This window comes from Streptomyces sp. NPDC104307 (assembly GCF_055584045.1).
Genome location: NZ_JBVJMU010000017.1, coordinates 57680 through 114668, shown reverse-complemented (window position 1 = coordinate 114668; position 56989 = coordinate 57680). Strand labels below are relative to the sequence as shown.

Annotated in this window: 49 protein-coding genes (2 of these 49 cut by a window edge); 16 read left to right on the top strand and 33 right to left on the bottom strand. The window is 71.6% G+C overall.

What is annotated here, in order from left to right:
• Positions 1-1197, bottom strand: the 5' portion of a protein-coding gene (locus ACZ601_RS31745; RefSeq protein ID WP_469544467.1) for a penicillin acylase family protein. Its footprint begins 1644 nt before the window's first position; only the first 1197 of its 2841 coding nucleotides appear in the window; its start codon is at positions 1195-1197; the stop codon falls past the left edge of the window.
• A 231-nt stretch (positions 1198-1428) separates the two neighbouring features.
• Here ACZ601_RS31745 and ACZ601_RS31740 point away from each other — a divergent pair, with 231 nt between their 5' ends.
• Positions 1429-2043 (top strand): hypothetical protein, encoded by a 615-nt coding sequence (locus ACZ601_RS31740; RefSeq protein WP_469544465.1) that lies wholly within the window; start codon positions 1429-1431, stop codon positions 2041-2043.
• A gap of 84 nt (positions 2044-2127) precedes the next feature.
• Here ACZ601_RS31740 and soxR read toward each other — a convergent pair whose 3' ends face one another.
• Entirely contained in the window at positions 2128-2610 is a 483-nt protein-coding gene (gene soxR, locus ACZ601_RS31735) for a redox-sensitive transcriptional activator SoxR (protein WP_469544463.1), read from the bottom strand.
• Positions 2611-2741: 131 nt separating this feature from the next.
• Here soxR and ACZ601_RS31730 point away from each other — a divergent pair, with 131 nt between their 5' ends.
• The gene (locus ACZ601_RS31730; protein WP_389214214.1) at positions 2742-3203 is read left to right on the top strand and encodes a MaoC family dehydratase; all 462 of its coding nucleotides are present in this window, start codon (positions 2742-2744) and stop codon (positions 3201-3203) included.
• Between the two features lie 22 nt (positions 3204-3225).
• Here ACZ601_RS31730 and ACZ601_RS31725 read toward each other — a convergent pair whose 3' ends face one another.
• From ACZ601_RS31725 to ACZ601_RS31715, 3 genes are all read right to left on the bottom strand, one after another.
• On the bottom strand, positions 3226-3849 hold the full coding sequence (locus ACZ601_RS31725; RefSeq protein ID WP_440573396.1) for a TetR/AcrR family transcriptional regulator: 624 nt from the start codon (positions 3847-3849) through the stop codon (positions 3226-3228).
• An 82-nt stretch (positions 3850-3931) separates the two neighbouring features.
• On the bottom strand, positions 3932-4222 hold the full coding sequence (locus tag ACZ601_RS31720) for a YiaA/YiaB family inner membrane protein (protein ID WP_199884559.1): 291 nt from the start codon (positions 4220-4222) through the stop codon (positions 3932-3934).
• Positions 4223-4339: 117 nt separating this feature from the next.
• Positions 4340-5491 (bottom strand): acyl-CoA dehydrogenase family protein, encoded by a 1152-nt coding sequence (locus tag ACZ601_RS31715; RefSeq protein WP_469544460.1) that lies wholly within the window; start codon positions 5489-5491, stop codon positions 4340-4342.
• A 64-nt stretch (positions 5492-5555) separates the two neighbouring features.
• On the opposite strand from ACZ601_RS31715, the gene ACZ601_RS31710 reads away from it, so the two are divergent.
• Genes ACZ601_RS31710 through ACZ601_RS31700 form a run of 3 tightly spaced genes read left to right on the top strand, consistent with a single transcriptional unit; the run spans position 5556 to position 7931 of the window.
• Positions 5556-6230 carry a TetR/AcrR family transcriptional regulator gene (locus tag ACZ601_RS31710; protein ID WP_371774067.1) on the top strand — a complete coding sequence of 225 codons (675 nt, stop codon included), beginning with the start codon at positions 5556-5558 and terminating at the stop codon, positions 6228-6230.
• A gap of 15 nt (positions 6231-6245) precedes the next feature.
• Complete coding sequence (locus ACZ601_RS31705) at positions 6246-6956, top strand: ArsR/SmtB family transcription factor (RefSeq protein ID WP_469544458.1); 711 nt, start codon at positions 6246-6248, stop codon at positions 6954-6956.
• A 33-nt stretch (positions 6957-6989) separates the two neighbouring features.
• Positions 6990-7931 (top strand): DMT family transporter, encoded by a 942-nt coding sequence (locus ACZ601_RS31700; RefSeq protein WP_469544456.1) that lies wholly within the window; start codon positions 6990-6992, stop codon positions 7929-7931.
• A gap of 7 nt (positions 7932-7938) precedes the next feature.
• Here the strand turns inward: ACZ601_RS31700 and ACZ601_RS31695 are convergent, their stop codons facing one another.
• The 8 genes from ACZ601_RS31695 to ACZ601_RS31660 all read right to left on the bottom strand — a co-directional run bounded on the left by ACZ601_RS31695 (position 7939) and on the right by ACZ601_RS31660 (position 18168).
• The gene (locus ACZ601_RS31695; RefSeq protein WP_440573391.1) at positions 7939-9018 is read right to left on the bottom strand and encodes a Zn-dependent alcohol dehydrogenase; all 1080 of its coding nucleotides are present in this window, start codon (positions 9016-9018) and stop codon (positions 7939-7941) included.
• 45 nt (positions 9019-9063) lie between these two features.
• Positions 9064-10458: an aldehyde dehydrogenase family protein gene (locus ACZ601_RS31690; protein ID WP_469544454.1), complete on the bottom strand. Its 1395-nt coding sequence runs from the start codon at positions 10456-10458 to the stop codon at positions 9064-9066.
• A gap of 116 nt (positions 10459-10574) precedes the next feature.
• Positions 10575-11933 carry an ABC transporter ATP-binding protein gene (locus ACZ601_RS31685; RefSeq protein ID WP_469544452.1) on the bottom strand — a complete coding sequence of 453 codons (1359 nt, stop codon included), beginning with the start codon at positions 11931-11933 and terminating at the stop codon, positions 10575-10577.
• A 194-nt stretch (positions 11934-12127) separates the two neighbouring features.
• Positions 12128-12748: a TetR/AcrR family transcriptional regulator gene (locus ACZ601_RS31680; protein WP_469544450.1), complete on the bottom strand. Its 621-nt coding sequence runs from the start codon at positions 12746-12748 to the stop codon at positions 12128-12130.
• Between the two features lie 138 nt (positions 12749-12886).
• Positions 12887-13576: an SDR family NAD(P)-dependent oxidoreductase gene (locus ACZ601_RS31675; protein WP_469544448.1), complete on the bottom strand. Its 690-nt coding sequence runs from the start codon at positions 13574-13576 to the stop codon at positions 12887-12889.
• Positions 13577-13676: 100 nt separating this feature from the next.
• On the bottom strand, positions 13677-14960 hold the full coding sequence (locus tag ACZ601_RS31670) for a hypothetical protein (RefSeq protein WP_469544581.1): 1284 nt from the start codon (positions 14958-14960) through the stop codon (positions 13677-13679).
• Between the two features lie 95 nt (positions 14961-15055).
• A complete protein-coding gene (locus tag ACZ601_RS31665) occupies positions 15056-15838 on the bottom strand; it encodes a hypothetical protein (RefSeq protein ID WP_469544579.1) in 783 nt (260 codons plus the stop codon).
• Positions 15839-15939: 101 nt separating this feature from the next.
• Positions 15940-18168 carry a right-handed parallel beta-helix repeat-containing protein gene (locus tag ACZ601_RS31660; protein WP_469544446.1) on the bottom strand — a complete coding sequence of 743 codons (2229 nt, stop codon included), beginning with the start codon at positions 18166-18168 and terminating at the stop codon, positions 15940-15942.
• Between the two features lie 122 nt (positions 18169-18290).
• Between ACZ601_RS31660 and hmgA the strand changes: the two genes are divergently transcribed.
• The 3 genes from hmgA (at position 18291) to ACZ601_RS31645 (ending at position 22089) form a co-directional block, all read left to right on the top strand.
• Positions 18291-19619 carry a homogentisate 1,2-dioxygenase gene (hmgA, locus tag ACZ601_RS31655; protein ID WP_469544445.1) on the top strand — a complete coding sequence of 443 codons (1329 nt, stop codon included), beginning with the start codon at positions 18291-18293 and terminating at the stop codon, positions 19617-19619.
• A gap of 123 nt (positions 19620-19742) precedes the next feature.
• Positions 19743-20528, top strand: coding sequence for a GntR family transcriptional regulator (locus ACZ601_RS31650; protein WP_469544443.1), 786 nt, complete (start codon positions 19743-19745; stop codon positions 20526-20528).
• Between the two features lie 337 nt (positions 20529-20865).
• Entirely contained in the window at positions 20866-22089 is a 1224-nt protein-coding gene (locus tag ACZ601_RS31645; protein ID WP_469544440.1) for a type ISP restriction/modification enzyme, read from the top strand.
• 68 nt (positions 22090-22157) lie between these two features.
• On the opposite strand, the gene ACZ601_RS31640 is transcribed toward ACZ601_RS31645, so the two are convergent.
• From ACZ601_RS31640 to ACZ601_RS31630, 3 genes are all read right to left on the bottom strand, one after another.
• Positions 22158-22766 carry a TetR/AcrR family transcriptional regulator gene (locus ACZ601_RS31640; protein WP_469544439.1) on the bottom strand — a complete coding sequence of 203 codons (609 nt, stop codon included), beginning with the start codon at positions 22764-22766 and terminating at the stop codon, positions 22158-22160.
• Between the two features lie 176 nt (positions 22767-22942).
• Positions 22943-23206, bottom strand: a complete 264-nt coding sequence (locus ACZ601_RS31635; protein WP_073739333.1) for a hypothetical protein — start codon at positions 23204-23206, stop codon at positions 22943-22945.
• Positions 23207-23476: 270 nt separating this feature from the next.
• Positions 23477-24286, bottom strand: a complete 810-nt coding sequence (locus ACZ601_RS31630) for an SGNH/GDSL hydrolase family protein (protein ID WP_469544436.1) — start codon at positions 24284-24286, stop codon at positions 23477-23479.
• 242 nt (positions 24287-24528) lie between these two features.
• Between ACZ601_RS31630 and ACZ601_RS31625 the strand changes: the two genes are divergently transcribed.
• A complete protein-coding gene (locus ACZ601_RS31625; protein ID WP_469544434.1) occupies positions 24529-25644 on the top strand; it encodes a DUF5925 domain-containing protein in 1116 nt (371 codons plus the stop codon).
• Between the two features lie 235 nt (positions 25645-25879).
• On the opposite strand, the gene ACZ601_RS31620 is transcribed toward ACZ601_RS31625, so the two are convergent.
• Positions 25880-26254, bottom strand: a complete 375-nt coding sequence (locus ACZ601_RS31620) for a GntR family transcriptional regulator (RefSeq protein WP_073739330.1) — start codon at positions 26252-26254, stop codon at positions 25880-25882.
• A 98-nt stretch (positions 26255-26352) separates the two neighbouring features.
• On the opposite strand from ACZ601_RS31620, the gene ACZ601_RS31615 reads away from it, so the two are divergent.
• Together ACZ601_RS31615 and ACZ601_RS31610 are read left to right on the top strand one after the other, a co-directional pair.
• On the top strand, positions 26353-27273 hold the full coding sequence (locus ACZ601_RS31615; RefSeq protein ID WP_469544432.1) for a GNAT family N-acetyltransferase: 921 nt from the start codon (positions 26353-26355) through the stop codon (positions 27271-27273).
• Positions 27254-27787, top strand: a complete 534-nt coding sequence (locus ACZ601_RS31610; RefSeq protein WP_469544430.1) for a ribonuclease FAU-1 family protein — start codon at positions 27254-27256, stop codon at positions 27785-27787. The genes ACZ601_RS31615 and ACZ601_RS31610 overlap by 20 nt, the downstream gene beginning before the upstream one ends.
• Before the next feature lie 42 nt (positions 27788-27829).
• Here the strand turns inward: ACZ601_RS31610 and ACZ601_RS31605 are convergent, their stop codons facing one another.
• The 4 genes from ACZ601_RS31605 to dnaE form a co-directional block, all read right to left on the bottom strand.
• A complete protein-coding gene (locus tag ACZ601_RS31605) occupies positions 27830-29308 on the bottom strand; it encodes a methyltransferase domain-containing protein (RefSeq protein ID WP_469544428.1) in 1479 nt (492 codons plus the stop codon).
• An 84-nt stretch (positions 29309-29392) separates the two neighbouring features.
• Positions 29393-30286: an esterase/lipase family protein gene (locus tag ACZ601_RS31600; protein ID WP_469544426.1), complete on the bottom strand. Its 894-nt coding sequence runs from the start codon at positions 30284-30286 to the stop codon at positions 29393-29395.
• A 218-nt stretch (positions 30287-30504) separates the two neighbouring features.
• Entirely contained in the window at positions 30505-31488 is a 984-nt protein-coding gene (locus tag ACZ601_RS31595; protein WP_469544577.1) for a DNA polymerase Y family protein, read from the bottom strand.
• Positions 31489-31493: 5 nt separating this feature from the next.
• The gene (dnaE, locus tag ACZ601_RS31590; RefSeq protein ID WP_469544424.1) at positions 31494-35039 is read right to left on the bottom strand and encodes a DNA polymerase III subunit alpha; all 3546 of its coding nucleotides are present in this window, start codon (positions 35037-35039) and stop codon (positions 31494-31496) included.
• A 247-nt stretch (positions 35040-35286) separates the two neighbouring features.
• Here dnaE and ACZ601_RS31585 point away from each other — a divergent pair, with 247 nt between their 5' ends.
• Positions 35287-36384 carry an ABC-2 transporter permease gene (locus ACZ601_RS31585; protein WP_469544422.1) on the top strand — a complete coding sequence of 366 codons (1098 nt, stop codon included), beginning with the start codon at positions 35287-35289 and terminating at the stop codon, positions 36382-36384.
• Between the two features lie 138 nt (positions 36385-36522).
• Here the strand turns inward: ACZ601_RS31585 and ACZ601_RS31580 are convergent, their stop codons facing one another.
• A complete protein-coding gene (locus tag ACZ601_RS31580; RefSeq protein WP_469544420.1) occupies positions 36523-37389 on the bottom strand; it encodes an isocitrate lyase/PEP mutase family protein in 867 nt (288 codons plus the stop codon).
• A 430-nt stretch (positions 37390-37819) separates the two neighbouring features.
• Between ACZ601_RS31580 and ACZ601_RS31575 the strand changes: the two genes are divergently transcribed.
• The gene (locus ACZ601_RS31575; protein ID WP_469544418.1) at positions 37820-38320 is read left to right on the top strand and encodes a phospholipase; all 501 of its coding nucleotides are present in this window, start codon (positions 37820-37822) and stop codon (positions 38318-38320) included.
• Positions 38321-38460: 140 nt separating this feature from the next.
• Here the strand turns inward: ACZ601_RS31575 and ACZ601_RS31570 are convergent, their stop codons facing one another.
• Entirely contained in the window at positions 38461-39546 is a 1086-nt protein-coding gene (locus tag ACZ601_RS31570) for a S1 family peptidase (RefSeq protein WP_440578535.1), read from the bottom strand.
• Positions 39547-39789: 243 nt separating this feature from the next.
• Positions 39790-40569, bottom strand: coding sequence for a beta-glucanase (gene bglS, locus ACZ601_RS31565; RefSeq protein WP_469544416.1), 780 nt, complete (start codon positions 40567-40569; stop codon positions 39790-39792).
• A gap of 714 nt (positions 40570-41283) precedes the next feature.
• On the opposite strand from bglS, the gene ACZ601_RS31560 reads away from it, so the two are divergent.
• A complete protein-coding gene (locus ACZ601_RS31560) occupies positions 41284-42564 on the top strand; it encodes a glycoside hydrolase family 6 protein (RefSeq protein WP_440578533.1) in 1281 nt (426 codons plus the stop codon).
• A 139-nt stretch (positions 42565-42703) separates the two neighbouring features.
• On the opposite strand, the gene ACZ601_RS31555 is transcribed toward ACZ601_RS31560, so the two are convergent.
• Positions 42704-43717, bottom strand: coding sequence for a LacI family DNA-binding transcriptional regulator (locus ACZ601_RS31555; RefSeq protein WP_469544414.1), 1014 nt, complete (start codon positions 43715-43717; stop codon positions 42704-42706).
• Between the two features lie 403 nt (positions 43718-44120).
• Between ACZ601_RS31555 and ACZ601_RS31550 the strand changes: the two genes are divergently transcribed.
• Positions 44121-44996 (top strand): alpha/beta fold hydrolase, encoded by an 876-nt coding sequence (locus ACZ601_RS31550; protein WP_469544412.1) that lies wholly within the window; start codon positions 44121-44123, stop codon positions 44994-44996.
• Between the two features lie 68 nt (positions 44997-45064).
• Here ACZ601_RS31550 and fxsT read toward each other — a convergent pair whose 3' ends face one another.
• From fxsT to fxsA, 4 genes are all read right to left on the bottom strand, one after another.
• Entirely contained in the window at positions 45065-49000 is a 3936-nt protein-coding gene (fxsT, locus tag ACZ601_RS31545) for an FxSxx-COOH system tetratricopeptide repeat protein (protein ID WP_469544409.1), read from the bottom strand.
• Positions 48984-50342, bottom strand: coding sequence for an FxsC protein (gene fsxC / locus ACZ601_RS31540; RefSeq protein ID WP_469544576.1), 1359 nt, complete (start codon positions 50340-50342; stop codon positions 48984-48986). Before fsxC ends, fxsT begins: the two co-directional genes overlap by 17 nt.
• Positions 50343-50553: 211 nt before the next feature.
• A complete protein-coding gene (gene fxsBH, locus ACZ601_RS31535) occupies positions 50554-52821 on the bottom strand; it encodes a radical SAM/SPASM protein FxsBH, inactivated beta-hydroxylase extension form (RefSeq protein WP_469544407.1) in 2268 nt (755 codons plus the stop codon).
• An 86-nt stretch (positions 52822-52907) separates the two neighbouring features.
• Positions 52908-53075 carry an FxSxx-COOH cyclophane-containing RiPP peptide gene (fxsA, locus tag ACZ601_RS31530; RefSeq protein ID WP_311306548.1) on the bottom strand — a complete coding sequence of 56 codons (168 nt, stop codon included), beginning with the start codon at positions 53073-53075 and terminating at the stop codon, positions 52908-52910.
• 226 nt (positions 53076-53301) lie between these two features.
• Here fxsA and ACZ601_RS31525 point away from each other — a divergent pair, with 226 nt between their 5' ends.
• Positions 53302-54228: a DUF4231 domain-containing protein gene (locus ACZ601_RS31525; protein WP_469544405.1), complete on the top strand. Its 927-nt coding sequence runs from the start codon at positions 53302-53304 to the stop codon at positions 54226-54228.
• A 25-nt stretch (positions 54229-54253) separates the two neighbouring features.
• Here ACZ601_RS31525 and ACZ601_RS31520 read toward each other — a convergent pair whose 3' ends face one another.
• From ACZ601_RS31520 to ACZ601_RS31505, 4 genes are all read right to left on the bottom strand, one after another.
• Positions 54254-54733 (bottom strand): hypothetical protein, encoded by a 480-nt coding sequence (locus ACZ601_RS31520; RefSeq protein WP_390092654.1) that lies wholly within the window; start codon positions 54731-54733, stop codon positions 54254-54256.
• Between the two features lie 232 nt (positions 54734-54965).
• Positions 54966-55865, bottom strand: coding sequence for a S1 family peptidase (locus tag ACZ601_RS31515; protein WP_440573133.1), 900 nt, complete (start codon positions 55863-55865; stop codon positions 54966-54968).
• A gap of 267 nt (positions 55866-56132) precedes the next feature.
• Entirely contained in the window at positions 56133-56933 is an 801-nt protein-coding gene (locus ACZ601_RS31510) for a DUF1684 domain-containing protein (RefSeq protein WP_469544402.1), read from the bottom strand.
• Positions 56934-56937: 4 nt separating this feature from the next.
• Positions 56938-56989, bottom strand: partial view of an NtaA/DmoA family FMN-dependent monooxygenase gene (locus tag ACZ601_RS31505; protein ID WP_469544400.1) — the 3' end only. Its footprint extends 1250 nt past the window's final position; the window shows 52 of its 1302 coding nt (coding positions 1251-1302); its start codon lies beyond the right edge, outside the window — the gene reads right to left on this strand; it ends in the stop codon at positions 56938-56940.

Genomic DNA, 56989 nt, shown 5'->3' with positions numbered 1-56989 from the left:
GCCCTCGGGGATGACCCCGTCGTCGTAGATGCCCTGCGCCTTCTTGAGCTCTGCCGGTGCCTTGACCGGGGCCTTCGCGTTGGTGCCCGCGGAGCCGGTGCGGTCGTGGATCAGGGGTTCGGAGGTGACGGAGCCGGCGTCCGGGAGCGCTGTACCGACGGCCTTGTCCGGCTTGTTCGCGTACGGAAAAGAGGTGCCGTCATGGACGGTGAGCACCGTCTCCGGGTCGTTGCGCTGCCGGAACGACTCCCAGACCTTGGTGCCCTCGGCCACTCCGTACTTCTGCTGGGCGGAGAGCAGCGAGAGCGCCGCCTGGACCTCGCCGCCACCACCGCCGCCGAACTGGCCGCCGACCACGGAGGCGATCGAGATCAGGTCGGTCAGCTCGAACGGCTGGATCTCACCGACGTTGGTGATGGCGTCGATCTTGCCGGTGAGAACGTACTCGCCGGGGAAGTAGCGGCCCTTCTTCGACTTCTCGCGGTAGGAGTTGATGCCGTCCACATAGGCCTGGGCATCGGCCATGGCCTGCTCGCCGCGGGCGCCCTCGTGGGTGCGTATGTACTCGACCTGGGCCTTGAGATCGTCCTCCGTGTACGGGGCCTGCGGCCAGAACTGCTGCTCCAGGCCCTGGTTGGCCAGTGCGCCGCCGGCGAACGAGGTCAGCTGCCCGCGCCCGATGTGGCGGAAGAGGTCCATCAGCCAGAGCCGGTCCTGCCCGGCCGCGAAACCGGCGCCGAACTCGGTGCCGTAGCGGGTGGTGCCCTTGATGTGCGGGACACCGGACACCTTGTCGCGGGTGATGGTGACGTCGTCACGGGGCGAGGTGACGGACTCGACCTGGTTCTTCGGGACTCCGAAGGAGGCGTCGTTGAAGAAGTCGGTGAGCTTCTGGTCGGTCAGTCCGGTGTGCCCGGCCACCAGCCCGTCGTAGCGGTCGAGTTGGTCGTCGCTGTGCGCGGGATGGGTGCCGAACGCCTTGTTGCCCAGGATGTCGACGAGGGTGGCGTTGCCGTTCTCGCCGGGGGGCAGGATGTCGTCGCACTGTCCCTGGCAGTAGTCGGGTACGGGATCGGGCTCGGCGGCGCCCGCGTGGGGCGCGGTGGCCAGCAGAGAGGCACCGAGTGCGAGTACGGCCGCGATGGTGGCGGCCCGGAACTTGCCGGTGCGGGCGGTGGTGCCGGTGCGTGGGGGCATGCGTGCTCCTCGGAAAGGCCGATGCGCCGGACGTTACCGGCGGTATGACCCGCCGGTAAGGTGAGCATCAGTCACCTTTTCCGAATCACCACATGCGGTCACATGACGACCGGTCATCTCAGTGGATGGACGACCGCACTCATGGATGGAGCCGATCCGGGCAGTCGTACGTCCATTGGGTTGACGCCGAATTTCGGGCGACGGAGTACGAACGACGGAGGTGGCAGCGCAATGGCCGGTTTCCGGAGTCTTGCGAGACAGGTCCGCGATCCGCGGAGCGATCTGGCACTGCGGCGGTACTCGCTGCGCAAGTGCCTGGAGCGCTTCGCCCCTTACGGACACCGGGCGACCTGGGATCACCTGTGCGCCCGGCACGGAATAGAGCCCGAGGACCGGGCCCCCGATCCGGCGCGGCTGACGCGCGCGCTGGAGGAACTGGAGACGGCCCGCGCGGTCTGGCTGCACTACGAGGCGGGGTTCGCCGAGCGCCGCCGACGGGAGAAGCACGACGGACTGCGCCGGCCCGGCGCGTTCGACGACTGGCACCGGCGCACCTGGGGCGGGAACGGCGTCGCGCGGTGCGACGACCCGGCCGTCCATCCCGCGGCGCCGCTCGCGGAGGTACTGGCGCGGCTGATTTCCGCCCTGGAGTCGGAGCCGGGCAACGGCTGCCCGGTCTGCGCGCAGGGCCGGATCGCCTGGCGGCAAGACCTGGACAGCGAGCCGTGGTCCGGTCCGGTCTGCACCGGCTGCGGAATCGTGGTGCCGCGGCCCGTGCTCACCCGGGCGGCGCTGGCGAAGGCTCGGCGGAACCGGCTGCGCGGCGGCCTGGCATCGGTGGCCTGAGGGCCTGAGGAACAGAGCGGCCCGCCCGGCGCCCGGGGGACTCGCGGCTGCCGGACGGGCAACACACACATACGGCCGGGCGCCTCAGCGCCCCGCCTTGGGGTCCTTCGCGGGCTTGCCCGGCATCAGGCGCGAGCCGCTCATCCGCTCACCGAAGACGTCGTCCGGGTTGGAGAGCACACAGTTCTCCAGCGACAGGCAGCCGCAGCCGATGCAGTCGGTGAGGTGGTCGCGCAACCGCGCCAGTTGCACGATCCGCTCGTCCAGCTCGGAGCGCCACGCCTCGGAGAGCCGCGCCCAGTCGTCACGGTTGGGGGTGCGCTCCTCCGGGAGTTCGGCCAGCGCGTCCCGGATGGTGGCGAGCGGGATGCCGACCCGCTGCGCCGCGCGGATGAAGGCGACCCGGCGCAGCGCGTCCCGGTCGTAGCGGCGCTGGTTCCCGCTGGTGCGGCGGCTGTCGATCAGGCCCTTGGCCTCGTAGAAGTGCAGGGCCGAAACGGCGGCGCCACTGCGCGCGGAGAGCTGGCCGACCGTGAGTTCATGGAGTCTCTGTGGGATCTGGGGCACCCCTCGAACCCTACGTGGCCGCGTCCCGGCCGGTCCGTCGTTGACAGGAACGCACCCGCGAACCATGCTGAGCAAGCGCTTAGACAGGCGCGGGCAGGGTTGGCCGAGAGCGGGAAGGCAGGACCAGGGACATGGCAGAGCCGAGGATCTTCACGTCCGCGCAGGAGCTGCGCGACGGGGTGGGCGAGCAGCTCGGGCACAGCGACTGGCTGGAGATCGAACAGCAGAGGATCGATCTCTTCGCGGACGCCACCGGCGACCACCAGTGGATCCACGTGGACCCGGAGCGGGCGAAGGCCGGGCCGTTCGGCACGACGATCGCGCACGGCTACCTCACACTCTCGCTGCTGCCGGCCCTTGTGCCGCAGGTCATGCGGGTCGAGGGGATGAAGATGGGCATCAACTACGGGACCAACAAGGTCCGTTTTCCCTCCACGGTGCCCGTGGGATCGCGGCTGCGGGCGACAGCCGTCCTGAAGAGCGTCGAGGAGGCGGGCGGCGGCGTGCAGGTCACCGCGGTCGTCACGGTGGAGCGCGAGGGCGGCGAGAAGCCGGCCTGCGTGGCCGAGTCGGTGTCGCGGTACTACTTCTGAGCACGGCCCCCGGGCGGCCGGGTCAGCGTCCGGCCGCGACCATGCGCAGCACGAGGCCGGCGTAGAGGTCACCGACCTCGTCCGGCGTCCGGCTGCCCTGGGCGTTGAACCACCGCGCCACGTCGATGCAGAGCGAGAGCACGGCGAGCGTGGTGCCCGGCACGTCGGGGACGTCGAACTCCCCCGCCGCCACGCCCTCCCCGATGATCCGGCGCACCACCGCGTCGCTCCGGCGGCGCAGCTCGACGATCTCGGCGCGGTGCTCCGCGCCGAGGGCGTCGAGCTCGTACTGCACGACGCGTGCGGTGGTGTGCCGCTCGGCGTGCCACTGGACGAAGGAGCGGACCGCTGCGGCCAGCCGCTCGGCGGCCGTGCCCTCACTGCCGGCCGCCGCCTCCAGGACGGCCAGGGCGCGGTCGTGACCGATCCTGCTGATCCGGTGGAGCAGCTCTTCCTTCGTCTTGTAGTGGATGTAGAGCGCGGCGGGGCTCATTCCGGCGCGGCCCGCGATGTCCCGGGTGGTGGTCGCGTGGTACCCGCGCTCGGCGAAGGCGTCCACGGCGGCGACGAGAAGCCGCCTGGCGGCCTCGGGCGTCACTTCGGCCCACGGCGCGCTCTCGCCGTCGGTCTCCTCCGCCGTGCTCATCGTCATGGCCCCTCTCGGTCAGCAGGACGAACACCATACCCCGATCCTGAGCAAGCGCTTAGAGGTCCACCGGATGAGATCGTCAGAGCTTCTGGAAGGGGTCGTGCTCGGCCAGGATCTTCTCCAGCCTGGCCTGGTCGACCCGGCTGACCAGCTGGCCCGCCTCCTGCCGGTCCCTGATGACCTTGGCCAGGGTGAAGCAGGACGTGACGAGATACAGGACGCCGATGGCGAGGAACCCGCGCACCCAGGCGTCCGCGTCGAGGAAGTAGATACCGAGAGCCACCGCGCCCATCGCCACCCCGAAGGACGCGACTGCCTGACCGTAGAAGGCGGCGGTGCTCTGCTGCTTGACCGATGTCGTCTCACTCATGCCGCCCAGCATCCCGGCGGCATGACGTACACCACATCCGTCCGGGTACTCAGTCCGTACTCAGACGCCCGTTCGAGCCACGCGGTGTCGGCCGAGCCGTGCGGCCCCCGGCCCGCCTCAGAACGCGGAGACCCCCGTCAGGGCCCGGCCGATGATCAGCTTCTGGATCTGGCTGGTGCCCTCGTAGAGCGTCATCACCCGGGCGTCGCGCAGCAGTTTGCCGACCGGGTACTCATCGATGTAGCCGTAGCCGCCGAACACCTGGAGGGCGTTGTTGGCGGCACGGACGGCGGCCTCCGAGGCGAAGAGCTTGGCCTTGGACGCGGCGGTGGCGAACGCCTCGCCCCGGTCGATCAGGTCGGCCACCCGCCAGGTGAGCAGGCGGGCCGCGTCGACGTCCACGGCGATATCACTGATCAGCTCCTGGACGAGCTGGTAGCCCGCGATGGACTTGCCGAACTGCTCGCGTTCACCGGCGTACCCGACGGCCGCGTCCAGGGCCGCCTGCGCGATGCCGACGCAGCCGGCCGCCACCGACATCCGCCCCTTGGCCAGGGCGGACATGGCGATCGAGAAGCCCTTGCCCTCGGGGCCGACGAGCGTGGCGGCGGGAACCCGGACGTCCTCCAGCACCACCTCCGCGGTCGCCTGGCCGCGCAGTCCGAGCTTGCCGTGGATGGTGCGGCGGGTGAGGCCGGGGGTGTCGGCGGGGACCAGGAAGGCGGATATGCCCTTGTGGCCGGGGGTGTCGTTGGTGCGGGCGAAGAGCAGCACCACATCGGCCCAGGTGCCGTTGGTGATGAACATCTTGGAGCCGTTGATGACGTAGTCCCCGCCGTCCCGGACGGCCCTCGTCGTCAGGTTCCCGGCGTCGGAGCCGGTACCCGGCTCGGTGAGTCCGAAGCAGCCCACCGCGTCGCCGGAGGTCAGCCTCGGCAGCCACTGCCGCTTCTGCTCCTCGTCGCCCCATGCGGCGATGGTCTTCGCGACCAGCCCCAGGGATACCGAGACGATGCCCCGGACCGAGGAGTCGCCCCGGCCCAGCTCCTCTGTCACCAGGCAGTACGCCAGATGGTCGCCGCCGGAGCCGCCGTACTCCTCGGGGACGGTCAGCCCCAGGAAGCCGAGGGAGCCCAGCTTCTTCACGATCGACTTGTCGACGTTCTCGGCGCGGTCCCACTCGACGACGTGCGGCGCGATGTCACGGGCGACGAAGTCCTTGGCGAGCCGCCGGACAGCCTCCTGCTCCTCGCTGAGCTCCAGGTTCATCGCTCGGCCCTCCACCTTAATTAGCACCGCTAGTTTTAGCTGCGCAGGGCCTACTATGTGCCGCATGGCCCGCCCGCGCAAGCCCCTCCTCAGCAGAGACCGCATCGTCGCGACGGCGGGTGCCCTGGTGGACGCCGAGGGGCTCGACGCCGTCTCGACCCGCCGGCTGGCGGCCGAACTCGGGGTCAGCGGCCCGTCGCTCTACAACCACTTCCGCAACAAGGACGAGATCCTGGACGCGGTCGCCGACGCCGTCTCCGCACAGGTCGACCTGTCGATGTTCGACGAGTCCGACAGCCGTGACTGGCGGGCCGCCCTGCACGACTGGGCGGTCTCCTACCGTGCGGCGCTCACCGAGCACCCGCACATCGTCCCGGTGCTGGCCCAGGGCCCCGGCCGCCGCCCGGCCGGTCTGCGGGTGGCCGACGCGGTGTTCGGCGCCATGGTCCGCGCGGGCTGGCCGCCCGCCCAGGCCACGTACATCGGCGCGCTGATGCGTTACTTCATCACCGGCTCCGCGCTCGGCTCCTTCGCCCGGGGCTTCGTGGACGACGAGACCGCGTACGACCCCGCCGACTACCCCCACCTCGGCCAGGCCCATCTGCTGGCCGAGCGCCGCCAGCAGGTCGACGAGGGGGCCTTCGAGACGGGCCTGCGCGCCCTGATCGACGGACTCGCCCTGCAGTACGCGCCGCCCACGGCCGCCGGAACCGTTCGGCCGGCGCCGAAGCGTTCCTGACGCATCCTGGAAAACATGGCATACCCCGACCCCGCCGCGCCCCGGCTCGCCGCCCTGGCCGCTCTCCTCGCGGACGAGACCCGCGCCGTCTTCTGCCTGGCCCTGCTCGACGGCCGGGCCTGGACCGCGGGCGAACTGGCCCGGCACGCCTCGGTCGCCCCGTCGACCGCGAGCGAGCACCTGGGCAAGCTCGTCGCGGGCGGGCTGCTGGCCGAGGAGCGGCAGGGCCGGCACCGCTATCTGCGGCTCGCCGGTGAACAGGTCGCGCACCTGGTCGAGGAACTGGCGGGCCGGGAGGCGCCGGGCCCCGCCGCCCGGCCGCGCACCCTGGGGGCCTCGGGCGCCGACAGCGCGCTGGCCCGCGGCCGCACCTGCTACGACCATCTCGCGGGCCGCATCGGACTCGCGATCACCGATGCCATGACCGCACGGGGACTGCTGCGGCAGGACACCGGCTTCGCGCTCACCGACGCCGGGCTCGACTGGTTCGGCGCGCTGGGCATCGGCCTGGAGACCCGGTCGCGGCGTCCGCTCGTCCGCGGCTGCCTGGACTGGACCGAGCGCAGGCCGCATCTGGCGGGGGCCGCGGGCGCCGCCCTGTGCCGCCACGCGCTGGAGTCCGGCTGGTGCGTACGGATCGGGTCGGGGCGCGCGGTGCGGGCCACCCCGGACGGGGAACGGGCCCTGGCCGCACGGCTGGGCATCGACCCGACGACTATTCGTTAGGCACCGAAGGATCGCGCCCTTACGGTCAGGGCCATGACGACTATCCCCTCCCCCGCACCACGCTCCGACTGGCGCGCCCCCGCCGCCGCCTGCACCACCGTGGTGCTGTGGGCCTCCGCCTTCGTCTCCATCCGCAGCGCGGGCGAGGCCTACTCCCCCGGGGCGCTGGCCCTCGGGCGGCTGCTGACCGGCTCGCTGGCGCTGGGCGCGCTCCTGCTCGTACGGCGCGAGGGCCTGCCGCCCAGGGCGGCCTGGCCCGGAATCATCGCCTCCGGACTGCTGTGGTTCGGCCTGTACATGGTGGTGCTCAACTGGGGCGAGCAGCAGGTGGACGCGGGCACGGCCGCCATGGTCGTGAACATCGGGCCGCTGCTGATCGCACTGCTCGGCTCACGGCTGCTCGGTGAGGGCCTGCCGCGCCGGCTGGCCCTGGGCATGGGCGTGTCCTTCGCGGGCGCCGTGGTCGTGGGGCTCTCCATGTCGGGGAAGGGGAGTTCCTCGGTCCTGGGTGTGCTGCTCTGCCTGCTGGCGGCGGTGACGTACGCGGCCGGGGTGGTCGGCCAGAAGCCGGCGCTGGGGCACGGCTCGGCGCTCCAGATCACCACGTTCGGCTGCCTGGTCGGCACGGTGGCGTGCCTGCCGTTCTCCGGTGCGCTGGTCTCGGACGCCGCCGACGCGCCCCTGTCCGCGACGCTGAACATGGTCTATCTCGGACTGTTCCCGACCGCGCTGGCCTTCACCACCTGGGCCTACGCGCTGGCCCGCACCACCGCCGGGCGGATGGGCGCCACCACCTACGCGGTGCCCGCGCTCGTCGTGCTGATGGCCTGGCTGCTGCTGGACGAGGTGCCCGCCCTGCTCACCATCGGCGGCGGGCTGCTCTGCCTCGCCGGAGTGGCGGTGTCCCGGACACGGCCGCGGGCCGGGCGGGCGCCGACGCGTCCCGCCCGGCCCGTAACCACGAACCGGAGCTGAAGCGCGTTCAGAACACCACCAGGGCCCGGCCGCCCTTGCCGGCGATCATGTTGTCGAAGGCGGCCGGGATGCCGTCGAGGCCGATGCGCTCCGTGACCATCATGGAGAGGTCGAAACGGCCCGCCGCGATATGGCCGGCCAGCACCGGCAGATCGCGGGCCGGGTCGCTGTTCCCGTACACGCAGCCGGTCAGGGAGCGGCCCCAGTGGAAGATCTCCAGGGCGTTGAAGGTCACCTCCTGGTCCTTGCCGCCGATGCCGACGACCGTGGTGCGGCCGCCCCTGCGGGTGGACTCCCAGGCGGTACGGATGGTGGCGGCCCGGCCGACGCACTCGATCGCGACGTCCGCGCCCTGGCCGCCGGTGAGGCCGCGGATCTCGCGGGGCGTGGTGGCGGAGGCGATGACGTAGTCGGTGGCGCCCGCCTTCCGGGCCAGCTCCTCCTTCTCCGGGGAGACGTCCACCGCGATGATCCGCGAGGCGCCCGCGATCCGGGCGGACTGGAGCACCGCGAGGCCCACGCCGCCGATGCCGAACACCACGACGGACTCCCCCGCGCGGACCCGCGCGCTGTGGTGGACCGCGCCGTACCCGGTCAGTACCGCGCAGCCGAGCAGCGCGGCGTCGGTGAGCGGGACGCCGTCCGGCGCGGGCAGCACGCAGTTCGCGGCGACGACGGTCTCCTGTGCGAAGGCGGCGACGTTCAGCCCGGGGTGCAGTTCGGTGCCGTCGGCGGTGCGGGCGTGGATGTTCGCCGCGCCGGCCAGGGCGTTGGCGCAGAGCCAGACCTCGCCGATCCCGCAGTGGTGGCAGTTCCCGCAGGACGGGGCCCAGTTGAGGACCACCCCGTCACCGGGTGCGACATGGCCGACGCCCTCGCCCACGGAGACGACGGTGCCCGCTCCCTCGTGGCCGAGGACGGCGGGCACCGGCACCCGCATCGTGCCGTTGGACAGCGAGAGGTCGGAGTGGCAGACCCCGGCCGCGGCGAGCCGGACGCGCACCTGGCCGGGGCCGGGCTCGGGGAGTTCGATGCCGGTGATCTCCAGCGGAGCTCCGACGGCGGGCAGTACGGCGGCGCGGACCACGGTGTGGCTCCTTGCTGATGGGGGGGCACGGGCTCGGGAACGTACTCAGAACTGGAGGGACTTGGTCTGCAGGTACTCCGCGAGGCCGTGGGAGCCGAGCTCACGGCCGACGCCGGACTGCTTGTAGCCGCCGAAGGGGGCGAGCGGGTTGAACCGGCCGCCGTTGATGTCGACCTGGCCGGTGTCCATCCGGCGGGCGAAGGCGACGGCCTCCGTGTCGTCGGCGGCCCAGACGGCGCCGGCGAGCCCGTACACGGTGCCGTTGGCGATCCGCAGGGCGTCGTCCTCGTCCTCGTACTTCAGGATCGAGATGACCGGGCCGAAGATCTCCTCCTGGGCGATGGTCATCTCCGGGGTGACGTCGGCGAAGACGGTGGGGCTGACGTAATAGCCCGTGGCGAGCGGCGCGTCGGGGCCGCCCGCGACGACCCGGGCGCCCTCCTCGATGCCCTTCTCGATGTAGCCGCGGACCCGGGCCCGCTGCTTGCCGTTGACGAGCGGGCCGACCCGCTCGCCGGGCACGTACTTGGCGACGGCAGCGGCGGCGAGGGCGACGGCCTCCTCGTACCGGTCCGCGTCCACCAGCATCCGGGTCCAGGCGCTGCACGTCTGGCCGGAGTTGGACATCACGTTGGCGACGCCGACGTTGACCGCCTTGGCGAGATCGGCGCCGGGCAGGATGACGTTGGCGGACTTCCCGCCCAGCTCCAGCGCGACGCGCTTGACCGCGCCGCCGGCCGTCGCGCCGATCTGCTTCCCGACGGCGGTGGAGCCGGTGAAGGAGACCAGGTCGACGTCCTCGTGCCCGGCGAGCGCCTGTCCGGCGACCGGGCCGAGGCCGGTGACCAGGTTGAAGACCCCGGCCGGCAGTCCGGCCTCCTCGGTGGCCTCGGCGAAGAGCTGGGCGGTGAGCGGGGTGTCCTCTGCGGGCTTGAGGACGACGGTGCAGCCCGCGGCGAGCGCGGGGGCGACCTTGGCGACGATCTGGTGCAGCGGGTAGTTCCACGGGGTGATCGCGCCGACCACACCGACCGGCTCCAGCAGCACGGTGGAGTTGCCGTGCCGCTCCTCGAAGGCGTACGTCGCCGCCAGTTCGGCGTACGAGCCGGCGACGAGCACCGGCACCCCCGCGTGCACGGCCTGCGACATCGGCAGCGGCGAACCGAGTTCCGCCGTGACCGTCGCGGCGATCTCGTCCTTGCGGGCCGCCAGGGCGTCGCGCAGCGCGCCGATCCGGGCGGCGCGTTCGGCCGGCGGGGTCGCGGCCCAGCCGGGGAACGCGGCGCGCGCGGCCCGTACGGCGTCATCGACGTCGGCCGCCGTTCCGGCCGGGACATGGGCGATGACCTGCTCGTCCGCCGGATTCACGACCGCGATCGTGTCCGTTCCCGCAGCCGGCCGCCAGGCGCCGCCGATGTACATACCGTCGTGGGCCTTCATGGCTGTTCCTCCCGGGCACGGTGACGGACGGGCTCGTCCACGCCCCAAACTAGCGCCGTTAGTTTTCAGGCGCCAGAGACACAGGTCACGCCATCCATGCCCGTCCGGCCGCCCGGTTACATGTCCAGCCCCGGCACATCCCTCGGCAACGGGCAGATCCGGCGCCCCTGGTGATCGAAGACGTACAGGTGCGCCAGGTCCACCAGCAGCGGGACCTGGCCTCCGGTGCGCAGCCGCATGTCCGGGCCGGTGCGCACCACGAGATCGCTGGCCGTGACGGCGGGGCGGTCGGGGCTGCGCACCCCAGGCGCCGGCGTCTCGGACTCGGGTGCGTCCAGGACGGCGACGGAACCGCCGAGGTGCCCGGCGGCGCGCTCCCTGAGCCGCCCCAGCACCCCTGCTCCGCCCTCGGCGCCCCGGCGCCTGCGCTGGACGCCGCGATCCTGGCGGGCCGACTCCAGGTCCGGCACCACGGCGGGCCGCGAGCCGGTGTTGAGGTGGACCAGCGCCTCGTGCCCCTGGTACTCGACATGCTCGACGATGCCGCTGAGGGCGACCTCCCCCGGGCGGGCCTGGCTCGGCGGGGCGATCCGGACCGCTTCGGAGCGCAGTCCGACGATGATCCGGCGGCCCTGCTGGATGCGGAGCAACTGGTGGTCCGGGCTGAGCGGTTCGGGCAGCGGAAGGCGCTGGCGGCCGAGGTCGATCGACATCCGCCCCTCCAGGGGCGCGTGCACGACGGCCTGGAGCAGGTTGATCCTCGGGGTGCCGATGAACGCGGCGACGAACACGTTCTCCGGCAGCGCGTACACCTCGCGCGGCGGGCTGACCTGCTGGAGCACACCGCCGCGCATGACGGCGACCCGGTGGCCCAGCGACATCGCCTCCGCCTGGTCGTGGGTCACGTAGACGGTGGTGACGCCGAGTTCCTTGGTGAGCAGGGATATCTCGGCGCGCAGATGATTGCGGAGCTTCGCATCGAGGTTGGAGAGCGGTTCGTCCATCAGGAAGGCGGAGGGCCGGCGCGAAATGGCCCGCCCCATCGCGACCCGCTGGCGCTCCCCGCCGGAGAGCTGGCCGGGGAGCCGGTCCAGGACGCTCTCGATCCCGAGCATCCTGGCCGTGTTCTCGATGCGCTCGTTGTGGTCCTGGCGCGGGTTCTCCAGCTTCAGCGGAAAACCGATGTTGGCCCGGTTGGTCATCGTCGGGTACAGCGCGAAGTTCTGGAAGACCATGGCCATTCCGCGTTCGCGGGGCGTGAGGTGATCGGCCCGTTCACCGTCGAGCAGCACCTCGCCCTCGGAGACGTCCTCAAGACCGGCGATCATGCGCAGCACGGTCGATTTGCCGCAGCCGGAGGGGCCCAGCAGGACGACGAACTCGCCCGGGTCGATGGAGAGCGAGAGACGGTCGACGGCACGCGAGGACCGCCCGTACGTCTTGCTGACATTGTTCAGAGTGATGGCGCGAGTCATGTGGTTCCGCCCGGAAGGATGGTGGTGGAGCGGTGGGGAGCGGCAGCAGTGGCCTGAAATTAACCCACTGGGCGGGGCGAGGGAATGATTCGCGCAAAGCTCGCCGGGCACGGGAGCTGCCGGACCGGAAGTGCCAGGTGCGATTCCGCTTCGGCCCGGGTCCCCGGGAGCCGGTGTCCCCGCGCCGGGCCGTCTCAGTCCAGTACGCGCGCCAGGTACGCCTGGACCAGGACCCGGGTCTCGGTGACGATCGCGCGGTCGCCGGAGGGGTCGATGCGGAAGGCGAGTTTGAGCAGGGCGTCGGTGGCCTCCACGCAGACCAGGACGGTGCGCACCAGGTCCTCGTCGAAGGTGCGGCCCAGGTGCCCGCAGAGGAGCTCTGCCAGCCGGCTCGCGACCCGGTGGTTGGCGTCGTCGGCCGGGTCCTCGTCGGGTGCCGGGGCACCGAAGTCGACCAGGGCGAAGCCGGGTACGGAACCCTTCATCGCGAGGTACTCGTCGAGCACGGCGTCGATGGCGCGGCGCCAGTCGTCGGCCGGGATGACGGCCAGCCGGGACGTGATGCGCTCGGCGTAGCTGTCCAGGTTGCGCAGGGCGAGGGCGTCGGCGAGGGCCCGCTTGTTGGAGAAGAAGCGGTAGACGGAGCCGATGGGGACCTCGGCGCGTACGGCCACGGCGCGGGTCGAGAGCTGTTCGTAGCCGGTCTCGTCGAGGAGTTCGGCGCAGGCGTCGAGTATCCGGGCGAGCCGTTCGGCGCTGCGCTGCTGTACGGGGGCGCGGCGGAGGTTCGTGTTCACGTGGGGCACGGGCTCCATGATGCCGTGGGCCTCCTTCACCGGGCGTAAGGACTCGGTCCGCGACTTCGGTCGGGAAGCGCGGGCCCGACGGGGCGGCCGGCGAGGACCAGGCCGTACTTCGGGCCCGGCCCCCCGCCCCGCCGTACGCCCCGTCGACTACCAGGGCAGCGGGCCCGCCGCGTCGAAGTAGCCGCCGGTCGGGCCGTCCGGGCCCGGCTGAGCCATCCGGACAATGATCTCGGCGCCCTGCTCGACGGTCTGGGTGCCCTCGTGCCGGTTGAGGTCGGTCGAGGTGTAGCCGGGCTCCACCGCATTGATCCGCATCTGCGGGAACGCCAGGGCGAACTGCACGGTGAGCATGTTGACCGCGGTCTTGGAGGTCGGGTAGGCAACCCCCGGGTACCCCTTCCCGGCCCGCGCCAGCGAGGCCAGGCTGCTGCTGACATTGACCACGACCGGGGCGGTGGAGCGCTCCAGCAGTGGCAGGAAGGCGTGGGTGACCCGGACCAGGCCGAAGACGTTGGTCTCGAACACCTCGCGCATCACGTCGGCGGTCAGCTCCGCGGCCCCGATGATGTCGCCTCCCGGTGACCGCACCTCGATTCCGGCGTTGTTGACCAGAACGTCCAGTCCGCCGTCGGCCTCGATGGTGGCCGCCGCGGCGGCGACCGACGCGTCGTCGGTGACGTCGAGTCGCACGAACCGGGCGCCGAGCCCGGTCGCGGCCGCCTTGCCCCGCTCGGGGTCGCGCGCTCCGACGTATACGGTGTGCCCCGCCGCGATGAGGCGGCGGGCGGTCTCGTGGCCGAGGCCCTTGTTGGCCCCGGTGATCAAGGTTGTCGTCATGGGGTACAGCTTCCTTCCTGGATGGCGCGGACGCCCAGTGGTTTACGACCGGGGCGCCGCGCCCCGTGGCGCGATCGCGTCGCCGGGGTGCGCACCGGTCTCAGGCGATGAGCAGGCTCAGTCCGCCGACGGTGTACGCGATCATCAGGACCAGCAGCGGGAGTTGGCCGGCTATCGCGCGGCCGGGCGGGAAGAGCCGTACGGAGCGGTCGTGGGCCGCTACGACGCCCAGGACGTGGCCGAGGACGATCGCGAGGACCTGGAGGGCGGCGACACCGCCCGGACCCAGGGGTGGCTCCGGCGGGGCCGGATTGTCAGTGCCGAGTGCCACCATGACCGTACGTGGACCTTCGGTGACGAAGAGTGTGAAGTAGTGGGCGACGAGATAGCCGAGCGCGATCGGGACGAGCGAGTGCGCGAAGGCCGTGAGGGGGTGCGGGAGTCGGCCGGAGAGCAGTCGGGTGGCACCGGCGCAGAGCGCGTAGAGGGAGGCCACGAGGGCGACGGCGCCCAGGAGTCCGAGGGTGGCCGCGGTGGTGCGGCCCAGGGGGGAGGTCTGGACGGCGGTGATCCAGGAAGGTGCGTCGGAGAAACCGTCGTAGGCGGTGGAGCCGAGCATGACGCAGACGGTGGCGACGAGTCCGGGGAGCTGGGGTGTGGCGTCGAGTCCGTTGAACGGGGAGCGCAGGACGAGGCGGCGGTCGGCGGGGCGGCGGCCGAGCGGGGAGAGCCTGGCCAGCAGCCCCGAGTAGACCTCGAAGGCGTCGGCGTGGTCGAACCAGTGGGCGCCGTACCGGGCGGCGCCCGCGAGGTGGACGGCGCAGTACAGGGCGAGGAAGAGGAGGAGCGCGGTGGGTGACGCGGGGTCTGGGGCGACGAGTTCGAGCCAGGTGAAGGCGAGCAGCCCGGCCGCCGCCGGCCACATCCCGAGGCGCACGGGGAGGGGCCGGCCCGCGTCGGGGCCGCGCCCCAGCGCGCGGCAGGCCAGGAGGTGGACGGTGCGCAGGGGGTTGAGCAGCCGCCAGACGGGACCGAACAGCAGGGAGGCCGGGACGAGCCCGACCCACAGGAGTACGTAGACGGCGCCGGGGGCGGGGTTGCGGTCCGGGTCCGCCGGGCCGAGGAGGAGGTGCAGCACGACGAGGAGCGCGGCGGCCAGGCCGAGGGCGCGGGCCGCGACGCGGGTGGCACGCGCGTCGGCCGCGCGCTGGACGGGGGCCGGCAGCGGGCGGCCCGCCAGTTCGCCGCGGAACCGCGAGGCGGACCAGAGCAGGCCGAGCGCGAGGAAGGAGACGAACAGCGCGGCGAAAGCGCCCGCGAACGCGTAGAACGGCGAGAGCGGCAGATCGTGCTGGGCACCGATGCCGTGGGCGAGGACGTCCATGGCGTCGGCGGCCGGACCGCTGCCGTCGGCCGAAGCGGCCGGACCAGCCAGATCGGCCGGACCGGCCAGATAGGCCGAAGCGGCCGGACCGGCGGTCACCGTACGACGAGTTGGGTCAGGAGCAGGTCGGACTCGTGTGTCTCGACCTCGAAGAGGCCGGTGCGGTCGGCGGTGAACGTGAGGGTGACGGTCCGCCCTGCGGGCAGCCGCGCCTCCTTGTCGTAGCCGTGCACGTGAAGGGTGTCGTCGTGGTCGCTGCGGACCTTCAGCCGGACGGTCCGGCCCTTCTTGATCTCGGCGCGGCCCGGCACCGGGCTGACCTTGCCGTCGTGGACGGAGATCTCCAGCGTGGTGCCGGGGTCGGGTGCGGCGGGGGTGGTGGCGGGTGCGGTCGTCGGAGTGGCGGTGAGAGCGGTGGTGGCCTGGACCGGCTTGGAGCCGACGGCCCAGGCGGTGTGGTCGTCGGCGTAGAGGCGGGCGGTGAGTTCGGTGCCGCCCCCGGCGCCCCGGAGCAGTGACTCCGGCAGGTGGAACCAGGTGCCGTAGACCCGGGCGAGCGGATGGCCGTCGAGGAAGAGGCGGGCGTGGCCCCGGCCGGGGAGTGCGCCGCCGCCCACGCTGTCCGGGGTGAACCGGAAGTTCCGCACCGAGAGGTGGACGTTCCAGCCGTCCTCCGAGTCGGGCCGCACGGCGACGGTCACCTCCGGCGCGCCCTCGGCGTCGACCTGGCGCAGCCGGTGACCGGAGCCGTCGTCCGAGGACAGCAGCCGGCCGACGCTGCCGGTGGCCTGCTCGTGGCTGGTGCCCGGCTTGTGGTGGGTGGTCGCCCGCCCGCCGCAGGCACCCGCGCCGAGCACGAGTGTGGCGGCGGCGAGCACGGCGACGGCGGCCCTGAGGCCCCGCCGCGGGCGGGAGGAAGCCGCTGCCTGATCGTGGGTGCGGCCCCGCGGACCGCCCTGGGTGTGGTCCTGAAGGTGTGTCACGAGGCGTCTCCCTCCGTGGCGGGGTCGGACGGAGCCGGTGGCGGGGTGCCGTCCGGCGCGGGGGCGGGCGCGCGGCCGGTACCGGCAGCGGGAACCCGGTCAGGGGCTCCGCCCGGGGCCGCGTCAGAGGCCCGGTCCGCACCCTGCTCCGCACCCGCGCCACCGTCCGCACCCGGCTGCGTACCCGCACCCTCTGCGTCGCCCCCGTCCGACGCCCTCCCGGCCTCCCGTTCGCCGTGCCGGGCGGCGGCCACCACGGCCCAGACCACCCAGACCACGCCGAGGAGTCCCCGCACCCAGGCGGGGCTGAGCGGGATCCAGGGGATCATGAACACGCCCTTGTCCAGCGCGTCGAGCAGCGTGAGCGCGCCCAGCACGACCGTCGTCCAGCCCAGCCCCGGCCGCCCCCGCCGCCGCAGCACAAGGCCGATGCCCGTCCACCACAGCCCGGTCAGCAGCAGCGCGACAGCGGGCAGATAGCCGGCGGCGAGCCCCATGGTCGAGCCGGCCACGTCAAGACCGAGGCCGATGAGCCCGAGGACGGAGGCCGCCGTGGCGAGCCGGCTCGACCGGAGCCTGCGCCACCACAGCACGCCGCCGACCAGCACGAGCACCAGCGCGATGCCCAGGGCCGCCTGCAGCTCGATGCGTTCGATCCCGCGTGCGCCGTACCAGTCGCAGCCGGCCGGCAACCGCCGCGCCTGCACGTTGTAGTCGGCACAGACCAGCAGCTGGGCGAGCTTGACGGGTTCGCCCATCAGCCGGTCGGTGCGGCCGGTGACCGCGCCGCGATCGTCACCGCAGGCGGGCAGCGAGCGGGGCGTGGAGGGACCCGCGTCCGACTGCCAGCAGTTGCCGTCGCCCTGGCCGTCCCACCACACGTCGGTGCGGTTGGGCCGCACGTTGCCTGCCTTGTCCGTGCCGAGGTGGTTGTTGGCGTACCGGTTGTGGTGCGAGGTGTCGGTCTGCTTGCCGAGCGCGCTCTCGCCCCGGATGAAGGCGGGTACGGCGCTCAGGAAGAAGGCGGCGCGCCGCTGCCCGTAGACCCAGTTGTTCTCGTAGATGTTCCAGTTGCCGCCCGCGGTGATGATGCCGGTGCCCGGCGGCATGGAGATCTGCGGGCAGACCACCCCGTTCTCGTAACCGCGTTCGACCGGCGGCTTGGCGCAGGTGCCGTCGGCGACGTACGGGTAGTAGTCGGCGTTGTTGTCGTGGATCAGGTTGCGCTCGAAGCGGGCGTGGTTCTGCGGCAGACCGGGGTGGCCGGGGAAGGCGCTGTCCATCGAGGCGCCGCCCATGTTGTGGTCGAACTCGTTGTCGTGGACGTAGACGGAGTCGCCCGCGGTGCCGGAGTAGCCGACCATGTTGTGGTGGCTGTGGCAGCCGGTGATCTCGATCGAGTAGCGCGGGACCCGGTAGCCGTAACCGTCGTTGATGTCGGAGGCGCTGCCCGGGTAGATGCCGGAGTCGCCGTTGCCGTACGACTCGCAGTTCTTGTAGAGGCCGTGGTCGCTGGCGAAGGTCAGGAAGCCGTACTCGTCGTTCCAGCGGGTCAGCACGTCGTCGATGACGAAGCCGTCCTGGGCCAGGATGTACAGCGAGTTGAAGGTGGTGCGCTGGGCGGTGAAGTTCTTGAAGTAGACGCCGTCGGAGCCGTCCGCCCGGATCGCGTTGAGCTTGCGGTACTTGGCGTCGATGACGACGTCCGTACGTTCGGCGCCGGTGCCCTCGATCTGGAGGTCCTTCTTGCCGAGGATCGCCACCAGGTTCTGGTTGTGCGGGCACTTCGCCTGCTGGGCGTAGCTCAGGATCTGGTAGCCGAGCTGGGAGTCGGGGGCCTTCAGCCGGGAGCACTCCCCGGTGGGCGCCGGCAGGGAGGGCTCCTCCTCGTAGAGGCCCGGCAGGATCGCGATGTTCTTTCCGGGGCCGGTGACCGCGTCGACGGCCTGCTGGAGGTGGCGGTAGCCGGACTTCTGGCACCGGTCGAAGAGCTTGAGGTTCCTGGAGCGCAGGGCGTCGGGGAAGCCCGATATCCGGTGCTCGAAGTCGGCCCGGTCGCTCTTGCAGACCAGGAGGTCGGGCTCGCCCGCGCGGTGCGCCGGGACGCTGCCGGTTCCGTCGGGCAGGGTGACCGGACGTTCCTCGTGCGCCTGGGCGGCCGGGGCCACGAGGAGGACGGCGGCGAGCGCCGCCAGGATCGCCAGGAGTCTACGTGTCCACGACATGTGCCGGAGAGTAGAGCATTGTTCAACTTTTGGAACCCCCCTGTGCGCGACGAATGCCGTTGACTCGCCTCCCTATGATTCCTACGGTTACCCATAGGATTCCTTCGGCACCGGGAGCGCACATGAGTGGCATCGAGCAGGCGAGGAAGACGGCGGAAGGGCTGGAGCACTCCGCCGGTTTCGGCAATCAGCACAGCTCGGAGGCGGCGCCGGGGGCGCTGCCGCACGGTCGCAACTCGCCGCAGCGCGCGCCCCTGGGGCTCTACGCGGAGCAGCTGAGCGGCTCGGCGTTCACCGAGCCACGGGCCCACAACCGCCGCTCGTGGCTCTACCGGATCCGCCCCTCCGCGGCCCATCCGCCGTTCCGCCGGATCGACAACGGGGCCGTCCGCACCGCCCCGTTCACCGAGACCGTCCCCGATCCCAACCGGCTGCGCTGGGATCCGCTCCCGGAGCCCGCGCCCGGCACCGACTTCCTGGCCGGCCTGTGGACGCTCGGGGGCAACGGCGACGCGGGGCAGCGCAACGGCATGGCCGTGCACCTCTACCACGCCAACGCCGCGATGACGGACCGGGTGTTCAGCGACAGCGATGGCGAGCTGCTGATCGTCCCCGAGCACGGCGGTCTCCTCATCCGCACCGAACTGGGCCTGCTGCGCGCGGAACCGGGCCACATCGCGCTGATCCCACGCGGCGTCCGCTTCCGGGTCGAACTGCTCGATGCCACCGCGCGGGGCTACGTCTGCGAGAACTACGGGCAGCCCTTCGCCCTCCCCGATCTCGGCCCGATCGGCGCCAACGGCCTCGCCAACGCACGGGACTTCCTCGCCCCGGTCGCCGCGTACGAGATCGTGGAGCGGCCGGTCGAGGTGATCAACAAGTTCTGCGGCAACCTCTGGTCCGCGACGTACGACCACTCCCCGCTCGATGTGGTCGCCTGGCACGGCAACCACACCCCGTACGTCTACGACCTGCACCGGTTCAACGTCATCGGCTCGGTCAGCTACGACCACCCGGACCCGTCGATCTTCACGGTGCTGACCTCCCCCTCGGACACCCCCGGTCTGGCCGGGGTCGACTTCGTGGTGTTCGCGCCGCGCTGGCTGGTCGGCGAGGACACCTTCCGGCCGCCGTACTTCCACCGCAACGTGATGAGCGAGTACATGGGCCTGATCGAGGGCGCGTACGACGCGAAGACGGCCGGCAAGGGGGGCTTCGTGCCCGGCGGCGGCTCGCTGCACAACATGATGTCGGCGCACGGCCCGGACCGGGAGACCTTCGACCGGGCGAGCGCGGCGGAGCTGAAGCCGCAGAAGATCGACGACGGTCTGGCCTTCATGTTCGAGACCCGCTGGCCCGTCACGGCGACCGGCCAGGCCACCACCGCCGGCCATCTTCAGCACGGCTACGACGACGTGTGGCAGGGTCTGAGCCGCAACTTCCATCCGTAGCGGACCCCTTCGCGCCGGTCCCCCGTGGCAGTGTCCCGTACCGGTGCCACGGGGCGGTGTCTCCCCGTACCAGCCGTGCCAGCCGTGCCAGCCGTGCCAGTGACGATGAATACAGGTGACCCGGTGTCTCAGACCCCTCTGAAGCCCCCCGCGCCCCAGGGGGCCGCCTTCGCACCCGATTCGCTGGTTCTGAACCGCAAACTGCCGCTCTGGTACCAGGTCTCGCAGTCGTTGCGGGCCTCGATACTGGGCCGCACGCCGGACGCCACGCTGCGGCTGCCGACCGAGGAGCAGCTCGCCGCGCACTACGGCGTCAGCGTCCTCACCATGCGGCAGGCGCTCAAGGAGCTGGAGACGGAGGGGCTGATCAGCCGGCACCGGCGGCGCGGCACGTTCATCGAGCCGCGCGCCCGCCGGGTCTCGCCGGTCCGGCTGCTCGGCTCGATCGACGCGATCGTCGCCCAGCAGTCGGGCGAGCTGACCACGCTGCTCGACCACGGCCCGCTCGCCGTGCCGGGCGATGTCGCGGAGCACTTCCCCGGCTGCCCGGAGGTGGTCGGCTACCGGCGGCTGCGGTGCGAGGAGGACTCCGGCGAGCCGACGAACTGGGCGCAGAACTGGCTCCGTCCGGAGGTCGCGGCCGCACTCGACCCGGCGGACCTGGAGCGCTGGCCGATGACCAAGGTGCTGCGCGACCGGGTCGGGGTCCGGATCGCCCGGATCACCGACACGGTCGAGGCCAGACTGGCCGACCCGGTCACCGCAGAACTGCTCCGGGTCCCGCTGCTCAGCCCGATCCTGTACTACACGGGCGTGACGTACGACGAGAGCGGCCGGGTGGTCGATGTGGCGCAGATCCGTTACCGGGGCGACCGGTTCTCGTTCTCGGTCACGGTGGAGGCGCACTGACACCCGGCCCGGTAGGGCCTTTCGTTTGGATCAGGCTGGATCAGGGAGCGGGGCCTGGTGCCGTGCATCGCAAGGCGGAGGATTGAGGCAACGCGATGGGGTCTCCCCTGCTCGAGCGAAGCCGAGAGCTCGGGGAAGTTGTTGATTGACGACAACGCCACGAGGTACGGCACCAGGGCACGCGAGCCCAGCCTGATCCAAACGAAAGGCCCTAGCCGCACGGAGGCGCACTGACACCCCGCCCGGCACCCGCACGGAGGCGCCCTGACGCGGGGTCCGGCAGCGCCGTTACGATGCCGGGGAAAGCGGCAGGCGTGGCGACGGGGAGGACGACACGGTGGCAGCTCCGGCAGCGGCCGGCTCCGGCGAGGACCCGTACGGCCCGCGACTCGACGACCTCATGCCGTGGTCCGTACGGCCGCTCAGGACCGGACGCGCCTGGGTGACGGCCCCGGACGCGGCCTCGCTCAGGGCCCGCTGGGAACGGCTCGCGCGGGCCCAGGACGCCGAGCGCGACCGGCTCTTCGGCCCCACCCGTTCCCGTACCCCGCACACGGCGGTGGCCGCGCTGCCCGGACAGATGACCGGCACCGCCCGGTTCGCCCGCGAGCCGGGCCCGTGCCCGGAGCCGGTACGGATCCTGCACGGCCCGTACGACGAGCAGTGGCTGCTCCCCGACCACCGGCTGATAGACGCGGCCCGGCCCGAACTGTGGCGGGTGGCCGACGAGCACCAGCTGTTTCTCGTCGAGCACGGCCGGATCCCGCAGGACACCGGGCCCGCGCTGTCCGTGACGGCGCTGCTCCCCGACGGGCACTCCCCCGCGGGACGCCCCGGCCGGATCCGGCCGCTCTACCGGCGCCCCGGCGGCCTCGAACCCAATCTGGCGCCCGGACTGCTCGCGCTTCTGCGCGCCCGGCACGGGGACGCGGTCTCCCCGGAGTCCGTGCTCGCGTGGATCCTCGCGGCGGCCCGGCACTCCCCGGCCGGCTGCGTGGTGCCGCTCCCCGCGGACACCGCGCGCTGGACGGCGGGGGTGGAGCTGGGGCGGGAGCTGCTGCGGCTCCAGCTGCGCGGGGCCCGTGGCGGGGAGCGGCCCCGGCTGCCGGGCGGGCGCCGCCCGTATGTGCGGGCCGCCGTGCCGCCCGCCCCGCCGGAGCTGTCCTACGACGCCGAGGAGCAGGTGCTGCGGATCGGGACGGGCCGCATCTCGCCGGTGGACGCCGGGGCGTGGGAGTTCCGGGTGGGCGGCGTACGGATGCTGGAGCTCTGGTTCGAGCGGCGGACGGCGGTGGCCGGAGCGGAGGCGGACGGCCTGGAGGCCGTACGGCCGTCCGCCTGGCCGCAGGAGTGGACGTCCGAGCTGCTGGAACTGATCACGCTGCTCGCCCTGCTGGCCGAGCTGCGGCCCCGGCAGGACGCGCTGGGGCCAGGCGCGGGGATCGGCGTGCGGGAGCTACGGGCGGCGGGGGTACTGCCGGTGGCGGCCGGGGCACGGCGGCCCGCCTCCGTACTCGGTCTCCAGGAGGAGGGGCCGGACGGCCAGTTCGCACTGCTGTGAGCGCGGGCCGGGCCGGTCCCGACCGCCCAGGCGGTCACAGGGTCACGCGGTCACGCGGTGAGCCCCGCTCAGCCGGGCAGTGCGGCCGGCCGGTCAAGTGCGCCCAGCAGCGAGACGAAGCTCGACTCCAGGAACGCGCCGAGCTCCGCGAGCGCGTCCGGTTCGTCGAGCCGCCAGTTGGTGACGGCCTCCTCCGCGAAGGCCATCCAGGCCCGTGCGGCGACGAGCAGCCGGGGTGAATCCGGCATCCCGAGCCGCCGCTGTCCCTCCTCCACGCGCCGGGCCAGGGTGGCGCGGGTGGACTCGACGATGTCCTCCACCGCGGGATGGCTGCCGGCCGCGCCTCGGACCAGCGCGAGATAGACCTTGCGATGCTCCGTCACGTACGCCGCGAATCCGGCGATGAACGACCGCAGCCAGGCGACGGGCTCCAGCGAGGGGTCCGGGTCCGTGGCCGCGGCGAAATCGTCGCACTCCCGCCGCACCACACAACGGTAGAAGTCGCGTTTGGAGTCGAAGTAGTGGAAGAGCAGCCCCCGGGAGATACCCGCGCGGCGCGCCACGTCATCGGTGGAAAGCTCGTCCAGCGAGCAATCCGCGAGCATGTCCACGCCAATCGATACCAGCTGCGCCCTTCGCTCGTCGGGGCTCAGACGCGCGGCTCGCTTCTCGGGCATGCCGCCAGTGTAGAAGTATTTCGGCGCCGAATTACCTCGACGTCCGCCCGGCCACCCACAGGCAGGCGCCGGCAGCGGCTCCGGAGCCTCACCTGGACATGGCGACGCGCCACTGCCGACTCCGGGGATGACGGAAGAGCGGGCAGCGGCGCGATACCTGGACCGGGGCCGTCGGATCAGCGGCGGCTGCCGAAGAGCGAGCGTCGCAGTCGTCGCAGAGGCGCGAAGAGCGAGACCCGCGCGCTCTTGCTCCGACGCGTGTGCGCGGCGTCGCGCGAGGTCAGCTCGCGCATCAGCAGCGTCGCCTCCGCGGAATCACGCTGCGGGACGACAGGGCCGCCCAGCACCGCGAGATGGCGGTCGAGGCGCGAACTCGTCGCCCCTGTCCCGCAGGTAATAGCAGGCACTCGCGGCCTGCTTCGCACCGTTATCTGTTCCATGTCACTCCCCACCCGTACGAGGGCACCCGACCCGGGCAGGTTAACCCTATCCCCCCGCGGCGACACTCGTGTATCCCGGGCACAGGATTGAGCACACACATACGGAGGTTGACGACGGTTCACCGAATGTTACCGATTCCAGGGCGAGTTGGACAGAGCGCCGACGACCGGGCCCCCCGGAACCGATCTGCGGGGAGTGCCCGGAACGCACCCGGAAGAGGGCCCCGGCCTGCGGAACCCCCTCCCGGCGGAAGGGTCTCGGCGCGGGCGTCAGGCGACCGAGTTGAGAACCGGCAGATAGCCACCGGACTGCCCGGCGGCGAAGGGGTGGTACGACTCACCGATGTTGAGCACGTTGAGACTGTGCAGCCAGGCGCTTCCCGAGCAGATCTCGTGCCCGGTGAACTTCCCCGTGACGTCACCGAAGGTGAAGCCGTGGTCGGCGGCCCGCTTGGCGGTGGCCGCGTTCAGGTAGTCGGACGCGCCGTTGATGGCAGTGCGCACCTTGTCGCTGAGCCCGACGACACAGCTGCCGCCGATCTTGTAGAAGCGCGGGTAGCCGAGGACGACGACATGGGCGGACGGGGCCTTGGCGTGGATGGCGTCGTAGACCGTGTCGAGCTTGCCGGGGAGCGTGGAGTCCACGTAACCGCGGGCGGTGGCGATGCGGTTGAGGCAGGTGGCCTCCGACTGGAGGACACAGGTCGTCATGACGTCGGAGAATCCCGCGTCGTTGCCGCCGATGGAGATCGAGACGAGGTCGGTGGAGGAGTTGAGCGGTCCCAGCTGGCCGGCCGTCACATCGCCGGTGCGCGCCCCCGAACAGGCGGTGAAGGCGAAAGAGGCGGGCGAGTGGGCGGCCGCCCAGAGCGAGGGGTAGGCGAGGGTGCTGCGCTTGCAGTCCCCACTGGAGCCGATATAGCTGCCGGAGCCGACCCCCGAGGAATAGGAATCACCGAGGGCGACGTAGTCGACGGCCTGGACGGACGGAGCGGCGTTCGCGGTGGCGGCCCCGGTCAGGGCGATGACGGCACCGAACAGGAGCGAGGACGAGAACGCCACGAGTCTGGACATTTTCATGGAATCTCCCTTGGACCGACCAGCAGGATCTCTGCCACCTACGTGGTAGCAGCAGGGAGAGTCATTCCGGAAGTGTGCATGCCAAGTCCATCGGATGAGCTTTTGGCGCCGGTCCGCTGAGGGCGCGTCACCCCGGCGCACCGGGGGATCGCGCGGGTGCCGGATCGCGGCGTCCGGCGGCAGCGGCCCACGCTGCGGGAAGTGGTGAAACCTGGGTGCGCCGGGTGCCCGGGTGACGGATCATGGGCGCCATGTCTGCCACCCCCGAGTCAGCTCTGCCGATCCGGCTCACCGTCGACGACAGCGACTCCCCGTCCGACGTCGTCGACGCTCTGTTTCTCGGCCGGTTCGCGACGGGCGAGCAGTCGTACTCCCACAGCACCTCCCTCGACCGGGTCCGGAGCGGGGCCACGCTGCTGCCCCCGGACGCCACGGTCCTGCGCGCCGCCCGTGACGACGACCGCAGCGCCCTGCTCGCGGAGGGCGAGGGCTGGACACTGCTCGTCTCACGCTGGAACCGGGGCGCCGACGTCACGGTCACCGCGACCTCCCCCGAGCTGGCACGGAAGGTGCTCGACGAGGCCACGAACGGCGCCCAGGACGAGCCGGAGCCGCAGCCCGAGAGCGTGACCATGGGCTTCTGGCACCTGTCGCCGCGCCGCGGCCCGTGCCGCACCACCCGGCAGATCACGGCCGGCGCCTGGGACGAGGTGCGCGCCAACTACACCGCGCCGGTGGCCGATGCCATGGACGGCCTGATGAAGGTCACCCCGGACGACATCGCCGGCCGGCTGCTCCTGCTGCACGGTCCGCCCGGCACCGGCAAGACCTCCGCCCTGCGCACCCTGGCCAGGTCCTGGCGGGACTGGTGCCAGGTCGACTGCGTACTCGATCCCGAACGGCTCTTCAACGACGTCGGCTACCTGATGGACATAGCGATCGGCGAGGACGACGGCACGGCGAAGGGACGCTGGCGGCTGCTGCTCCTGGAGGACTGCGACGAGCTGATCCGCGGCGAGGCCAAGCACACGGCAGGTCAGGCGCTGTCCCGGCTGCTGAACCTCACGGACGGACTGCTGGGCCAGGGCCGCAACGTGCTCGTCGGGGTGACCACCAACGAGGACCTGGAACGCCTGCACCCGGCGGTCGTCCGGCCGGGCCGCTGCCTGGCCCGGATCGAGGTGGGCCCGCTGACCCGCGAGGAGTCGGCGGCCTGGCTCGGCACCGACGAGGGCCTGGGCCACGACGGTTCGCCCGGGGGCGCGACCCTGGCGGAGCTGTACGCCCTGCACCGCGGCACGGGCCCCGCCTCGGTCCCGAAGCAGGACTCGGGCGCGGACGCGGGCCTGTACCTCTGACCAGGCACAAGCCCGCCGCGCGCGCGTTCAAGCCCGCCGAGGGCACACTCAAGCCCGCCGCGCGCGTTCAAGCCCGCCGAGGGCACACTCAAGCCCGCCGCGCGCACGTCCAAGCCCACCGAGGGCACATTCAAGCCCGTCCGGCGATTGAGGACATCTTTTCAGCCCGTCCGGCGATTGAGGACGAAGCGGCCCGCCGGACGCCCCGGCACCCGCACAACCGGCCTCACCGCCCTCACCCCGCGTACACCGCCCGCACCGCGTCCTGCGCCAGCGCGAGCGCCCGCGCGCGGGACAGGCCCAGCCGCCGGGCCTGCTCCGCGTACTCCTGGGCGGCGGACGCCGCGTTGCGCTCGGCCGCGTCCCCCGCGGCGGCGATGAACGTGCCGTTGCGCCCGCGCGTCTCGATCACCCCGTCCGCCTCCAGCGCCCGGTACGCCTTGGCGACCGTGTTGGCGGCGAGGCCCAGTTCCTCGGCGAAGCCGCGTACGGTCGGAAGTCTGTAGCCCACCGGCAGTGCGCCGGAGCGGGCGAGTTCGGAGATCTGGGTGCGCAGCTGCTCGTACGGGGCGGCGCCGGAATCCGGGTCAACGGAGATCTTCAGAGTCACGCCCCGATTCTCCCCCCACCGCCCGAAGCCGCCGGTGCCCGCCCCGCCGCCCGAAAATCACGGGCACACCGGCGGTGCCTGCGGGTACGGTCCGCCGCATGACTGTCATCGTTCGCGACTTCCGCACCTCCGACGCCGAGGACTGGGTACGGGTGCGACGCGCGGCGCTCCCGTTCCTGGTGACCACCCCGGAAGCGGTGGTCTTCAGTCTGGCGAACGCCCATCCCGGCCGGCGGTACCGTCTGCTGGTCGCGGAGGAGGACGGCGAGATCATCGGGACGGTCGAGGCCGGTCTGGCCCATGAGAGCCCCAGGCCCGGTCAGGCCTCCTGCAATCCGCACGTCCATCCGGAGCGGACCGGCCGGGGTGCGGGCTCCCTGCTGCTGCGCACGGCCGAGGAGTATCTGGCCCTGGCCGGTGCGAGCGAGGTCTACGCCTGGGTGCTGGACACCTCGCGCGACCGGGCGTTCGCGGAGCGGCACGGCTACGAACCCAGCCGCCCGGCGCACTTCCTGCATCTGGATCTGGCGGGCGGCACGCTGCCGCCCCGTCAGGAGCTCCCGGCCGGTGTCGAGCTGCGGACCGGCGCCGATTTCGAGGACGATCCGCGACCGCTCTTCGAGGCGGACGCCGAGACGACGGCGGACGAGCCGAGCGACACCCCGGCCCAGCCGTCGGACTACGCGGAGTGGCTCACCGGGACCTGGGCCGACCCCGGGCTCGACCGGCGCCTCACCTCGGTGGCGGTGGTCGACGGCGAGGTCGCGGCGTTCAGCGCGGCGCGGTGCGACAGCTCCGGCCGCTACTGGTCGGGGATGACCGGCACCCGGCGGGCGTACCGAGGCCGAGGGCTGGCGAAGCTCGCCAAGAACGACTCGCTGCACCGGGCGCGCGCCGCCGGGTACACCGACGCCTACACCGGCAATGACGCCGACAACGGTCCGATGCTGGCGGTCAACCGCTGGTTCGGCTACGAGATCTGTGCCACGGAGGTACGCCATGTCCGCAAGCTCGGCTGACACAGGAACGGACGCCGGACCCGGCACCGGACCGGACGCCGGACTGACCGTCGTCCTGGTCAAGGCCGGAAAGACCAAGATCCGCTATCCCGCCGCCCTGGTGGCCGACGACGGCACCCGGGTGACGGTGCGGGCGCCCTGGGCCGCCCCCGGGGTCCGCGACTTCGGCTTCGTACGCTTCGAACCGGGTGACGTCTTCACCGAGCACTACTGGCGCGACGCCTGGTTCGCGGTGAAGGAGGTCCGCACAGGCGTCGGTGAACTCAAGGGCTGGTACTGCGATGTGACCCGCCCGTCCGTGCTGCGGGACGGTGAGCTGATCGTCGAGGACCTGGATCTTGATCTGTGGGTGTCGGCGGACCACTGCGACGTACTGCGCCTGGACGAGGACGAGTTCGAGGAGAGCGGGCTGGCCGGACGCGATCCGGAGGCGGCGCGGGCCGCCGTCGCGGCGCTGGACGAGCTGGAGCGCCTCGCCCGCGCGCCGGAGGGGTTCACCGGCCTGCTGGGCTGAGCACCCCGCGCCGGTCCTCCCCCTGTCCTCCCCCGGGGCGCCTCAGCCGGCCACCAGCTCGACCTCGTACCCCGCCGCGTCCTCCAGGTACGCGGCCACGTGCCCCTCGCCGCCCGCGTGCGGATGGCGGTCCGGGAAGAGCAGCCGCCAGCCGTGTTCCGGAGCGCGGGCCACCAGCGCGTCGAGGGCCTCCCGGTCCGCCACGTGGAACGCCAGGTGGTTGAGGCCGGGACGGCACCGCTCGTGCGCTCCGGGGACCAGGTCGGGCGACTGCTCGACGACCACGTAGCTGTCGCCCCGGCGCCAGCTGCGCCCGTGCGCCCAGCGCTGGTACGGGACATGGCCCAGTTCGCCGAGGAGCCAGCCCCATCCCGCCTCTGCCACCGCCAGGTCGGGCACCCACAGCTCGATGTGGTGGACCCGGCCGGTGCGGACGCCGCCGGCCGGCAGCGGGACCGCGCGACGGGGGCCGCGCGGTTCGTACGCGACGGTGTCGCCGTCCTCGTGCCAGTGGACCAGGAAGCGCTCCCCCGCCCGGTAGCCGTCGAGCCCGGCCCGGCAGTACGCCACCATGTCGTCCGGCAGGGCATCCAGCGGGAACCAGGCCAGCTCCGAGCACTTGTCCGGCTCGCGGTTGTACGGCGGCCGGGCCGGGTCGTACTCCGCCTCGAAGAACCAGCCGGTCCGCGGACTGCCGCCGGGCCCCCGGTGGTGCATGACGAGGGCGACCCGCAGCTCCTGCGGCTCCAGCGCGATCCCAATCTCCTCCGCCGCCTCGCGGATCATGCCCTCGCGGACGTCCTCACCGTCCTCCAGGTGCCCGGACGGGGCGTGCAGCAGCCCGTCCGCGTAGCCCGTACCGGCCCGGCGGGCGAGCAGGACGTCGGAGCCGCGCCGCAGGATCAGGTGAACGTCCACCACCTCGGTGTGCCGGCGTGGTGGTTCGGCGCGGGCGACCAGGGCGTAGCGCTCGTCGTCGACGTCCTTGCCCCAGAGGTCGCGGTCGCCGGAGAGCCGTTCGTGGTGGATGCGTTCGGTGAACGGGGCGAGCAGCGAGGTGAGTTGCCCGGCGGACAGCCCGACCCCGTTCCACACGCCTTCGATCAGCACGAGTCTGCCGCCGGGCCGCAGCAGAGCGGACCAGTGCCGCAGGACCGCCGCCGGGTCGGGCAGCAGCCACACCACGTGCCGGGCCAGGATCACATCGAACCGCTGTCTGCCGACGGGCGGCGCGGCGGCGTCCCCGACGAGCACCTCGGTGCCCGTGCCGGTCAGCTTGGCGCGCGCCTGCTCCACCATGCGCGGCGAGCGGTCCACGGCGGTGACCCGGTGCCCCTGCCCGGCGACGAGCAGGGACAGGCTTCCGGTGCCGCATCCCAGGTCGAGGACTTCGGAACGCTCCCGGGGCAGCCAGCTCTCCAGCCGTCGCGCCCAGGCGTGCCGGACCACGGGGTCGAGCAGCCCGTGGTCCGGCTCCTCGTCGAAGGAATCGGCGGCGGAGTCCCAGTCGATCGTCGTCATGCACCGATCGTGCCATCCGCCTCTGACAGCGGCGGATTACGGGAAGCCCCGGTCCCGACGGGAGGACCTGCCGGACGGAAGGACCTAACCGACGACCGAGGCGCAGGTGGTCGGGGTGGCGTGCGCCGGGTCCAAGGCGTTGGCCACCTCGTGGTAGGCGACCCGGTCGATGGTGCCGATCGCCACGTGCTCGGACAGGTCGACCGGGCACAGGTCCTGGAGCAGCACGTTGTGCACGTCGGGCCCGTCCAGGAACTGTGTCCGGTACGGGGTCACGACCTCGTCGTACTTGGTCGCGATGACGGTGTAGTGCACGCCGGGCACGGTGTCGGGCAGTGAGTTGAGCTTGGTGACGAAGGGCGATCCGGCCACCTGGTCCGCGAGTCCGGGGGTGCCGGCGTTGAGCAGGTACTCGGCTCCGGGGAAGTACGGCAGCAGCTTCGTGAGCCCGAGGAGGGTGGTGCCGTGGTTGTCGGGCGCGAGCCCGATCATGGCGTTCACCTTGGGCGCTCCGCCGAGGAACTTCAGGTAGTAGTTGGGCATCATGCCGCCCTGCGAGTGGCCGACGATGTCCGCCTTGGGTGCTCCGGTGGAGGCGAGCACCTTGTCGACGAAGGTGGAGAGCTGCCCGGCCGACTTATCGACCGGGCCCAGGCCGTTGAAGAGCGGCACACCGGGGAGCTGCCCGTAGTCGAGCGAGTAGACGCAGTAGCCCCGGTTCACCAGGTAGGGGGCGAGGACGAGCCAGTTGTCGACCGAGTTCCCGAAGGTTCCGTGGACCAGGACGACGGGCCGGGGGTGGGCTGCGGAGGGTTTGCAGGAGTAGTCGTTCCAGCCGTGCGAGGTGGCTGTGGCGGCGGTGGGGGCGGCGGCAGCGGCGGTGGCCGTGGGGGCGGCCAGCGCGGCGACTGCGAGGAGCAGTGCGGCGAGGGTTCTGCGCGCTCGTGGGGTACGCGGCGCACGGGTCCAGGGCAGCATCGTGTGTTCTCCTTGCGGCTCAAGGGAGTTGCGATGTCTGTGCACCCTGCGGCCCGGACCACAAGTTCTGACGGTGTTCCGCACGCCTCATTAAGCGTGCTCATGCCAACTTACGCACGAGTAGCGTTTCCTGGGAAGTTACGCGTCGGTAAAAACTGACCGGCGGTAACCGCGACTTCCGGACAGCCCTCGGCAGCGGCGCACCGCCGCTCAGCCGCTCATCGCATCCCCGCGGTGCTGGCGGGCCGTACCGCGCCCGGCCCGAAGCGGGCGCGGGCGCGGTCGGCCGCGGCCTCGATACGGCGCGACCGGTCGTCGTCGGGACCGAAGGTCAACTGCCGGGAGGCGGACGCCGCGTCGCCGAGTTCACCCGCGCGCAGGGCGAGCGAGCGGACCCGGGCCCGCTGGAGCCCGAGGGACCCGTGCAGCGCGTGGGCGACGGCGCGGAGCCGGGGGTTGTGCGCGGTGGCCTCGGACAGGGTGCGGCTGCGGGTGATCGACGAGTGCCCCGCACGGTCGGCGTACTGGACGGTCAGGGTCAGCGCCCGGCAGGTCTGCCGCTCGTCGCGGAGTCGGGCGCCGAGCTGTTCGGTCAGATGGGTCAGGGCGGCCCGCTGGCGGGCGGCGTCGGACTCGTCGCGGCCGAAGCGGTGTTCGGCGTCGACCGTGCGGGGCGGGGCGCCGGGAGCGACGCGGCTGGGGTCGATGCCGGCCGCGCGTTCGCGCAGCTCACGCCCGGAGGCCGCGCCGAGGATGCGCTGGAGGGTGAGCAGCGGGGTGGCGGCGATCCGGTCGGCGGTGCGCAGGCCGTACGAGGCCAGGGTGCGGGCGGTGGCCGGGCCGACGCCGGGCAGCGCGGTGACGGGGAGACCGGTGAGGAACCGGGTGACGGCCTCGGGGTCGTCCGGGATCGTACGGATGGCGCCGGGCTCCCCCCGGTGGGCGGCGAGCCGGGCGAGGAGCGGGTTGGGGCCGATGCCGACCGTCACGTCGAGGCCGTGGAGCGCGGCCGCGCGCATCCGGATCAGGGCCGCCAGCCCGGCGGCGTCGCGGTCGAAGTAGCGGGTGCTGCCGGACACGTCGGCCAGGGCCGCGTCCGGCGGCAGGGCCTGGGCGACGGGGGTGAACTCACCGACCATGTCCAGGAGCCGGCGGTACGCGGGGTCCGGCTGCGGGGCGCCGAAGTGGAGGTAGAGAATCATCCCGGTCACCCCGCGCTTCCTGGGCTCGCGTGGTGGAAGGACCGTCCGTCGAGTACGTCGAGGGCGGGCAAACCGGCGGAAGCGGGGGTGCCGGGCGGCTGGAGGTCGGCCCAAGGGTGCAGGGCGTAGCCGTTCGGCTGGGTGAGGGTGCGGCGCGGCCCGGCGCTGCGCGGGGTGGGCTCGGGGCGGGTGAGGCGGTCCGCGACGGCGGCAGGGCCGCCCTCGCGGTACAGGTCGATCAGCTCGGCCAGGTTCCAGGCGGCCGTGCCGGTGATACTGAAGGCGCGCGGCGGACGGCGGGCGAGGGTGCCGCGTACCAGCAGCAGACCGCTGTGGAACACCGTATGGGCGCAACGCCCGTGGCTGTCCTCGAAGAACGCCAGGTCGGACAGGCCGGTGGGGTCGTCCAGGGTGGCGAAGATGACGCGCTTGCCGGAGCGGATCGGCGGGGTCTGGGTGGCGACCTTGACACCGGCGACGAGCACGGTGGTGCCGTGCCGGAGACCCGGCAGATCGGCGGCCGGGGTCGCGCCGATGTCGGCGAGCAGGGAGCGGTGCTCGTCGAGGAGGTGGTGGGAGATGTCCATGCCGAGCACGTCGAGTTCGGCGGCGAGCTGTTCGGACGCGTTCATGGCGGGCAGGCCCGTGGCGCCGACGGCGTCGGCGGCGGTGACCGCTCCACCGCCGTCCGGCCCGGCGCAGGTGTTCCCCGCGTCCGTCGAGCCGTTCGCCCCCTCCGCACCCTCCGCACTCCCCGCGCTCTCCACGTCCGCCATGGGGAGCTGACCGGCGGCGGACCCACCCGTACCGCGCCGCGAGCGGTGCAGTTCGGCGAGGGTCAGCAGCAGCTCGCGGCGGGGCCCGAACGCGCTCAACGCGCCTACCTGGGCCAGCCGTTCGGCCAGTGGGCGGCTGGGCCGGGCACGCTCCCAGAAGTCCTCGACCGAGGTGTACGGCTGCCCGGCCGCGATGCGCCCGCTCTCGGCCTCCGTGATGCCGCGCACCTGCGAGAGGCCGATCCGCACTCCCCACTTACCAGACACCAGTTCGATTATGTGTGCGGCCTGGGACCGGTTGACGTCGGGCAGCAGCAGCGGCACCCCGTGACGCCGGGCGTCGGCGGCCAGGACCCGCTTGTGGTACATCCCCGGGTCGTGCGTGAGCAGCCCCGCGAGCAGGGCCGCCATCCGGTGGGCCTTGAGCCAGCTCGACTGGTAGGCGGGCTGCGCGAAGGCCGCCGCGTGCGCCTTGGCGAAGCCGAAGCTGCCGAAGTTCTCCAGGGTCTTCCACACGTCCCGTACGACCTGGACCGAGTAGCCACGCCCTCGGGCCCGGTCGGCGAACCAGGCCCGGACCCGGCCCGCCCGCTCGGGGACGGACAGGGCGCGGCGGGCCTCGTCCGCCATGCCCCGGTCGCAGCCGGTCAGCGTCACCATGATCGCGATCACCTGCTCGTGGTAGACCACCTGCCCCTCGGTCTCGGCCAGGATCGCCTCCAGGTCGCGGTGCGCGTAACGGGTCACGTTCCGGCCCTCGCGGGCGCTGATCAGCGGCTCCACCATGTTCGCCGCGACCGGTCCGGGCCGGAACAGGCTGATGTCGAGCGCCAGGTCCCCGAACGACCTCGGCCGCAGGTTCCGTACCAGCTCCCGCTGGCCCGGACTCTCCAGCTGGAAGGTGCCCAGGGTGTCCCCGGAGGAGATCAGGTCGTACGTGGCGGCGTCGTCCGGCGGCACCTGGGCGGGATCGTCCAGGTCGACGGGTTCACCGGTGACGCGTTCGATCTCGGCGGCCGCGTGCGCGAGCGCCGACTGCATCCGTACGCCGATGACGTCGATCTTCGGGTGTCCGGTGTCCTCGATGTCCTCCTTGTCGAACTGGGACATGGCGATGTTCTCGACGGTGGTCGGCGCCAGCGGGGTGCGCCGTACCAGCGCCGCGTCGGAGACGAGCAGACCGCACGGGTGCATCGCCGCCTCGAACGGCAGCTCGTCGAGCGCCTCCACCAGCTCCCAGAGCCGGCCGTGGTCCTCCGCGGCGACCTCGCGCAGCTCCGGCAGCTCGGCGAGCGCGGCCCGCACGTCCTTGGCCCGGATGTGCGGGAACGCCTTGCCCAGCCGGGCCGCCCGGTCCGGGGCCATGCCGCGGGCGCGGGCCACGACCTCGATCGCCCCGCGCGCCCGGTACGTCTTGTAGACGGCGAGCGTCGCCACCCGGTCGCCCCCGAACCGCTCCCGTACCGCCTGGTAGACCTCCAGGCGGCGGGCGGACTCGACGTCCAGGTCGATATCGGGCAGGGCCGAGCGATGCTCGGACAGGAAGCGCTCCATCACCAGGCCGTGCGCCACCGGGTCGACCGGGCTGATCCCCAGCAGATGTGTGACCAGCGAGCCCACGCCGGAGCCGCGCGCGGCCACCCGGACGCCGAGCCGCCGGGCCTGCGCCGCGACCTCCGCGACGGTCAGGAAGTACCCGGCGAAGCCGTGCCCGGCGATGATCCGCAACTCGTTCTCCAGCCGGTCCCAGCGCTTCCCCTCCCGGTGGTAGGCCCGGCTCAGCATGCCCGCCGCGCACCGGTCCGCGAGCACCCGGTCCGCCGACTCGGCGCTCGCGCCCACGAGTTCGGGCTCCGGAAGGTTCAGCCGGCCGAGCCCGAACGCCTCACCCGGATCGACCACGCACGCCTCGGCCGTCTCCTCCGTCGCCGCGAGCAGCCGCCGCGCGTCCCCGCCCCGGCCGCCCACGGCCTCCGCGATCCGCCCGGCGATCCGCTCCATCTCCCCGGCGTCCTTCAGCCACCGCTCTCCGCTGTCGAGCCGGGACGCGTCACGGGCGTCGATCGGCACCAGCAGGCGGGCGGAGTCCAGGATGTCCGCGACCTCGCCCCGGCCCGGATCGGCGTAGCGCACGGCGTTGCTCAGCACGGGGACCACCTGCTGCTCGGCGGCGAACCCAGCCATGCGCGAGGCCAGCCGCAGCGATCCCGGCCCGGTGCCGGGCCGCCCGTGCCAGGACGCCTCGATGCGCAACGACCCGCCGAACCGTTCGCGCCAGGGGCCGAGCAGTACGGCAGCCCGGTCCGGCCGCCCCGCCGCCAGCGCCTGCCCCACCTCGGAGTCCGCCCCGAGGAGGACGAACAGCTCGTCGTCCGGGCAGGACAGGTCCTCCCAGGTGACGCCCCCGTCCGACGCGACCGACACCAGACGGCACAGCTCGGCCCAGCCGCGTGCGGTCCGGGCCAGGAACACCGCGCGCTGCGGTGCCTCCGTGACGAACGCGCCGCCCCTGGAGGGGGTGGTCCGCTGCCTCCGCGCCGACGCCGGTCCGGCCGACGGTACGCCGGGCACCGCCAGGTCGACGCCGAACAGCGGCCGGACCCCGGCCCCCGCACACGCCTTGGCGAAGCGCACCGCGCCCGCCAGGGAGTCCCGGTCGGTCAGTGCCAGGGCATCGAGACCACGCTCGGCAGCCCGCTCGGCCAGTGCCTGCGGGTGACTGGCTCCGTACCGCAGCGAGTAACCGCTCGCCGCACGGAGGTGCGTAAACGACATACACACCTCCTGCTGCTCATGGCCCCCCTTTCCGCTGTCCGTGTCATCCCGATTCACCCCGATCGAGAGAAGTACCCTAACTCAATGTTCGCACATTCATTCGATTCAACGATTCGATGAGGGCGGAACTCCCGAGACCGGGAGGTGAGCCGCCCTACAGCCACCCCGCAGCCGTCGCTCAGCCGCCGCTCAGCCATTCGGCCCGGCCCCGACTGCGTGGACAACGGGCACGCAGGACGGTGGGGGCATGACTTTCGCTGATGAGGTGAAGAACGCCGTCACTCCGCGGGCCGCGCTGCTCGTCATCGGCGTACTGGCGTTGCAGCTGCTGTTCATCGCGTCCTATGTCGGAGCGCTGCACAAGCCGAAGCCGACGGACGTCCCCTTCGGGGTCGTCGCACCCCAGCAGATCTCCGCCCGGCTCCTCACCGAGCTGAAGGACCTCCCCGGCGGCCCGCTGGATCCCCGTACGGTCAGCGACGCGGCCGCCGCCCGCCGGCAGATCCTCGACCGCGACATCGACGGCGCCCTGATCGTCAGCCCCCGGGGCACCACCGACACCGTGCTGGTCGCCTCCGGCGGGGGCACCGTACTGGCCAACTCGCTGACGGCGATCATCACGAAGGTCGACCTCACCCAGCGTCGCACGGTCCGCTCCGTGGACGTGGCCCCGGCCTCTCGCGACGACTTCGACGGGCTCTCGTCCTTCTACCTGGTGGTGGGCTGGTGCGTCGGCGGGTACCTGTGCGCGTCGATCCTGGCGATCAGCGCCGGGACCCGCCCCGCCAACCGTCAGCGCGCGGTGATCAGGACCGGGGTCATGGCGCTGTACTCGATCGCGGGCGGAATCGGCGGCGCGATCATCATCGGCCCGATCCTGGGAGCCCTGCCCGGATCCTTCTGGGGGCTGTCCGGACTGGGCGCGCTGACCGTCTTCTCGGTCGGCATGATCACGCTCGCCCTGGAGGCGCTCACCGGCATCGTCGGCATCGGCCTGGCCGTCCTGCTCGTGGTGATCGCGGGCAACCCGAGCGCGGGCGGCGCCTTCCCGCTGCCGATGCTCCCGGACTTCTGGCGGTCGATCGGCCCCGCGCTGCCGCCGGGGGCCGGCACCTGGGTGGCCCGCTCGATCGCGTACTTCCGGGGCAACGCGGTGACCGGACCGCTGCTGGTGCTGTCCGCGTGGGCGGTGGTCGGCACGGTCATCACTCTGCTGATGGCGATGCGGAAGAAGCCGGAGGAGGCGGACGACAACCGGCTCACGGGAACGGGAACGGGGACAGGAGCGGGGACGGGGCCGGGGCCGGAAACGGGGACAGCGAGCGGCGGATCAAGCCTCGCCTAGACGTCCCGGTCGGGTGATCAACGAGGGGACGTGTCTCGTCTCCATGCCCCCGTCGGGGCGTCGGCCCACGCGGCGCCTTCCGCGAACCGTGCCGTGCACAGCACCCTCACCGGCCGGCCCGCTGCTCCCGGGTCCGCCTCAGGAGGTGACGAGCCGGGGCTCGGCCGGGTGGTGCCGGCTGATGTTCTTCTCCAGCAGTTCGGTGGCGGCCCGCACACCCACCGATGAGCCCGGCGAGAACTCCGGGAGCCGCCCGTCGGCCTCCCTCAACTCACTGAGCGCGGTGTCGATGGCGGTGTGCGCGGCGAACAGACACGGCGTGCTGTAGATGGCCACCTGGCATTCCAGGTCGGTGAGTTCGGAGAGCGAGAGCCTCGGCGACTTGCCGCCCGCGATCTGGTTGAAGAGCAGCGGCTTGTCGTTGATGACCTTCCGGATCCGGCGGATCCACTCGACGTCCCGCACCCCGTCGACCAGCACCACATCGGCGTCGGTCTCCGCGAGCGCCTGGGCCCGGCGCAGGATGTCCTCCTCCTCCGTGGCGTCCGTGCGGGCCACGACCACGAGGTCCCCCCGGTTCTCCAGGACGAGGTTCAGTTTCTCCAGGTACTCCTCCAGGGGCAGCACCGTCTTGCCGTCCGCGTGGCCGCATCGGCGCGGGCGCTTCTGGTCCTCAAGAATCACTCCGGACGCCCCGCTCCGCTCCAGTTGCCGCACCACGTGGCACGCCACTTCCGGGTCGACGTACCCGTCGTCGATATCGACCAGCAGGTGGTGCGACGGGAAGGCGTGCCGGAGCCGTTCGACGAATGCGACCATGTCCGGCCACGCGATGAAGCCGATGTCCGGCAGCCCGTAGTAGGAGGCGGCGAAGCCGAACCCGGACACGAAGAAGCCGTCGTAGTGGCGGGCGGCCACCGATGCCGAGTACATGTCGTAGATGCCGACGAGCGGAGTGGTCCCGGGCGTGTGGATCTGCTGGCGCAGCGCGCTTCCGTAGCGCATGTCTCTCTCCTTGCGTGCGGCCGTGAGCCTTTGCGCGTACCTGCATAGATGTACCGGGCTTTACCGGCTCTTTCCTTCCGACACGCTGCCCTGCACCCGAGCCCTGAAGGGCCACCCGATCGGGAGGCGGCGACGGGATCATCCGGCGGCCGGGCAGCCAATAGCCCACGCCACAACAGCCGTTAAACACTGAACGAAGCGACTGCGACCCGGACGGCCGGGATCTCCGTCAGCCGCCCGTCAGTGCCGGCTGATTCCATTCGGATGTTCTTGGATGTTCTTCAGCCCCTGACACGCACACCAGCCCGTGGTGTCCAGTTGACACAACAGCTAGAAATGACAGGTCCATGACGAGCATCCTGAAGCGATCTCGTGGGACCCACGAAATGCATGACCACAGCAACTCTCCCAAAACGCCCGGAGGTTATTCATGCTTCGCCGCTTCGCCGCCACAATGCTCGCCACGGCCGCCCTGTCGCTCCCCATCGCCCTGCTGCCCGCCACATCCGCTTCGGCCGCCCCTTCTGACAAGCCCCAGGTCCTCAGTTCCTGGACCCAGACGAGCGCCTCCAGCTACAACTCCTGGAACGCCGCCCGCAACAACCAGGGCACATGGGCCGCCTACGGCTTCGACTGGTCGACGGACTACTGCAGCTCCTCGCCCGACAACCCGTTCGGTTTCCCCTTCCAGACGGCCTGCGCCCGCCACGACTTCGGCTACCGCAACTACAAGGCCGCCGGCACGTTCTCCGCCAACAAGGCCCGCATCGACTCCGCCCTCTACGAGGACCTGAAGCGCGTATGCGCCGCCTACTCCGGCGCGAAGCTGACCTCGTGCAACGCCACGGCCTGGACGTACTACCACGCGGTGGACATCCTCGGCATCGCACCGGCGAAGGCGGGCGCCGGCGGACTGCCTCAGGCCGCCTGACCGGCACCACCACTCGGAGGCCCGGTCCACATCACGGCCCGGGTCTCCGAGGCTTCCCGTGGCGCAGGTGTCGCGAAATGGCCCCCGGCGCCAAAGCGCACCGGGAGCCATTCGTCACCGCACGGAGACGGTCGAGACGGTCAGCCGATCTCCGCCCCGGTGGCCGCCAGCGCCTCCGGCACCGGCTGGAAGAACGTCTCACCGCCCGAGGAGCAGTCGCCGCTGCCGCCCGAGGTCAGGCCGATCGCCGTGTCGCCGGCGAAGAGCGAGCCGCCACTGTCGCCGGGCTCGGCGCAGACCGTCGTCTGGATCAGCCCGTTGACGATGTCACCGTTGCCGTAGTTGACCGTGGCGTCCAGCCCCGTCACCTCGCCGTCGTGCACCTGGGTGGTGGAACCGCTGCGCGACACCGTCATCCCGACGGTCGCCTCGCCCGCCTTGGTGATCGGCTGGGTGGAGCCGTTGTAGAGGTCGACCTCGCTCGGGTGCGCGGTGTCCGAGGTGTACTTCACCAGGCCGAAGTCGTTGTCCGGGAACTCCGACGCCGCGTTGGTGCCGATCTCCCCGCCGCCCTGTGAGTCCGACCAGCTGGAGATGGCCTCGGTGCAGTGCCCGGCGGTCAGGAAGTACGGCTCGCCGTCCTTGACCACGTTGAAGCCGAGCGAGCAGCGGGCGCCGTCGCCCCAGATCGCGTCGCCGCCCGCGATGAGGGGCTTGAACTCCCCGGCGGACTTCTTGAGCTGGGCCTTGCCGCCCAGCGACTCGACCACCGAGCTGAGCTTCTGCAGGGCCGCGCCCTTGACCGTACGGTCGGCCGTGACGACGACCTTGTTGCTGACCGGGTCGACGGCCCATGAGGTGCCGGGGATCGTCGCCTTGCCGGTCAGGGTCTGCCGGGCCGACTTCAGCTCCGCGAGCGAGTTCGGTACGACTCTGGCCCGGCCGCCCGCCTGCTCGACCTGGTCCGCGGCCGCCTGGTCGACCACGTTCATCACGAGGTTCTTCGACTTGGCGTCGTAGTACGAGCCGGCCGCGTCGGCGCCCAGATCCTTGCCCAGACCGGTCGCCAGCTTGCCTGCCGCGTCGGCCGTCAGCGTCCGCGCGGTGACCTCGGGGGTTCCTTCACTGGCATTCGCGCTCTGGAACGTCGCTCCCGCTGCGACCAGGGCGACCACCGCCGAACCCGCCAGCACTGCCCGCTTCCTGGATATGCGTCGATGCTTCAACTTCGACCTCCTGTGGGGGCCGCGCACGGGTGATGTGGGGTCGCCCGTACACGGAGGATGAGGCGCCCACTATTCCGACGGAGCGGATAGCACACAAGGCCGACCTCAGGACGCACACACGACACCACCGATTCGGTCGTGACACGTTCACTTGCCGGCGGCCGGACCTCGGCGCGGGTGACTGAGCAGTGAGGCCGGCACCGGGCAACAGGCCCTGTACCGGCCTCACTTACTTCACCGGAATCAGTACTTGGTGTACTTCATCCAGTCGTAGCGGGCGGTCAGCGGAGTGCCGGGGTAGCTGAACGGACCGAGCCAGCCGTCGACTCCGGTGCCGGGCCACAGATTGGCCATGATGCGCATCGGATGGGTGGGGAGCGCGCCGCGCGAGCCGTCCTCCTGATGGACGAGCTTGCCGTCCACGAACCAGTTGACGGTGCCCTGGTTCCACCACTCGATGGCGTAGTCGTGATACCCGGCGGAGGCGTCGAATCCGAGGTCGATGAGCGTCTCGTGGCCGCCGACACCGTTGGTGAAGTAGTTCGTCTGCATCTGGTTGGTGTTCTTGCCGAGGATCTCGACGTCGATCTCGTCCCAGGGCTGACCGTCGCTCGGTCCGGTGTAGGTGAAGAACCCGGTCACCGTGCCTTCACGCTTGACAGCCTGGAGCCGGGCCTCGAAGCGGCCGTACGAGTAAAGGTCGTTGGTGCGGTACTCGCCGGAGGCGTACGGCTTGCCCGAGCAGCCGGTGGGGCAGGAGGCGGTGTCGAGGTTCTGGCCCATGACGCCGCCGTTGAACCAGACGTGGTCGCCACGCCAGCCGGTGTTGAACATGCCTCCGTTGGACCAGCCGTCGGATGTGCTCCAGCGGCCGGTGTCGTAGGAGTCGAAGTTGTCGGTGAAGCTGCCGCCGACGGCATACGCGGGGCTGGTCATCGGATTGAGGATCAGCGCGAGGGCGGCGAGCGGGGCGAGCAGCCAACGGTGTCTGAGGAACCGGCGTGATGTCGTAGGGGATTGCATGTCGGCCTCCTTGGGGGGCGAATGCGGCAGGCGGCGTCCGGGCGCACCATCCATCGAGGCGTACGGGGGCGTCGGCCTATCCGGCGGTCGGCCGACGCGTCCTGGCCTTGTCGGGCATGGCTCGGAGCAGGTGCCGTGGAACCCATGTGCGGGACAGGTTCGGCGTCCGCTGACGGCAGGGCGCAGCTGACACCCGGGCAGGACCTCGGCAGGTGCGTTCGGCGCATGGGTGGCGCGCCATGAGCGAACAGTGGGAACGCTCCCATATGGGAACGCTTCCAAAAAGTAGCAGCACATCAACCGGCCGACAAGAGACCGGGTGCACTTGGTGAAGCACGGAGGAAACCTTCCGTTCACGCCGAGACCCCCGTCACCGAAGCGCGCACACGCCGTTCAGCGCCCCAACTCCCAAGTTCCGGCACGTTGAAGAGGTGAAGGCAACGGGCGGCAGGACGGCTATTGACATGCCGGCGATACGGGCCTCAGCATGTGCCCACGGAAGCGCCGGACTCCACACAAGGCTGGAAGCGCTCCCAATAATGAGCTGCAAGCAGAGCGTGCTCCGCCCCATCCGTACCGGCGCCCGCCTCGCGGCCCCATGTCGTCGGCGGGGTGCACCGCTCGGGCTCCGCACACCCCGTTCGCCACGAGCGCACCCTCTGTCCGAACCCGGCGAACCGGCCCACCCTCCCCGTACGAAGGAGACTTCACCTCATGAGCAGAGTGCGACGGTTGCTCGTCCCCGTGGCCTGCGCGGCGCTCGCCGCCGGCGCCCTTGGCGGCGGCGAGGCCACTGCGGCGCCCCGCACTCCGGCGGCGGACCATACGCTGCCGAGGAACACCCGCTTCTACGTCGACCCCGAGGCCGGCGCCGCGGGACAGGCGGTCGCTGACCTCAAGGCGGGCAACGTCGAAGACGCCCTGCGGATGGCCAAGCTGGCCTCCTGGCCGCAGGCGATCTGGCTCGACTACGGCACCCCCGCCGAGATCAGGAAGGTCGTCCGGAAGAAGATGCGGGCGGCCGCGATCACCGGCACCGTCCCGGTCTTCGTCCTTTACAACGTCACCGGCCGCGACTGCAGTTTCTACTCGGCCGGCGGCGCGGACAGCCCGGAGGAGTACCGCGCCTGGGTCCAGGCGGTGGCCGACGGTGTCGGCACCGGCCGCGCCGTGGTCGTCGTCGAGCCCGACGGGCTGGCCCTGCTCCCCAAGGACTGCCCCGAGGGCGACGCCGACGGCACCCGCACCGAGGAGCGGTATGCCAACATCCGGGCCGCGGTGGACATCATCGGGTCCAGGCCCAGGACGTCGGTGTACCTCGACGGCGGCAGCAGCAACTGGCAGCCGGTCGGTGAACTGGCCGGACGGCTCATCAAGGCCGATCTGGCCAAGACCCAGGGCTTCGCCCTGAACGTCTCCAACTACCAGCCCACCGACCAGCTCAACCGGTACGCCACCTGGGTCTCCAAGTGCGTCTGGTACGCCACCGAGGGCCCGGCGGAGGCGCGGGGCAAGACGGACACCTGCGCCAGTCAGTACTACTCGCCGGCCGCCCCCAACGACGGGCAGCCCGGCAACGCGGTGGACTTCTTCGACACGGCCACCTGGAAGTGGACCGACGCCTGGTTCGACCGGACCGTGGGCCGGCCCCCGGTCAAGGACCTCTCGCACTACGTCCTGGACAACAGCCGCAACGGCCTCGGCGCCTGGATACCCCCGGCGGGCAAGTACACCGATGCCGAACCTTGGTGCAACGCCCCCGGGCGAGGAATCGGTGTGCGGCCCACCGCCGACACCGGCAAGCCGCTGGCCGACGCGTACCTGTACGTGAAGACCATCGGTGAATCGGACGGCACCTGCCACCGGGGCACGGCGGGCCCCGTCGACCCCGAGTACGGGGTCGAGGACCCGGCTGCCGGCGCCTGGTGGCCGGCGTTCGCGCACACCCTGGCCAAGAACGCGAAGCCCGCGCTCACCTTCAACACCGGCCGTTAGCAGCAGGACACGCGCTGCCGCCCGGCGCCGGACGGCAGCGCGCCCTGCCGTCGGTTCAGGCCGACCCGCGGCGTATCAGGGTGGCGGGAGTGATCTCCTCACAAGAGCCCACCGAGCAGGTCGCCCTGCGCCGGCTCCCTCAGGAACTGGCACGCTTCACCAGATGGGTGGGCAGGATCAGCGGGCTGGAGGAGCGGCCCGCGATGAGCCCGACGAGCATCCGGGCCATCTCACGGCCCAGATCCCGGATGGGCTGGTGGATCGTGGTGAGTGCGGGATCGGCGATCTGCGCGACGGCCAGGTCGTCGAACCCCACCACGGCCACGTCCTCAGGTACCGAACGGCCGGCTGCGCGCAGCGCGCGCAAGGCGCCCGCCGCCATGTTGTCGTTGGCCGCGAACACCCCGTCCAGATCCGGATACGCCTTCAGGAGCCGGGCCATGGCGGCGGCTCCATCGGCTTCGGTGAAGTCTCCTTCCGCGGGCGGGAGCGGCGTCAGACCGGCGAGCAGCATGGCTTCCCGGTAGCCGCGGTGCCGTGAGTCGCCCACCTCGGTGTCCAGCGGGCCGCAGATCGTGACGATCCGGTTCCGCCCCCGCGCGAGCAGGTGATCGGTCGCGTCCCGCGCACCTCCGACGTTGTCGATGTCCACGTACCAGCGCGGTTCGAAGTCGACGGGGCGCCCGCCGAAGACGACCGGCAGCTGGCTCTCCTTGGCGATCCGGGCCAAGGGGTCGTCCTCGTGCAGGGCCATCAGCATCACCCCGTCGACGACCCGCGAGCGCACGAGCTGTTCCACCCGGTCCCGGCCGCGCGCGGTAGCGGCCACGCACAGCATCATGTGCAGGTCGGCATCCTCCAGGGCGCTGGCCACTCCGGCGATGACCTGTGCGAAGAACGGGTCCGTCAACACCTCCGGGTCGTCGCGCGAGATGACCAGCGCGGCCGCGCCCGCCTGACGCGTGGCCAGGGCGCGCGCCTTCGGGTTGGGGACGTAGCCGAGCTTCCTGATCGCCCGCTCGACGGCCTCACGCTTGGCCCGGCTGACATGGGGAGCATTGTTGATCACCCGGGAAGCCACCGACCGTGACACACCGGCCATGGCGGCCACCTCGTCGAGCGTGGCGTGCCGGCGCGGCAGTTCCTCAGTCATGGACGTGGGCCTTCCCTCGGTGCAGATATGGAAGCCCTTCCATTGTGACCTGTGGACGCGCGAACAGGGACGGAGGGTGGTCAAGCCCGCGGAATCAGCCCGTTCCGCCGCCGTTCTGCGGCTCCGTACTGGAAGGCCTCCCAACTCGGCGGCCGGGCGGATCGGGGCCCGGTGGCCAGAGCGGCCGCAGGGTTTCCGCAGCACGCCTCTGCCCTTGGCCGGTTCTCCCCCCCTGAGGGTCGGGTTCCCGGCGCGTGCCCGGGACTTCGCAACCGCCCGCCGCTCCGGAGCCTCCCGGATTCTCCCCACGCGCCATCCCGGTAACAGCTCTGATGGGTCATCATCGGATGGTGCGGGGAAAGCCGGACACGCCGTGTCCGCAGGAATCGCAAGGAGGCGCGGAGTGCGCAGTCGCGTGCGCGCAACCGACGGACGGCAACTGGTGGTGGAGCGTCTGGGGGATCCCCGCGGCAGACCGGTCTTTCTGCTGCACGGGATGCCCGGCAGCAGGCTCGGTCCGGCTCCGCGCGGCATGGTGCTGTACCAGCGCAAGACCCAGCTGATCACCTACGACCGGCCGGGATACGGCGATTCCGACCGGCAGCCGGGCCGCTGCGTCGCCGACGCGGTGGAGGATGTCCGGGCCATCGCGGACCACATCGGGCTCGACCGGTTCGCGGTCGTCGGCCGGTCCGGCGGGGCCTCGCACGCCCTGGCCTGCGCCGCGCTGATGCCCGAGCGGGTCACGCGTACCGCGGCCCTGGTGGGGCTGGCCCCCTGGGACGCCGCCGGCCTCGACTGGTTCGAGGGGATGGCCGCCTCCAACGTGGCGGCGTACACCACGGCGGCCGACGATCCGGACGGGCTCGCGGAGTCCTTCATCTCGCGGTCCGCGGTGATCAGACGCGACCCGGTCCGGCTCATCGACGATCTGCGCCAGGAGCTGACCGACTCCGACCGGATGGTGGTCAACGACGTCGGTGTCCGCACCATGCTGCTGCGCAACTACCGTGAGGGGCTGCGCACTTCGGCGTACGGCTGGATCGACGACGCGCTCGCGTTCAGCCGTCCCTGGGGGTTCGATCCGGCCGGCATCACCGGTCCGGTCCTGCTGTGGCACGGCGAGAAGGACGTCTTCTCACCGGTCGGGCACACCCGCTGGCTGGCGAGCCGCATCCCGGGCGCCACCGTCGTGGTGGAACCGGCAGCCGCGCACTTCGACGCGCTGCACGCGCTCCCCCGGATCCTCACCTGGCTGCTGGACACGGCCGAGCGCTGAGCCGAGCGGCGGGGCGGGAGCGTCCGGCGACGGCCGGACGCTCCCGCTCCGTCATTCCGCGGGCTTTCTCATACCGCGAGCGGTTCCAGTTCGCGCTGGAAGCGGCGCTCGTCCCGGGCGATCCGGGTGAGCGGATGTTCGTCGCCGAGCTGCCGGGACAGCTCCTCGACCGTCTCCGCCCTGACCTGGAGCGCTTCCTCATGGCGCCCCATGGCGTCCAGCGTCACCGCCATGTTCGACTTCATGCCCAGCGTCTCCGGGTGATGCGCCCCCAGAGCCAGCCGGAACTGCCCGGCCAGCCGCCGCTCGGTCGTCAGCACCAGGTCCAGATCGCCCCGTTCCGCAGTGGTGTTGGCCAGGTTCATCACGCTGAACAGCGTGTTGGGGTGCTCCGGCCCGTACACCTCGCGCATCGAGGCGACCACCCGGGTCAGCACCTGCTCCGACTCCTCCGCGGCGCCGGCGCCCAGCAGGTAGACGCCCAGGTTGTTCAGGGCGGCCAGGGTGTACGGGTGCTTCTCGCCCGGCACCTTCATGTACTGGTCGACGACCTCCCGGGCGGTGACCCTGGCCTCGTCCGCCTCGCCGGCCGCGTACAGGTCGGCGGCCATATTGAGGTCGCAGGCCAGCCACTCCGGGTTGGCGGAGGTGTACTTGGCCCGGTACCGGGCCCTGGTCGCCACCGTGAGCCGGCGGGCGTCGTCCAGCCGCCCGGCCCGCCGCAGCGACACGGCCAGCGCCTTCGCCGCGCTGAGGGTGCCGGGGAAGGACCGGCCGAGCGTGGCCTTGTAGCTGTCGTACGTACGGCTCAGCAGGCCCACCGAGTCCTCGTACCGGCCCACGTCACGCAGGTCGCGGGCCAGGCTCATGGCGGAGGAGAGGCTGTACGGGTGCTCCTCGCCGAGCACCTCGCGGCGCCGGTCGAAGACGTCCTGGTCGATCTCGCGGGCCTTGGCGTACTGGCCGATGGACCGCAGGGTGAACGCCAGGTTGTTGGCCGCGGCCAGGGCCCTGGGGTGGGAGTCGTGGAAGATCTGGTTGAACCCCTCGGTCGCCTCGGTCGCCAACTCGATCGCCCGGGTGTACTCCCCGAGCGTCCCGAGGTCGGTCGCCAGGCTGCTGGTGCTCATGTAGGTGTGCGGATGCTCCGGGCCCAGCACCTCCCGCTGGGTCGCCAGGGTGATCTCGTCGAGCTCCCTGGCCTCCACGTAGCGGCCGCGCGAGCGGTAGATGTTGGACAGGTGGAAGCAGAGGTACAGGTACTGGATGTCCCGCTCCCCCAGCGTCTCGCGCCAGATGTCGCGCAGCTCCTCGCAGAGCGTGGTGGCCGTCCTGAAATCACCGCGCTTCCAGAGGTAGCGGACCCGGTCGATCAGCAGCCTGCGGGCCTCCGGCTCCTGGCAGTTGCGCGCGTCGGACGGGCCGAGGTGCGGCCATATCGTCGAGAACTGAGGCCAGTTCGCCGGGTTGTCGATCGGCTCGTCGTCATCGGGCCGGGCGCCCGCCAGGATGCGGTGGACGGCGTGCCGGGCGTCCCGCTGCTCCTCCTCGGTGAGCTGCGCCCGGATGACGGCCTGGACGAGCCGGTGCACCTGGATGGAGTTGGAGACCTGGTCGACCTTGGCGAGGGCGAACCGGCCGATCTCCCGGATGACCCGGCCCAGCACCAGCTTCTCCTGGAGCGAGGCGTCGTACGGCTTCAGCGCCTCGATCATCTCCTTGCTGTACAACAGGTTCCCCGAGATCGGCTCCGGGGCGAAGAAGGCGCAGAGCTGGAGGAGGCGCACCGCGGCGGGTGAGCGCTCCTTGAGCCGCTGGATGGAGATGTTCCAGGTCGCGGCGACCGGCTCGGGGTATCCGGCCGGCTGGTTGAGCGCCAGGACCTCCGGGGCCTGCTGGGCGAGCTGTTCCAGATAGGTGTTGATGGGGGTGGCGGTCTCCGCGATCCACGCCGCGGCCTGTTCGACGGCCAGCGGCAGATCGCCCACGGCGGTGGCCACCTGGGCGGCGTCCTCGTCGCTCAGTCCCGGTGCCCGGCGCTGGAGGTGTTCGATGGACTCCTCGCGCAGGAAGACGTCGACGGGCAGTGCGTCGCCGTGCTGGGACCAGGCCTGGTTGCGGGAGGTGACCAGGATGTGCCCGGAGCCGCCCTGCGGGAAGTAGCGCCGCAGCCGCTCGGGGTCGTCGGCGTTGTCGAAGACCAGCAGCCAGCGGTCGGAGGGCACCCCGCGCCGCAGCAGGTCGACCGCTTCCTGGGAGGCGGCCGCCATGTCGTCGCCGCCCTGGGCACCGAGCCGGACGGCGAGTTCGGCCAGACCGGCGACCACGTCGTCGGTCTGCTCCGACGATATCCACCAGACCAGGTCGTAGTCGGCCATGAACCGGTGGACGTACTCCAGGGCGACCTGGGTCTTGCCGACGCCGCCGAGACCGTACAGGGTCTGCGGCTGCGGCAGCACGACGGCCATCCCGCCGCCGAGCTGGTCGCGCATCCGCTCAAGGACCAGCGAGCGGCCGGTGAAGCCGGGGTTGCGCGGCGGTGCGTTCCAGATCCGCGGGACGGTGCCGGGGAAGCGCGGTCCGGGCGAGACCCCGTCGGTGATCTGCACGGGCCGGTCCAGGGCCCGTAACAGGGCCGCGGTGGCGTGCACCTCGTCGAGCCGGAAGAGGTCGACGGGGTTGCGGTCGATGTAGGGCGCGGACAGCCGTACGTCACCGACCCTGAGCGGCAGCAGATGGCGCCGCCCGCCGCCCGGGTCCTCCGCGACCGCCCGGTCCCAGATGCCCACCGCGCGGCTCGACTTGAGGTAGGCGCTGGAGAGCAGCACCACGGTGCGGGCCGCGGTCTCGGCGGTGACGGCCGCCGGTTCGTCCGGTCCCCGCTCGGCGGACACGTCGCGCGGCACGACCCGGAAGCCGGCCCGGGTGAGCGCGGACTCGATCCAGTCGGCCCACATCCGGTTCTCCGCCACGTAGCAGAGGAAGAGGTCGGCGGGCAGGGCCGGACGGCGCCGGGTGAAGGCGTCGCGGATGCGCAGCCGTACCTCCTCGCCGACCGGGGGCATCGCGGTGACCTGCTGGTCCGTGATGACCGAGGTGAGCCGTTCGAAGGCGGAGAGCAGGGAGTTGCTGAGCCCCGCCTCGTCCCCGAAGGTCGCCAGCGTCTCCTCGTACGCGTAGTAGGGGCGGTACGGAATCTCCACCGCGCCCCAGTAGGCGGTGAGTTCGTCGCCGGAGAGATCGCGCGGCAGCCGGTCGAACTTCAGCCGGGCCAGGGCCCGTCCGGCGTCCGCCTTCTCCTTCTCGCCCTCGTCGATGCGCATCGGGACGGGGAAGATGGAGATGGGGCGGCCTGTGTACCGCTCGGAGATCTGCCGGGCGACGGAGGCCGCGCCGTCGATGGACTGGTCGCTGAGGGTGAAGCAGTCGACGAGCGCGTCGGGCAGGTGGACGGTGCAGATGTCCGCGATGTCGCTGAGCCCGGTGCGGCTGTCGATGAGGACGTAGTCGTAGTTGGCCTTCATGTCGTCGCGCAGGGCGTCGAAGAAGTGTCCGCCGCCGAGGCGGTCGTAGAAGTTGTCCCAGTCGAAGGTGGAGACGGTCGCGGAGTACTCGCGGTTCTGCCGTCCGGCGGAGACGAAGTCGAGCGTTCCGCCCTGCGGGAACTCCCAGCCGAGCGCCTCCGGAGTGAGCGAGACCGCGTGCGGCTGGATCCGGGCGTAGTCCCGGTGCCAGTCGTCGGCGCGGGGCACCGGGCTGGTGGCGGCCCAGGCGTACTCGGTGATCAGGTCGATCACGCCGGTCGTGGCACCGAGGGTCGAGGGGTCGAGGAACGGGTGGAAGAACCGGTGGAGGCCAGGCGCCTCCAGGTCCCAGTCGACGGCCAGTACCCGTTTGCCGTTGGCGGCGAGGATCCAGGCGGTGTTGGCCAGGGCCATGGTGCGCCCGGTGCCGCCCTTGTACGAGTAGAAGGTGACGATGCGCCCGTCACGACTGGCCGTCATCCGTGTCCTCCGCGTCCGTCGCAGCGTCATGTGTCTCGGGGATGTACTGGGTCTGCGCCATGGGTCCCATCAGCCGGGTCCGTTCGCCGTGCCCTCCGCCGCCGGTGGCGGGCAGGTAGACGGCCGCGTGTCTCAGGTACTGCTGGGCGGCCACCTCGACGACCTGCGGCAGGATCTGGCCGAAGGCCTCCATGCTCGGTACGCCCTTGGCCGCGGCGCGGCAGTAGGCCCGGCCCTGGCGCATCTTGGTCGGCATGGTCCGCTCCAGCTTGGCGGTCAGTTCGGCCTCCGCGGCCCTGCTCTGGTGGTCGTCGCGGTTCCACGGGACGACCATCGTCACCCAGGGGCGGTTCTCCGCGTCGAAGGCGGCGAGCCGTCGGCACCGGTCCTCGTCCTGGAGCGCCCAGCGGTCGACGAGCAGGATCTCGGGTGTGGTGGGGGGCTGTTTGCCGCCGGAGTGGCCGGGTTCCTCGTCGAAGGACGTGATGGTGGCCTGGTAGTTGAGGGAGCGCACCAGGTCCTCCGCCACATAGGCCAGCGGGCGGGCGGCGTCCGGGTGGTAGGGGTTCCAGTCCTGCGGGTTGTCGCCGTAGTAGTCGGCGTCGCGCCCCTCGGGCAGGTCGTGGCGGGTGGCGGCGGCGATGGTGACCCGCATCGGGCGGGGGCCGCCCGCTCCGCCGCCCGGCGCGCCGAAGGCGCTGGGGGCCAGCCGGTAGTCGACGGGCCGGCCGGTGCCGATCCGTACCGTGTCGGCGACGCTGACGATGCGCTTGGCGAGCTCGTACACCGCGCGCTCGTACTCCTCGGCGAAGAGCCTGAGCTTGATCAGCCCGTACAGACCGTCGCTGACGTAACGGTCTCCGAAATCACGGTGGTTGAACTGTAATCGCTCGGCCGGCCCGGGGAGCTGGCTGGGCGGTACCGGGACCCAGAGCGCCGGGACGATCGCCTCCGCCGGCTGGTTGGAGCGGGCCCGGTAGTGGATGGCGCGCTGGGCGAAGGCGTACCACTCCTTGCCGCACATCTCGCTGGCGAAGTAGCGCGGAGAGAACAGCGGGACGAACACCCGGCAGCTGGCGAGCACCTCACCGAGCCGTTCCGACCAGCCCTCGCCGGAACGTATCTCACGGTCGATGAACCCGGCCGGCGCGCCGGCCGGCAGATCGGTCATGGCCATCACATGGCCGCAGAGATCCTGGAAAAGCCGTTCGACCCACATATCGGGGTCCGTTCCACCGCCGTACCCCGGTGTGTGGGCGTAGCTCAAGAAGAAGTACGGCCGATGGTCCGCCGCTCGCTGCTGCGTCGTCGCGTGCACACGACCCCCGTCCTGTGTGAGCACCCGCACCCGAGGAGTGAAGAGAATGCGAGCGAATTCATCATTCCGGAGCGGACCTTGCTCCACCCCCATGGCGTTCGGTCATTCAACGCCACTTTCCAGTCATGTATGCCCAAGTCCTATCGATCACACTCTTGATCGAATTCGGTCTGCGGCCGTTCCTCCCAGTTGTCCGGACTCCGCGCATGGTTCCCCTCGAACCGGAATCCGGGATTCAGAATTCTTTTCGCATCAGAGCGAGCAGTCGTTTCCCGCCGATGGTGAGTTCGGCCGCTCCCTCCAGCGTGTCGAGTGCCTGCGGTACGCCGTTCCGGTACCTGGGGTCGAATGCCGCGAGCGCCAGCCGTTCGTACGTACCGGCCAGCAGCCGGGAAAACGGAACCAATTCTTCCCGCCAGGGCATTCGATGTTCCCAGGAGCCGTCCGCCGCGTAAAGATCCGTGACGTCCACAAGTGCCCGGAATCCGGCCCGCCGTACTCCGCGCACCAGCGCGAGCGCGAGCGCCTCCACCCCGTCGTCCGCCCCGATGCCCAGCGCGCCGTACCCGTGCCGCCCGACGGACGGCTCGCCCGGCGCCTGGCCGGTCAGCGGCGTGAGCGTCAGCACGGCGGCGGCGGACCGCGCCCCGTACCCGGGGGCCCGCTCCTCGATCAGCGCCCAGGCCTCAGTGAGCGCGGCGGCCAGCCGGTCCGCCGCGGGGCCATCGAGCGTGGCGGCGGCGGGCGCCGCGAAGCAGTCCCGGTACGGGTCGAGGTCGTCGATCAGGAAGCCGGGTCCGCCTCCGGGCAGGGCGTACCCGCGCACCGGAAGCCAGCCGGGGACCGCCGGCGCGGGCCAGCCGATCCGCCGCTCCCCCGATCCGTCGCCGCGGGCGACCAGAAAGCCGTCCTCCACGGCGCGCACCCGGACCGTGCCGCGCTCCCCCGCGCCGCCGAGGGCCAGCCGGCCCAGGGTGGGCAGGACCAGCCCGCCGTCCCGGTAGGGCACCGGGACCCAGGTGTCGAGCCCCGCCCGCACGACGGCGGCCGCGAGGCGGGCCGGCAGTCCGTCCGCCGCGTCCCGGACCGCTCCCGGCCGCTCCTCGTGCAGGGCGTCCAGCGCGTCGAGCAGCCAGGTGCGGGTGTAGGGGTGGGCGAGCACGTGGTCCAGGCCGCCGGCGCCCCGCTCGGAGCCGTCCAGCGCGGCCGCCAGCTCCCAGGCCCCGGCCCACCGCTCGCCGCCCCGGCCGTCCAGGTCGCCGTGGAGCCGGGCCAACAGGGTGCGGGTCAGGTCCTCCTGGGCCGCGAGCAGTTCGGCGGGGTCCGCCACCGCGGGCGCCGCCGAGTCCGCCGGCGTGCGGGCCTCGATGCCGCGCACCAGGGCGGCGAGATCCCGGCAGTACACGGACGGGTTGTCGAACCCCTCCGCAGGCGCACCCCCGTCCGGCGTCCCCCCGCCCGGCCCGGCGGAGCTGTAGCGGTGGGTGTACAGGCCGCCACCGCACGAACGTACGACGGGGCAACGACGGCACGTCTCGCTGACGCCCTCCAGGCCCAGCTGCCTGGCCCGCACCCCGGGATGCGCCGCGACCTCGTCGAAGGCGTGCGTGAAGACGTCGAACCCGGTGGCCGCCGCACCTTCGTAGGCGCTCTTGAGCGAGTCGACCTGTTCCAGGCTTCCGTCGGTCTCGACGACGACGAGATCCGTGGGGGCCAGGCCCAGGGACTCGGTGAGGCTCGGCCCGCCGTTCAGCGTGGACAGGACGGAGGAGAAGATCCGCACCGGCACCGGCCGCCCGAGCTCCTGCCAGCGGTCGAAGACCGCGAGGAGCCAGTCCGCGTAGGCGGTGGGCGATCCGTCCGGACGCGGTGGCGGGTCGTCCCAGGTGGCGTGGGGAAGCAGGAAGTCGATGTGCGGCGGTTCCAGCTCGGTGAGGGCGTCGAGGACCGCGCGCGGGTCGTTCTCGATGTCGACGGTGCACAGGAGACCGAGGTTGAGATGGCGGTAGCGCTCCTCGCGGAGCAGCTCGACGGCCTTGAGCACCAGGGGGTGGCTGCTGCGTCCGTCGGCGAAGCGGCGGTGCCGGTCGTTGGCCGCGCGGTCACCGTCCAGGGAGATGCCGACCTTGACGCCGTACTCGCTGAAGAGGTCGAGATAGCGCGGGCTGAGCTGGAGGCCGTTGGTGTGGATCCGGAGATCGAGCGCGGCGATGCCGTCGAAGGCGGACGTCAGCTCTTCGCAGATGCGGCGCAGCCGTGCGGGGCCGGCGAGCAGAGGCTCCCCTCCGTGCAGGATTACTGACACGGAGGGCAGTGCGTGTGTCTTGGCATGCTCAGCCAGGCGCTGAGCAGTCCGGGAAATGACGTCATCAGAGATTGTCTTCGGGCGGGTTCGCCAGCTCTGATCGGCATGTTCGTAGACATAGCAATGGTCACAGGCGAGATCACACCTGCTGTGAACCTTGAGGACTACTTCACGGAAAGGGACCAGGGGTCCTGTCATTCCACCAGTCTAGCCAGCCCGGAAGGGTGATCCCGGCAGTCCGGCCGCGCCCGTGGAGTGTTCCGTTTCAGTGCGTCGGAGGGATTTCAGAGGGAGGAGTTGAAAGTGGCTGCCTGGACGGTGCGGCCGGCGGTCGCGACCTGCACCCGGCCGAGCTTCCTGGCAGCTTCGCCACCACGCGCGTCGATCGCGGTGAGCGGGACACGGCTCTTCTTCGCGACGGCGAAGGAGAGGGAGGATTCAGAGGTCTTCACGGCCGTCCTTGAGGGGATTCGTTCCAATGGAATGGTTCCGGACAGGAAACCAGCGTTGGTACCTGCACCATTGCAGTGTCCGGCGGCACGACTTTACTCTCATGGCCTCGGTTGGCAACCGAGGCAGGCTACTTGGCGGCAGTGGGTCGCACGGGACCTGCCCGGATCGAGCGGAACTACAGATTCCGCCATGAGGGTGACAACATAACCGCAGACGGGAGTGAACATGACGGCGATTCCCGGACCACTGCAGAGCATGGTCTTCAGGAACGCTGATCTGCCCGAACTCTTTCACCACACGGACGCCATCGCGGTCGCGCGCCAGCGGGAGGCCGTGAATACCACCCGGTGGCAGCTGATACTGCTGGTGGGGGGCACTGTACCGGCCGCGCTGCCCTGGCATGCGGAGGTCGCCGGCACGCTCCAACTCTCGGACTGCGCGGCGGTGTTGGCGTACCTGGGCGTCCTGATCGCGACGTACCTCACCTCCCGGCGGAAAGCAAAGTCGCATTGGCAACTCAATCGCTCCGCGGCAGAGTTCATCAAATCGATGTGCTGGCGTTACTCCGTGCACGGCTCACCTTTCGACACCGGTACCCAGCACCCCGAGGCGGTGTTCGCCAATCGCCTCGAAGAAGGGCTCCAGGAGCTCCGCAAGGTCGGCTGGGCGGACCCCCGGGACCTGACCGCCGATTCCGGCGGACTCATCACCGATTCCATGCACGCGTTACGGGACAAGGCATTCACCGTACGCAAGGAGACATATGTACGGGACCGGCTGATCGAACAGCGCAGCTGGTACCGCAGGCGTCAGGAGGTGTCGCGCCGGGCCACCGTGATCTGGTCGACCACCATCGCCACACTGACGGCGTTCGCCCTGGCCCTCGCCCTGTTCAGGGCGTTCTCCGTGGGCCAGTCCTTCGCACTGACCGGAGTGCTGTCCGCCGCCGCGGCGGCCTGTCTGGCCTGGGCCGAGATGCGCCGCCACCACCCGCTGATCTCGGCCCACTCCCTGGTGGAGAAGGACCTTGAGTCGATGCAGATAGCGATGGAGACCACCCTGAACGAGCGGCAGTGGCCGAGGGCGGTGTTCGAGACCGAACGCATCGTCTCCCCGCAGCACACCGACTGGCTGGCCCGGCACCAGATGTGACGGTCCGGACGGCCGCCCGGCGCGGTCAGGCGCGTACGACCCCGTCGCGCCAGATCACCGTGACCGGGCGGCCGAGCCGGCGTGCGTAGGTGACGATGTCGCCCGTGCCGCCGAGCCCCCGGGCGGGCAGCCCGTCCCAGACGGCGAGCAGCCGGTCGCAGTGGTCCGCGATGTAGGCGCCCGCCGCGTAGTAGGCCTCGTCGGTGGAGTGCGGGTAGTCCAGCCGGACCTCCCGCACGGCACGGGCCTTGAGCTGCCGGTAGCGGGCCAGTTCGGCGCCGTCCGCGAAGCAGGCCTCGTAGTCGCCGCTGGGGATGACCGCGGTGAGTTCCGCGCCATGGGCGAGCGCGAGGTCCGCGAAGAGCTGGTCCGCCCCCACGGCCAGGCTGGACAGTGCCTCCACCGAGCCGTCGAACGCGCTGAGCGCCGCGCCCATCGCGGCCAGCACATGGGCGTGCACCTCCTGCGGAATGCTGCGGTGGCCGGTCACTCCGATGCGATTCACGGACCTGGATCCCCCTGAGGTCTGAGCCGGGGGTTCCCGGAGGGCGTCCCTCCAGGAGGCGCGGCGTCCGCCCCCGTTGTTCCTGCGCGACCGTCCTGCGCCACATCCTCTCAAAAGCCGCGGGGTATGCGGGAGCCCCCGCCCAGAATTCGGGCGGGGGCCAGGACGTGTTCGAGTGGGCCTTTCGAGAGGCGGCGGCCGCTCCCGGCGTACGGGAGCGGCCGCCCGGCCGTCAGTAGATGCTGACGCCGTACGCGCTGAGCGCTTCGGTGACCGGCTGGAAGTACGTCGTACCGCCGGAGGAGCAGTTGCCGCTGCCGCCGGAGGTGAGGCCGATCGCCTTGTTGCCGGAGTAGAGCGGACCACCCGAGTCGCCGGGCTCCGCGCACACGTTGGTCTTGATCATGCCGTACACAACGTCGCCGTTGCCATAGTTGACGGTGGCGTTGAGCGCGGAGACGGTGCCGCTGTGGATGCCGGTGGTGGAGCCCCGGCGGGTGACGGACATGCCGACCGTGGCATTGGCCGCACCGGTGATGTCGACGCTGCCGACGGTGCCCTCGTGGGAGATCGAGGCGTTGTCGTAGCGCACCAGGCCGTAGTCGTTGGTCGGGAAGCTGGTTCCGACCGTGGGTCCGATGCTCGTCGAGTTCGACGAGTTGCTGTAGAACGGCGGGCTGCCTTCGGTGCAGTGGCCTGCCGTCAGGAAGTAGTACGTGCTGCCGCTGCGGACGTTGAAGCCAAGGGAGCAGCGGAAGCCGGGCCCGTAGACGGCGTCACCACCGGAGATCAGCTTGCGGATCTGTCCGGAGGTGCGTTCGATCTTGAGGGCGCCCGCGTTGGTGCCGGCGGAGTCCTTGATCTGCTGGATCTCCGCGGCGGAGACCGTGCTGTCCGCCGTGACCACGACCTTCTTGGTCGCGGGGTCGACGGTCCAGGCGGTGCCGGCCACGTCGGCGCCGAGGACGGCGTCGCTCGCGGCGGAGAGCTGGTTCGCGCTGTACGTTCCGGTGGAGCTGGCCTGTGCGCTGGGGACGGTAAGCGCGGCGACCGCTACGAGTCCTGCGGCGATGGCGACGGCCCTGCCGCGTCTCGCGGTACCGCTGAGGGGGGTGGTGCGCTTGATCCTCACGTGTCATTCCTCCCGAGGGGGGTTGAGGGTCCGCCCGTGGGGGTGGTCGGACCCGTGAGGCGCAGTCAGCCGCACGGCAGGGGTGTCCGCATTTCGAACCTGCCGTGCTCCTGACAAGCGCTGCTCGGGAGTATTCAAGGCGTCAACTTCCAGCGCAAGAGGGCCTCTTGGTCTGAGCTTCGGGTCGGGCCACCCGTCGCGCCCCTGCGTCCGGCCCCGGCGGAGACGCGTGCCGGGGCCGGACGCCCAGGGAGCGGAGGCGGTGGTTCAGCCGTCGGTCCGGTTGCGCTCCCCCGCCTCGACGGCGAACGGGAGGGTGTTGCCGGGCGGCGGGAAGGGGCAGATGAAGTGGTCCGCGAAGGCGCAGGGCGGCAGCAGCGCACGGTTCAGGTCGACCGTCACGCTGCCGTCGGCCGCCGGGGCGGCGGGCCGCAGGAACCGGAAGCGGTAGCTGCCGCGCCCGCTGGTGGCGTCGGCGAAGACCGCCCAGAGCGAGCCGTCCGGCTCCACGGCGACCTGGAGCGTGTGCTCGGCACCGTCCAGCTCGAAGGCGATCTCCCCGGCGAGGCCGAGCCCGCGCTCGACCCCGTCGGCGTTCTCGACCCGGACCGTGCGGGAGGTGTCGTACGGGCGGAAGGTGCCGGGCAGCGACCAGCGCGGGTCGTACGGCGTGGCCTCGATCGCGCGGAAGGCCCGCCGCGCCGCCGAGTCCGGGTCGAAGTCGCGCACGGCCCAGAGCCCTTCGCGGCTCAGCACGAACAGCCGCCGCTCCCCGTGCGCGACCCGTGACCCGTCGATCGGGCCGCGGTCGGCGCCGAGCCGGACCTGTCCGGTGAACGGCTTGCCGTCGACGGTCAGCCCGTCCTCGGGCCCGGCGGTGAGCTCCAGTTCGTCACCGTCCTCCCGCCACAGCCCGGGAATGGCCGGAATTCGGCCTTCCGGGTAGTCGGAGAGCCAGTGCGTGCCGGTGAGGGAGAGCGGTCCGTACGGTGCCGAGACCGTGCCGGTGCGCTCCTCGTGCCAGCGGTCCCAGTCCTGCGCTGCCTGCTGTTGTGCGTCCGTGCTCATGGGCTCAACCTTTCCATACGGGCTCCGCGAGCCCGAGGTGCGACCGGAGTGTGGAA

What these genes read in the sequence shown, in the direction of transcription:
- ACZ601_RS31740 (WP_469544465.1), top strand. Translation starts at nt 1,429, where the DNA reads ATGGCCGGTTTCCGGAGTCTTGCGAGACAGGTCCGCGATCCGCGGAGC.
- ACZ601_RS31730 (WP_389214214.1), top strand. Translation starts at nt 2,742, where the DNA reads ATGGCAGAGCCGAGGATCTTCACGTCCGCGCAGGAGCTGCGCGACGGG.
- ACZ601_RS31725 (WP_440573396.1), bottom strand. Translation starts at nt 3,849, where the DNA reads ATGAGCACGGCGGAGGAGACCGACGGCGAGAGCGCGCCGTGGGCCGAA.
- ACZ601_RS31720 (WP_199884559.1), bottom strand. Translation starts at nt 4,222, where the DNA reads ATGAGTGAGACGACATCGGTCAAGCAGCAGAGCACCGCCGCCTTCTAC.
- ACZ601_RS31715 (WP_469544460.1), bottom strand. Translation starts at nt 5,491, where the DNA reads ATGAACCTGGAGCTCAGCGAGGAGCAGGAGGCTGTCCGGCGGCTCGCC.
- ACZ601_RS31710 (WP_371774067.1), top strand. Translation starts at nt 5,556, where the DNA reads ATGGCCCGCCCGCGCAAGCCCCTCCTCAGCAGAGACCGCATCGTCGCG.
- ACZ601_RS31705 (WP_469544458.1), top strand. Translation starts at nt 6,246, where the DNA reads ATGGCATACCCCGACCCCGCCGCGCCCCGGCTCGCCGCCCTGGCCGCT.
- ACZ601_RS31700 (WP_469544456.1), top strand. Translation starts at nt 6,990, where the DNA reads ATGACGACTATCCCCTCCCCCGCACCACGCTCCGACTGGCGCGCCCCC.
- ACZ601_RS31690 (WP_469544454.1), bottom strand. Translation starts at nt 10,458, where the DNA reads ATGAAGGCCCACGACGGTATGTACATCGGCGGCGCCTGGCGGCCGGCT.
- ACZ601_RS31685 (WP_469544452.1), bottom strand. Translation starts at nt 11,933, where the DNA reads ATGACTCGCGCCATCACTCTGAACAATGTCAGCAAGACGTACGGGCGG.
- ACZ601_RS31680 (WP_469544450.1), bottom strand. Translation starts at nt 12,748, where the DNA reads ATGGAGCCCGTGCCCCACGTGAACACGAACCTCCGCCGCGCCCCCGTA.
- ACZ601_RS31675 (WP_469544448.1), bottom strand. Translation starts at nt 13,576, where the DNA reads ATGACGACAACCTTGATCACCGGGGCCAACAAGGGCCTCGGCCACGAG.
- ACZ601_RS31670 (WP_469544581.1), bottom strand. Translation starts at nt 14,960, where the DNA reads ATGGACGTCCTCGCCCACGGCATCGGTGCCCAGCACGATCTGCCGCTC.
- ACZ601_RS31660 (WP_469544446.1), bottom strand. Translation starts at nt 18,168, where the DNA reads ATGTCGTGGACACGTAGACTCCTGGCGATCCTGGCGGCGCTCGCCGCC.
- hmgA (WP_469544445.1), top strand. Translation starts at nt 18,291, where the DNA reads ATGAGTGGCATCGAGCAGGCGAGGAAGACGGCGGAAGGGCTGGAGCAC.
- ACZ601_RS31640 (WP_469544439.1), bottom strand. Translation starts at nt 22,766, where the DNA reads ATGCCCGAGAAGCGAGCCGCGCGTCTGAGCCCCGACGAGCGAAGGGCG.
- ACZ601_RS31635 (WP_073739333.1), bottom strand. Translation starts at nt 23,206, where the DNA reads ATGGAACAGATAACGGTGCGAAGCAGGCCGCGAGTGCCTGCTATTACC.
- ACZ601_RS31630 (WP_469544436.1), bottom strand. Translation starts at nt 24,286, where the DNA reads ATGAAAATGTCCAGACTCGTGGCGTTCTCGTCCTCGCTCCTGTTCGGT.
- ACZ601_RS31625 (WP_469544434.1), top strand. Translation starts at nt 24,529, where the DNA reads ATGGGCGCCATGTCTGCCACCCCCGAGTCAGCTCTGCCGATCCGGCTC.
- ACZ601_RS31615 (WP_469544432.1), top strand. Translation starts at nt 26,353, where the DNA reads ATGACTGTCATCGTTCGCGACTTCCGCACCTCCGACGCCGAGGACTGG.
- ACZ601_RS31610 (WP_469544430.1), top strand. Translation starts at nt 27,254, where the DNA reads ATGTCCGCAAGCTCGGCTGACACAGGAACGGACGCCGGACCCGGCACC.
- ACZ601_RS31605 (WP_469544428.1), bottom strand. Translation starts at nt 29,308, where the DNA reads ATGACGACGATCGACTGGGACTCCGCCGCCGATTCCTTCGACGAGGAG.
- ACZ601_RS31600 (WP_469544426.1), bottom strand. Translation starts at nt 30,286, where the DNA reads ATGCTGCCCTGGACCCGTGCGCCGCGTACCCCACGAGCGCGCAGAACC.
- ACZ601_RS31595 (WP_469544577.1), bottom strand. Translation starts at nt 31,488, where the DNA reads ATGATTCTCTACCTCCACTTCGGCGCCCCGCAGCCGGACCCCGCGTAC.
- dnaE (WP_469544424.1), bottom strand. Translation starts at nt 35,039, where the DNA reads ATGTCGTTTACGCACCTCCGTGCGGCGAGCGGTTACTCGCTGCGGTAC.
- ACZ601_RS31585 (WP_469544422.1), top strand. Translation starts at nt 35,287, where the DNA reads ATGACTTTCGCTGATGAGGTGAAGAACGCCGTCACTCCGCGGGCCGCG.
- ACZ601_RS31580 (WP_469544420.1), bottom strand. Translation starts at nt 37,389, where the DNA reads ATGCGCTACGGAAGCGCGCTGCGCCAGCAGATCCACACGCCCGGGACC.
- ACZ601_RS31575 (WP_469544418.1), top strand. Translation starts at nt 37,820, where the DNA reads ATGCTTCGCCGCTTCGCCGCCACAATGCTCGCCACGGCCGCCCTGTCG.
- bglS (WP_469544416.1), bottom strand. Translation starts at nt 40,569, where the DNA reads ATGCAATCCCCTACGACATCACGCCGGTTCCTCAGACACCGTTGGCTG.
- ACZ601_RS31560 (WP_440578533.1), top strand. Translation starts at nt 41,284, where the DNA reads ATGAGCAGAGTGCGACGGTTGCTCGTCCCCGTGGCCTGCGCGGCGCTC.
- ACZ601_RS31555 (WP_469544414.1), bottom strand. Translation starts at nt 43,717, where the DNA reads ATGACTGAGGAACTGCCGCGCCGGCACGCCACGCTCGACGAGGTGGCC.
- fxsT (WP_469544409.1), bottom strand. Translation starts at nt 49,000, where the DNA reads ATGACGGCCAGTCGTGACGGGCGCATCGTCACCTTCTACTCGTACAAG.
- fxsBH (WP_469544407.1), bottom strand. Translation starts at nt 52,821, where the DNA reads ATGACAGGACCCCTGGTCCCTTTCCGTGAAGTAGTCCTCAAGGTTCAC.
- ACZ601_RS31525 (WP_469544405.1), top strand. Translation starts at nt 53,302, where the DNA reads ATGACGGCGATTCCCGGACCACTGCAGAGCATGGTCTTCAGGAACGCT.
- ACZ601_RS31510 (WP_469544402.1), bottom strand. Translation starts at nt 56,933, where the DNA reads ATGAGCACGGACGCACAACAGCAGGCAGCGCAGGACTGGGACCGCTGG.